General features: G+C 66.7%; 32 protein-coding genes and 1 pseudogene. 23 read left to right on the top strand and 10 right to left on the bottom strand.

Annotated features, from left to right (window positions below):
* The 6 genes from ACILR9_RS34335 to ACILR9_RS34310 all read left to right on the top strand — a co-directional run.
* Positions 1 to 264: GPW/gp25 family protein (locus tag ACILR9_RS34335; RefSeq protein ID WP_395714493.1), on the top strand; the 264-nt coding region annotated here is incomplete at its 5' end.
* Positions 261 to 2,810, top strand: a complete 2,550-nt coding sequence (locus tag ACILR9_RS34330) for a putative baseplate assembly protein (protein WP_395714492.1) — start codon at positions 261 to 263, stop codon at positions 2,808 to 2,810. The genes ACILR9_RS34335 and ACILR9_RS34330, both read left to right, overlap by 4 nt.
* Positions 2,807 to 5,473, top strand: coding sequence for a putative baseplate assembly protein (locus ACILR9_RS34325; protein WP_395714491.1), 2,667 nt, complete (start codon positions 2,807 to 2,809; stop codon positions 5,471 to 5,473). The genes ACILR9_RS34330 and ACILR9_RS34325 overlap by 4 nt, the downstream gene beginning before the upstream one ends.
* The gene (locus ACILR9_RS34320; RefSeq protein WP_395714490.1) at positions 5,470 to 7,590 is read left to right on the top strand and encodes a hypothetical protein; all 2,121 of its coding nucleotides are present in this window, start codon (positions 5,470 to 5,472) and stop codon (positions 7,588 to 7,590) included. Before ACILR9_RS34325 ends, ACILR9_RS34320 begins: the two co-directional genes overlap by 4 nt.
* A gap of 24 nt (positions 7,591 to 7,614) precedes the next feature.
* Complete coding sequence (locus ACILR9_RS34315) at positions 7,615 to 10,833, top strand: DUF6519 domain-containing protein (RefSeq protein WP_395714489.1); 3,219 nt, start codon at positions 7,615 to 7,617, stop codon at positions 10,831 to 10,833.
* 22 nt (positions 10,834 to 10,855) lie between these two features.
* Positions 10,856 to 11,371 carry a hypothetical protein gene (locus tag ACILR9_RS34310; RefSeq protein WP_395714488.1) on the top strand — a complete coding sequence of 172 codons (516 nt, stop codon included), beginning with the start codon at positions 10,856 to 10,858 and terminating at the stop codon, positions 11,369 to 11,371.
* Positions 11,372 to 11,565: 194 nt separating this feature from the next.
* Here ACILR9_RS34310 and ACILR9_RS34305 read toward each other — a convergent pair whose 3' ends face one another.
* Complete coding sequence (locus ACILR9_RS34305; RefSeq protein WP_395714487.1) at positions 11,566 to 12,318, bottom strand: phytanoyl-CoA dioxygenase family protein; 753 nt, start codon at positions 12,316 to 12,318, stop codon at positions 11,566 to 11,568.
* A 294-nt stretch (positions 12,319 to 12,612) separates the two neighbouring features.
* On the bottom strand, positions 12,613 to 13,929 hold the full coding sequence (locus ACILR9_RS34300; protein WP_395714486.1) for an LLM class flavin-dependent oxidoreductase: 1,317 nt from the start codon (positions 13,927 to 13,929) through the stop codon (positions 12,613 to 12,615).
* Between the two features lie 742 nt (positions 13,930 to 14,671).
* On the opposite strand from ACILR9_RS34300, the gene ACILR9_RS34295 reads away from it, so the two are divergent.
* From ACILR9_RS34295 to ACILR9_RS34270, 6 genes are all read left to right on the top strand, one after another.
* Positions 14,672 to 15,442 carry a hypothetical protein gene (locus ACILR9_RS34295; RefSeq protein WP_395714485.1) on the top strand — a complete coding sequence of 257 codons (771 nt, stop codon included), beginning with the start codon at positions 14,672 to 14,674 and terminating at the stop codon, positions 15,440 to 15,442.
* Complete coding sequence (locus ACILR9_RS34290; RefSeq protein ID WP_395714484.1) at positions 15,415 to 15,888, top strand: alginate O-acetyltransferase AlgX-related protein; 474 nt, start codon at positions 15,415 to 15,417, stop codon at positions 15,886 to 15,888. Before ACILR9_RS34295 ends, ACILR9_RS34290 begins: the two co-directional genes overlap by 28 nt.
* Before the next feature lie 229 nt (positions 15,889 to 16,117).
* Positions 16,118 to 23,446, top strand: a complete 7,329-nt coding sequence (locus tag ACILR9_RS34285; RefSeq protein WP_395714483.1) for a Calx-beta domain-containing protein — start codon at positions 16,118 to 16,120, stop codon at positions 23,444 to 23,446.
* A 181-nt stretch (positions 23,447 to 23,627) separates the two neighbouring features.
* Positions 23,628 to 23,837: a hypothetical protein gene (locus ACILR9_RS34280; RefSeq protein WP_395714482.1), complete on the top strand. Its 210-nt coding sequence runs from the start codon at positions 23,628 to 23,630 to the stop codon at positions 23,835 to 23,837.
* Positions 23,831 to 24,385, top strand: a complete 555-nt coding sequence (locus ACILR9_RS34275; protein ID WP_395714481.1) for a phospholipase D-like domain-containing protein — start codon at positions 23,831 to 23,833, stop codon at positions 24,383 to 24,385. Before ACILR9_RS34280 ends, ACILR9_RS34275 begins: the two co-directional genes overlap by 7 nt.
* 185 nt (positions 24,386 to 24,570) lie before the next feature.
* On the top strand, positions 24,571 to 25,101 hold the full coding sequence (locus ACILR9_RS34270) for an endonuclease/exonuclease/phosphatase family protein (RefSeq protein WP_395714480.1): 531 nt from the start codon (positions 24,571 to 24,573) through the stop codon (positions 25,099 to 25,101).
* Positions 25,102 to 25,184: 83 nt separating this feature from the next.
* Here ACILR9_RS34270 and ACILR9_RS34265 read toward each other — a convergent pair whose 3' ends face one another.
* From ACILR9_RS34265 to ACILR9_RS34240, 6 genes are all read right to left on the bottom strand, one after another.
* Entirely contained in the window at positions 25,185 to 25,859 is a 675-nt protein-coding gene (locus ACILR9_RS34265) for an OmpA family protein (protein WP_395714479.1), read from the bottom strand.
* Positions 25,860 to 26,091: 232 nt separating this feature from the next.
* Complete coding sequence (locus ACILR9_RS34260) at positions 26,092 to 26,640, bottom strand: hypothetical protein (protein ID WP_395714478.1); 549 nt, start codon at positions 26,638 to 26,640, stop codon at positions 26,092 to 26,094.
* Between the two features lie 230 nt (positions 26,641 to 26,870).
* A complete protein-coding gene (locus ACILR9_RS34255; RefSeq protein ID WP_395714477.1) occupies positions 26,871 to 27,935 on the bottom strand; it encodes an Ldh family oxidoreductase in 1,065 nt (354 codons plus the stop codon).
* Between the two features lie 38 nt (positions 27,936 to 27,973).
* Positions 27,974 to 28,759: a citryl-CoA lyase gene (locus ACILR9_RS34250; protein WP_395714476.1), complete on the bottom strand. Its 786-nt coding sequence runs from the start codon at positions 28,757 to 28,759 to the stop codon at positions 27,974 to 27,976.
* A 31-nt stretch (positions 28,760 to 28,790) separates the two neighbouring features.
* Positions 28,791 to 29,594 (bottom strand): TIGR03084 family metal-binding protein, encoded by an 804-nt coding sequence (locus tag ACILR9_RS34245; protein WP_395714475.1) that lies wholly within the window; start codon positions 29,592 to 29,594, stop codon positions 28,791 to 28,793.
* Between the two features lie 140 nt (positions 29,595 to 29,734).
* Positions 29,735 to 30,007: a hypothetical protein gene (locus ACILR9_RS34240; protein ID WP_395714474.1), complete on the bottom strand. Its 273-nt coding sequence runs from the start codon at positions 30,005 to 30,007 to the stop codon at positions 29,735 to 29,737.
* Between the two features lie 418 nt (positions 30,008 to 30,425).
* On the opposite strand from ACILR9_RS34240, the gene ACILR9_RS34235 reads away from it, so the two are divergent.
* The 11 genes from ACILR9_RS34235 to ACILR9_RS34185 all read left to right on the top strand — a co-directional run bounded on the left by ACILR9_RS34235 (position 30,426) and on the right by ACILR9_RS34185 (position 40,230).
* Positions 30,426 to 31,016, top strand: a complete 591-nt coding sequence (locus ACILR9_RS34235; protein ID WP_395714473.1) for a hypothetical protein — start codon at positions 30,426 to 30,428, stop codon at positions 31,014 to 31,016.
* A gap of 133 nt (positions 31,017 to 31,149) precedes the next feature.
* Positions 31,150 to 31,842: a hypothetical protein gene (locus ACILR9_RS34230; protein WP_395714472.1), complete on the top strand. Its 693-nt coding sequence runs from the start codon at positions 31,150 to 31,152 to the stop codon at positions 31,840 to 31,842.
* Positions 31,843 to 32,137: 295 nt separating this feature from the next.
* Positions 32,138 to 32,686, top strand: a complete 549-nt coding sequence (locus ACILR9_RS34225; RefSeq protein ID WP_395714471.1) for a hypothetical protein — start codon at positions 32,138 to 32,140, stop codon at positions 32,684 to 32,686.
* On the top strand, positions 32,634 to 34,376 hold the full coding sequence (locus ACILR9_RS34220) for a caspase domain-containing protein (RefSeq protein WP_395714470.1): 1,743 nt from the start codon (positions 32,634 to 32,636) through the stop codon (positions 34,374 to 34,376). Before ACILR9_RS34225 ends, ACILR9_RS34220 begins: the two co-directional genes overlap by 53 nt.
* Positions 34,377 to 34,781: 405 nt before the next feature.
* Complete coding sequence (locus ACILR9_RS34215; protein WP_395714469.1) at positions 34,782 to 36,314, top strand: caspase domain-containing protein; 1,533 nt, start codon at positions 34,782 to 34,784, stop codon at positions 36,312 to 36,314.
* Between the two features lie 43 nt (positions 36,315 to 36,357).
* On the top strand, positions 36,358 to 37,287 hold the full coding sequence (locus tag ACILR9_RS34210; protein ID WP_395714468.1) for a hypothetical protein: 930 nt from the start codon (positions 36,358 to 36,360) through the stop codon (positions 37,285 to 37,287).
* A gap of 122 nt (positions 37,288 to 37,409) precedes the next feature.
* Entirely contained in the window at positions 37,410 to 37,877 is a 468-nt protein-coding gene (locus ACILR9_RS34205) for a hypothetical protein (RefSeq protein WP_395714467.1), read from the top strand.
* A 10-nt stretch (positions 37,878 to 37,887) separates the two neighbouring features.
* The gene (locus ACILR9_RS34200) at positions 37,888 to 38,307 is read left to right on the top strand and encodes a hypothetical protein (RefSeq protein ID WP_395714466.1); all 420 of its coding nucleotides are present in this window, start codon (positions 37,888 to 37,890) and stop codon (positions 38,305 to 38,307) included.
* Positions 38,308 to 38,352: 45 nt separating this feature from the next.
* Positions 38,353 to 39,048 (top strand): hypothetical protein, encoded by a 696-nt coding sequence (locus tag ACILR9_RS34195; protein WP_395714465.1) that lies wholly within the window; start codon positions 38,353 to 38,355, stop codon positions 39,046 to 39,048.
* Positions 39,045 to 39,521 carry a hypothetical protein gene (locus ACILR9_RS34190; RefSeq protein WP_395714464.1) on the top strand — a complete coding sequence of 159 codons (477 nt, stop codon included), beginning with the start codon at positions 39,045 to 39,047 and terminating at the stop codon, positions 39,519 to 39,521. Before ACILR9_RS34195 ends, ACILR9_RS34190 begins: the two co-directional genes overlap by 4 nt.
* Before the next feature lie 103 nt (positions 39,522 to 39,624).
* A complete protein-coding gene (locus tag ACILR9_RS34185) occupies positions 39,625 to 40,230 on the top strand; it encodes a glutathione S-transferase family protein (protein ID WP_395714463.1) in 606 nt (201 codons plus the stop codon).
* A 94-nt stretch (positions 40,231 to 40,324) separates the two neighbouring features.
* On the opposite strand, the pseudogene ACILR9_RS34180 reads toward ACILR9_RS34185, so the two are convergent.
* Together ACILR9_RS34180 and ACILR9_RS34175 are read right to left on the bottom strand one after the other, a co-directional pair.
* Positions 40,325 to 41,089 (bottom strand): annotated as a pseudogene (locus ACILR9_RS34180) (VOC family protein).
* A gap of 576 nt (positions 41,090 to 41,665) precedes the next feature.
* Positions 41,666 to 42,010, bottom strand: a complete 345-nt coding sequence (locus ACILR9_RS34175; RefSeq protein ID WP_395714494.1) for a Rap1a/Tai family immunity protein — start codon at positions 42,008 to 42,010, stop codon at positions 41,666 to 41,668.
* Between the last annotated feature and the right edge of the window lie 966 nt (positions 42,011 to 42,976).

The following is a 42,976-nucleotide window of genomic DNA, read 5'->3' as shown; positions in this document are numbered from 1 at the left end:
GCGCCGGGCGAGCGGGTGATGCGGCCCGATTTTGGCGCCGGGCTGCTGTCTCTGGTGTTCGAGCCCAACAGCACGACGCTCGCCGCCGCCACGCAGATGCTGGTGCAGAGCGCGCTGCAACTCAATCTCTCGCATCTGATTGCGGTGCACTCGGTCGATGTGAGGAGCAATGACGCGGCGCTGCGCGTCGATGTCACCTACTCGGTGCTGCTCGATCGCACGACGCACAGCGCGAGCTTCACCGCTCCGGGAGGCGCGCCGTGAAGTTCCATTGCTGCGACCTTCGCCGGCTCGACGTGCTGCGCCTCAGCGGCACGGCCAATGCGATCGATTTCCTGGAAGTGCTCGACAACGCCGGGCCGCCTGGAGCACCTCGCCAGCAGACTTTGTTCATCCGCCTGTTGCGCCCGGGCTTCGCTCTGACGCCGGACAACATCCGCATCACCGGCGGCGAGCGCATCACCCGGATCGGCATCGTCTGGTGCGCGCCGGCCAATGCCCTGCCGCCGCAGGCCGAGCCCGGCCTGGTCGCCACGGTCGACGATCCGGCGCGCACGCTGGTGGTGCGCACGGACAGTTCCGGCGACTTCTCCATTTACACACTGAGCATCGTCGCCAGCTCCGGCAGCGACAATCCACCGGCAGGCTTCGATCCACGCCTGTCGTCGATCGACTTCTCGTTCAAGGTCGAATGCCCGGCTGATTTCGACTGCGCCCAGCCCGTCATCTGTCCGCCGATCGTCGGCCCGAAGCCCGATATCGACTATCTCGCCAAGGACTACCAGGGCTTCCGCCGCCTGATGCTGGATCGGCTGAGCCTGCTGGTGCCGGGCTGGACCGAGCGGTCGCCGGCCGATCTCGGCGTCATGCTGGTCGAGCTGCTGGCCTACGCCGCCGACAATCTTTCCTATCGCCAGGATTCGATCGCCAACGAGGCCTATCTGGCGACGGCGCGCCAGCGCGTGTCGGTGCGCCGCCACGCCCGGCTGGTCGACTATTTCATGCACGAAGGTTGCAACGCCCGCGCCTTCGTTCACTTCGACGTCGTCGGTCAGGCGCTCGCGTTGGCCAAGGGCACGCAGCTCCTGACGCGCGTGCCCAGGCTGCCGCCGGTGATCGCGCCCGGCAGCTTGGAGCTGCGCGATGCGCTGCGCGCCGGCGCCACCGTGTTCGAGACGGCGCATGTCGCGACGCTCGACCAGCGCCTCAATCGGCTGTCGTTCTACAGCTGGGGCGACAATGCCTGCTGTCTGCCGCGCGGCACGACGCGGGCAACCCTGCGCGGCAACCTGTCGGCCATCCTGCATGTCGGCGACATCCTCGTCTTCGAGGAGGTGGTGAGCCCGACCATCTTCGTCGCCGGAGATGCCGATCGCAGCCATCGTTGGGCGGTGCGGCTGGTTACGGTGACGGCGTCGCAGGATCCGTCGGGGCAACTCTTCGATGAGCCGCCGGTGAACGGACCCGTGGATGTCACCGAGATCGCCTGGGACGCCGCCGACGCGCTGCCATTCCCGCTCTGCCTGTCGGTCGTGGAGCGACCCGGCCTGGAGGTCAGCGTGGCGATGGGCAACATCGTGCTGGTCGACCAGGGCTTCACGGTGGCCGACGAGTCGCTGGGCGCCGTGCCGCCGGAGACGCTGCACATTGCCCCGGTCGCTCCGGCCGGCTGCTGCGACAAGCCTGAACCTGTCGTCGTGCCGCCCCGTTTCCGGCCGGATCTCGACAAGCTGCCGCTGTCGCACGGCTTTGATCTTGCCACGCTCCTGGCCGTGCCGATCAGCGCCGACGAGGCGTGGTGGCCGGCGAGCTCGCTGCTGGCCATCGATCCGCGCAGCGCGACGCCGCTGATCGCCCGGCTGGCCGGCACGCTGGGCCCGGTCACCGAGCTTTGGACAGCGCGCCGCGATCTTCTGTCCAGCGCCGACGATGCCAACGACTTCGTTGTCGAGGTCGAGAACAACGGCCGGTCGCGGCTGCGCTTCGGTGACGACGACCATGGCAAGCGCCCCGATCCGGGCACGACTTTCGTGGCGACCTACCGGTGCGGCAACGGCATCGCCGGCAACGTCGGCCAGGAAGCGATCGCCCACATCGTCAGCGTCGCCAACGGGGTGTTCGCGGTCGTGCGCAATCCGATGGCGGCGGCAGGCGGCGTCGAGCCGGAGGACGTGGAGGTCGTACGCCGCGACGCGCCGCAAGCCTTCCGCACCCAGGAGCGCGCGGTGACGCCGGCCGACTATGCCGCGGCAGCCGAACGGCGGCCCGATGTGCAGCGGGCGGCGGCCACGTTCCGCTGGACCGGCAGCTGGTACACGGCTTTCGTCACGCCCGACCGCTTTGGCGGCATCAAGGTCGACGACCCGTTCAAGGCGCGCCTGCGGCGCCATCTCGAGCGCTTCCGCATGGCCGGCTACGACCTCGAGATCAACACGCCGCGCTACGTGCCGCTCGAGGTCGCCCTGCATGTCTGCGTCAAGGACGACTATTTCCGGGCCGACGTCGTGCATGCCGTCGAGAAGGTGCTGTCGAGCGGTATTCTGCCCGACGGCTCGCTGGGGCTGTTCCATCCCGACAATTTCACCTTCGGCCAGCCGGTCTATCTCAGCCGCGTGATCAGCGCCGCCCAGGCGGTCGACGGTGTCGAGTCCGTCCGCGCCGACAGCTTCCGCCGCTTGGGTGACAAGACGTTCCTCGCACTGCAGGACGGCGTGATCGAGATCGGCACTCTCGAGATTGCTCAGCTCGCCAACAGTCCCAACTTCCCCGAACGCGGCAAGCTCGCGCTCGTGGCCGGAGGCGGCAAATGACGGCGCCGGTACCCGACCTCAAGCCCCACGTCCCGCCGCTCGCGCCCGACAGCGAATGCTGCGCCTGCTGCGACGGGGTTGCGGCCGAGACGCCGCAGGGCATCTTCAACCGGACCGGCCTGTCGGCGATCGGCTACCGGATCGGCGATTACGCCCAGTTCCGCGCCAGCCTGCATGCCGCGCTGTCGTCCTCGGCGTTGACGCCGCTCCCGTTGCTGCGCACCCGTGACGAGGATGATTTCACCATTGGCCTGATCGACGCCTTCTCGTGCTCGGCCGACGTGCTGACCTTCTACCAGGAGCGCATTGCCAACGAATCGTGGCTGCGCACCGCCGTCGAGCGCGTCTCGCTGCAGGAGATGGGCAAGCTGGTCGGCTACCGCCTGCGGCCCGGCGTGGCAGCCGAGACGTGGCTCGCCTTCGCGCTCGATACGCCGCCGGCAGCGCCGGCCACGCTGGCGCCGGAACCGGGCAACTTCGTCACCGGTGTTCCGGCCAGCCTGACGCTCGACAAGGGCACCAAGGTGCAGAGCGTTCCGGGCCCGGACGAGAAGCCGCAGAGCTTCGAGCTGGTCGAGACGCTCGCCGAGGCACGCGCGGCCTGGAACGCGATGACGCCCTGGCTCGGGGAATCATACGTTTTGGCGGCGGGCGATCGCGAAGCCTGGCTGGCCGGCATCGCCACCAATCTCAAGCCCGGTGACGCGCTGCTGTTCGTCGGCGCCGAATACTTCGCCGACGACAAGAACGACAATTGGGACTTCCACATTCTCACCGCCGTCGAGCCGGAGCCGGCGCGGAATCGCACGCGTGTCGTCTGGGCGCGCGGCCTGGGAGCGGCGGATCTCTCGTCGAGCCCGCCGGCGCAGCCGTACGTCTTCGCCATGCGCAAACGCTCGGCCGTGTTCGGCAACAACGCACCGATCTGGCGCAGCATGGATCCGGAGTTCCGCGCCGGCTACGTCGCGAGGTTCGGGGGTAATGCCAACCGCAGCGACTGGCCGCACTTCAAGATCAGCCGGACCACGCCGAACGCCAATGGCGGGGCAGTCGACCTCGACCAGGTGCAGTCCGAGGTCGCGGCCGATGTCTCTTCCGACATTGCCCGTCGCAGCTTCGCCGTCCTGGCGCGAGGCGGCTTCAATCGTCCCAGCGGGCCGTATCCGAGCGGCACCCGCATCGAGCTCTATCGGGTGACCAGCACGACCGAGATTTCCCGCGCCGAGTTCGCGCTGTCCGCAAAGGTCACGCGGCTCGGTCTGTCGGGTGAGAGCCTCGAGTCTCACTTCCACAGGCGCGTGCGCCAGACGACGGTCTACGCCAAGTCCGACTATCTGCCTCTGGGGCAGCGGCCGGTCACGACGGCAGTGAGCGGCGATCGCATACCCGTAGAGGCCGCCACGACCGGCCTGTCGCCGGATCGCCACCTGATCGTGCGCGGCCTGCGCGTCAGCGACCGCGCTCCGGTCGTCGTCCAGGCAACGCTCGTCGCCGTTCATCCGGTCGATGGCCAGCGCGCCGAGCTCGAAATCGCGCCGCCGCTCGCCGACGACCTGGTACGCGACAGCGTCGTCGTCCATGCCAACGTGGCGTTGGCCTCGCATGGCGAATCGGTCACCCAGGTGCTGGGCGCCGGCAATGCCAGCAAGAGCTTCCAGCAATTCGAGCTGAAGCAGCTTCCGCTCACCTACAGGGCGGCCGCCAACGAGATCGGCGCCGCGGCCGAGCTCACCGTCCGCATCGGCGGCGTTGCGTGGAAGGAATTGCCCACGCTCTACGGCGCCAAGCCGCGCGATCGGGTATTCGCGCTGACCACGGACGAGCAGGGCCGTTTGTTCGTCGGCTTCGGCGACGGGCGGAGCGGCGCGCGCTTGCCGAGCGGCGTCAACAACGTCCAGGCGGTCTATCGCAAGGGCATCGGCGAGGACGGAAATGTCGCCGCCGACAGCTTGACCCAGCTCATGACCCGGCCGCTTGGGCTCAAGAGCGTCAGCAATCCTCTGGCTGCCGAGGGTGGCACCGATCCGGAGCCGGCCAGCGCTGCGCGGCGCACGATCCCGCTGACCACGCGCACCTTGGGGCGGGCCGTGTCGGTGCTCGACTACGAGGATTTTGCCCGCGCCTTCAGCGGCATCGCCAAGGCCCAGGCGCAGGTGCTGCATGTCCGCGCCGGCGTGACCGTGGCGATCACCCTGGCGGCGCCCGAAGGCGAGATCATCACCTCGGCGAGCCCGGTATGGCAGAACCTGCTGGGTGCGCTGAAAGCGAGCGGCGATCCGCACGTCGACGTGACCTTGCTGCCGCTGCAGGCGAGCACGTTCCGCCTCGGCATCCGGGTCAAGGTCGATCCTGATTATGAGACGCCCAAGGTCCTGGCCGAGGTCGAGGCCGCCCTGCGGGCGCACTTCTCCTTCGACGCCCGCGAGCTCGGCGCGCCGGTCTACCAGTCCGATGTCATCGCCACCGCCCAGGCCGTGGCCGGTGTCGTCGCCGTCGACCTGACCCGGCTCTATGGCGGCACGCAGCCTTGGCCGCAGACCTGGCCGTCGCTTCGGGTGCGCCTGCTTGCATCGCGCATGCGTGTTCAGTCGGGCGTCGCCTTGCCGGCCGAGCTGCTGACGCTGGATCCGGCGCCGTTCGACGACCTGGAGGTGATGCCATGAGCTCTCTCACGGCCGAGCGCCTCTATGGGTTGCTGCCCGCCGTCTATCGTCTGCGCGACGCCGAGCAGGGTGAGCCGCTGCGCGCCCTGATGGCGGCCTTCGCCCAACAGTTCGCCGCCCTCGAGGAGAACATCGACCAGCTCTACGACGACCAGTTCATCGAGACCTGCGCGGCCTGGGTGGCGCCTTATATCGGTGACCTGATCGGCTATCGCCCCCTGCATGGCGTGACGCCGAAAGTTGCGTCGCCGCGCGCCGAGGTCGCCAACACCATCGCCTATCGCCGCCGCAAGGGCACGGCGCTGATGCTCGAGCAGCTGGCCAGCGACGTCACCGACTGGCCCGCGCACGCGGTGGAGTTCTTCGAGCTGCTGACCGTGTCGCAGTACATGAAGCACATCAGGCTGCATGCGCCGGCGACGGCCAACCTGCATAACCTCAGAGCGACGCTGCTGGAAGGGGGTGCCTTCGGCAAGTTCGCCCACACGCCCGAGATGCGCCGGCCCGAAAGCGGGGCAGGGCGCTACAATATCCCCAACATCGGCATCTTCCTGTGGCGCCTGCTGTCGCTGCGGCTGACGGCGTTGCCGCTGGTCGCCGATCCGGGCGATGCGACCAACCGCAAGTTTCGCGTCAACCCGCTCGGCGCCGACCTCCGGCTGTTCCGCCGGCCGCGGACCGAGGACGACATCTCGCATCTCGCCGAGCCGATCAACGTGCCCGAGCCGTTGTCGGTGCGACTGATGGCGCTGGCCGTCAAGGCGGCGCAGGCGAGCACGGTGCCGGCGCCGAATGCCGTGATCGACGACGATTACGGTCCCGGCGAAAGCCTCGTCCTCCTGAGGCCCGGCAATCCGCCGGTGCCGGTTCCGGTCGAGCAGATCCGCATCTGCGACCTGCGCGATATTCTCGATGCCGGCGGCAACGTCATCGCCTGGAACCACCAGGCGGCCGTGCCGGCAGGCACGATCGGCGTCGATCCGGAGCGCGGCCGCGTGCTGCTCGGCGCGCCGGCCGACGGCCCGTTGCTCGCCACCTTCCACTACGGCTCGCCTCGCGCGATCGGCGGCGGCGAGTACGAACGCTCGCCGGAAGAGGCCGGTGTGCCCCTGCAGCGCACCGTCGCCAACAGCGCCGCCTTGCAGCCCGAGCTCGATGCTGTGGCCGTTGGTGGCCGGGTGCTGATCGAGGACAGCCGAACCTATGCCCAGACACCGGTCTTCAAGGTGAATGGCGTTACGACGGCGGGCGCGCCTGGCCTGAAGGTGGTCGTCGCCGCGCGCAATCCGGCGCGGCCGTTGATTGCCGCCACCGGCAATCTCACGCTTGCCATCGGCGAGCGCGGTCAACTCGTCCTCGACGGGCTGGTGATCTCGGGCGGCGCGCTGGAACTGCCGGCCGCGGCAGACGACGAACCGCGCGAGCTGCTGCTGCGCGACTGCACGCTGGTGCCCGGCCGCCAGCTCAATCCGGACGGCAGCGCCGTATCGCCCGGGCTGCCCAGCCTGGTGATCGGCCATCCGTTCGCCAAGGTCACGCTCGAGCGCTGCATCACCGGTCCGATCCAGCTCGACCGGGAAGCGGAGATCACGCTGGTCGACTGCATCGTCGACGCCGGCACGCCACAGAACGTCGCCTACGCCGGAAACGCGACCGGCGGCCCGGGTGGAACGCTGACGGCCCGGGAATGCACCGTGATCGGCAAGGTGCACGCCAAGGTGATCGAGCTCGTCTCGAACAGCATCCTGTTCGCGGCGCTCGGGGTGGCGCCGGGAGAGACCTGGGCCGCCCCGGTCATCGCCGAGCGACGCCAGGAAGGCTGCATGCGGTTTTCCTTCGTGCCCAACGGCTCGTTCACGCCGCGCCGCTACCGCTGCATACCCGATGCCGCTCACCCGCAGGCGCTGCCGCACTTCACGTCGCGACGCTACGGCGATCCGGCCTACGGGCAGCTGCGGCAGGTCACCGACCTGTCGATCCGCAGCGGCGCCGACGACGGCGGCGAGATGGGCGTGCTGCACGCGCTCTTCCAGCCGCAGCGCGAGACCAATCTGCGCCTGCGTCTCGATGAGTATCTGCGCTTCGGCCTGCATGCCGGCTTCTTTTACGCGAGCTGACCGGAACTTCGCTGGGGAACCACCATGGCCACCGATTTCTCGAGAGTCCGACTCAATCCTCTCCTCGACTTCGCCGGAGTGGAGCTGAAGCAGGGCGGCGTTCTTCTCGATGCCGACGCCAACGAGCTCGTCGCCATCGTCGACCGGCGCCTGCGCACGCTGGCGAGCGACGTGCTGGGACGGGCGACGGTCTCGTCGACCACGGTCGACGCCTTCAAGATCTCGGTATCGGGGACCGCGCTGCTGATCGGCAGGGGCCGGCTCTATGTCGACGGTCTGCTGGCGGAAAACCATGGCGCCGTGTCCAACGATCCGGCCAAGAAGTTGTTCGACAGCCTGATGGCCGAGCCGCAGTTCGCCGATCCGATTCCCTACACGGCCCAACCCTATCTTCCCAATCCGCCCGCGCTGCCGACAGCGGGACGGCATCTCGTCTATCTCGATGTCTGGAACCGCGAGGTGACGGCGCTCGAGCGGCCTGACCTGGTGGAGAGTGCGGTCGGTGTCGACGCGACGTCGCGCATCCAAACCGTCTGGCAGGTCCGCGCGCACGCACCGGACGTCGGCACGGGCACGACCTGCGCGACGCTGGACGCCGACATCCCCGGCTGGGCCAACATCATCGCGCCGTCAACCGGCGTGCTGACGACCGGCACATTCGAGGTCGCCCCGGTCGACGATCCGTGCGAACTGCCGCCGACCGGCGGCTACCGTGGGCTGGAGAACCAGCTCTATCGCGTCGAGATTCACGATGCCGGCCAGCCGGGCGCCGGCGCGACCTTCAAATGGTCGCGCGAGAACGCCAGCGTCGGCAGCCGCGTCGCCAGCATGGTGTCGGGCAGCGAGCTCGAGCTGGTGACGCTCGGTCGGGACGATGTGCTCTCGTTCAAGACCGGTGACTGGGTCGAGATCCTCGATGACGTGCGCGAGCTCTCCCAGGCGGCGGGCGAGATGCGCAAGATCACGGTTATCGAAGCGACGCGGCGCATCCAGTTCACGCCCGCGCTGCCGGCCGCGATGCTGCCGGGAACCTTCCCCAACAGCGCCTTTCCCAACGCCCGCAACCTCCGGGTACGGCGCTGGGACCAGCGCGGTCGGGTGTCGCGCACTGGCCCCAACGGCACGACCGTCCAGGTCCAGGACCTCGACGCTGCAGGCTCGACCGGGGTGATCAACTTGCCGGTGGCGACAACGACCCTGCTGCTCGAGAACGGCGTCACCGTCACCTTCGCCTCGACCGGCGCCAAGGGCTTCAAGGCGGGCGACTATTGGGTGTTCGCCGCGCGCACGGCGGATGCCTCGGTCGAGCTGCTCGACCGCGCGCCGCCGCGCGGCATCCATCATCACTTCGCCCGCCTCGCCATCTGGGATGTCGGAACGGGGCAGGTCACCGATTGCCGCCATCCGTGGCCGCCGACCGCCGAGGGCCACGATTGCAGCTGCACTGCCTGCGTCACGGCGGCCTCGCATGCCAGCGGACAGTTCACCATCCAGGACGCCGTCAACCAGGTGAGCCAGACCGGCGGCACGGTCTGCCTCGGGCCGGGGCAGTACGCGCTCACCCAGGCCGTGCAGCTCAATGGCACGCGCGCCGTCAAGATTCGCGGCCAGGGCGCCGCGACCGTGATCGTCGCAGCGGGCGGCGCCTTTGCGCTCAGGAACTGCATGGCCGTCGGCATCGCGGATCTGGCGATCCTGTCGCTGGCGCGGCAGCCCGCCATCAGCGTGCAGACGGCGCTGGGCGTCGAGCTGCGACACCTCCTGATCGCGGTGCTCGACACCGGCGACAACCGCGCCTCGGCCATCGCCTTGCAGGGCGTGGTCGCCGGCGCGCAGATCAGCGAGAACGCGATCCTGGCCTCGACGGCGATCCTCGCCAACGATCCCACCGTGCCGCGCGGCGAGGGCGACGATCAGACGGCATTCCTGGTCGCCGCGGCGCTGGCGATCGAGGACAATCTCCTGTGGTGTCGCCAGCGGGCGGTGGCGCTCGACGGCAACGTCCTGCACCTGCTGGACACGCGCATCGTCGGCAACGACGCCATCACCTGCGCCCAGATGGCGGTGAGCGCGCTCGGCATGGGCCTGACTGGAACGTCGATCACGATTACGCGCAACAACTGCTTCGTCGCGGGCAGTGGCGTGCGCTGCGCCGTCGACGGCGCCTGGATCGGCGAGAACAAGCTGGTCAACACCGCGGCGGCGCGCGTCGACACCACGGTTGGCATCACCTTGGCGACAGGCCTCGACAAGGCAGGCTCGGAGCAGTGCCAGGTGCTGGCCAACCAGATCGAGGGGTTCGGCCTGGCGGGCATCGTCATCGGCGCGCCGGTGCGCGACCTGATCGTGAAGCTCAACATCATCGAGCAGTGCGGCAGCGGCATCGTCTCGACCGACAACGCCAATGGCGGCTCGCTGTCGATCGAGAACAACCATATTCGCGGCATCGATGCCCGGCCGGGAGCCACCGGCCTGGTGGTCGGGATCGCCGTGACGCGGGCCGGACATGCCACCATCGCCGGCAACATCATCCGCTCGGTCGGCGTGACGGCGGTGCAGTCGGCCTTGCGGGTCGGCATTCTCGGCTTCGGCGTCGAACGCGCGCGCGTGTCGGGCAACGAGATCACCGAGCTCGCGCCGGCCGGCGACTTTGTCGGACGTGCCATGGGCGTCCTGCTGGCCGCCCCGCTGGTCGATTTCGAGATCGGGCACAATCGCATAGAGCGAGACGTTGCGCCTACGGCGCAGCGCAGCAACGGCGACTGGAGCGCGCTGTTCGTCATCGGTGCGGATGTTCAGATACCTCTGCAGAGGACGGGCAGCCTGACGACGGTACGCTCCGAGCCGACCAAGACCGTTGTGCTGGGAGCAGGACGACCCTATGTCGCCAACCTCGCCGCGGTGTCGACCGACAATCCGGTGGTGGGCGCCAACGGCTCGGTCCTCGGCAACGTGCTGGTCGCCCGCGGCGATGCGCCGGTCGTTGACGTGCTGGCCGGGCAGTGCCTGTTCAACGACAATCGGGTCGAGGCGCGGCTGAACGGCCGGATCGCCGTCCGGCTCGGAGCGCCCATCGTGCTGGTCAATGCTAATCGAGTCTCCGGTGGCAACGACGGTTCGATTCAGATCAATGGCGCCACACCCAAGTCGGCGACGGTTCTGGGCAATATCACGACCCGGGCGATTGTGCTGGCCGGCGCGGCATTGCCGCCGCCCTGGGACGCCCTAAATCTTAGGGCGTAGGGACGCCTTCGAGGAGGAAACCATGCCGAGGACTGTCACCATCAAGACCGACACGACGCTTCGCGCGCTCGGCCCGACGCTGCTCGACGCCCGATTTCGCGGTGAGCAGGTCGATGCGGCGCTGGATCGCCTGAAGGCACTCAATCCGCATGCTGATCCCGAGCGCATTCCGGCGGGAACGGTCCTGTTCGTGCCGGATACGCCGGCCTTCAAGGCATCGGCCGCGGCGTCGCCGCAGGCCGCCCCGATCGAGGAGTTCCGCGTCATGCTGACCGGCGCCTTGAGCGACGCGGCGAATCGGCTGAAGAACGCCAACGCCGCGCGCGCCGCCGAGCGTGCCGACCTGTCGACGGTGCTGAAGAGCGCCGCCTTCAAGCGCGCCGCCGGCGATGACCGCGACGTCCTGCAGCAGGTCAGCGACGCCCAGAAGGTCCTGGCCACCGAGGAAACGGAAGACAAGCAGGCCGAGGAAACCCTCGCCGCCATGAGCAAGGCGGCCTTGGCCGCCCTGGCGCAGCTTACGAAGGTGGCGGGATAGAGCGGCGCGCGATGATCTTTGTCCTCCCCAGCTTCGCTGGGGAGGTGCCACGTCTTACGGGGCGGAGGGGTCAGAGGCCTCAGTCCCGTTGCTCATGACCCCTCCGTCCGCGTCGGCATTTTGGCCGCGGAGCGGCCAAAAGCCCGTAGACGCGGACACCTCCCCACGCAAAGCGTGGGGAGGAGAGTGAGAATTCAAGGCCGCCGCCTGAACATCGTCCACGGGTCGCGCATGAAGCGCTCGCGGGCAGTGACCTGGGTCGCCGGGTCCCACATCGGGGCGGCGGCGCGGCGCTGGAAGATCATGTCGCGGCGGACGTCGGAGGTGTTGGCCGAGGTGCCGTGCGCCAGGAACGAATGCGCGACGACGATGTCGCCGGCGGCAAGCCGCGGCACCACCATGCGCGCTTCGGGCAGCAGGCGACGCTGGGTTTCGATCTTGATCTCGCCGAAGGGGATCGGCGCGTCAGCGGGCAATTCCTCGAAGGCCTTGGCAAACTCCTTGTGCGAGCCCGGCAGGACATGGAAGCCGCCCACCGTGTCGGAGGCGACATCGGTCAGCGCGCAGCCGAAGATGATGTTGAAGACGCCCAGCACCTTCTCGGTGCCGCCGTCGATGTGGAAGTTGCGGCCGATCCCGCCCTTGGTCGCAAAGCCCGGCATCGTTGACGCGAACTGCACGAAATCGACCGGCGGCGCGCTTTCCAGGATCTCGAGTGCCAGCGGATCGAGTGCGTTCGAGGCGATCGCCATGAGGTCGGGATGCCGGCAGTACCGCACCTCGCGCCACGATTCGTTGCGTGTCCGCTCCCAGCCACCGTCAGGATGGATCTCGTTCAGATGGCGGGCGGCCGCCTGCGCCGCCTCAAGCTGCGGTTGGCCGATCACGCCGGAGATCACCGTGAAGCCCCGGCCGGCGAGTTCATCCCAATGGGAATTCTCGAACATGATCTGCGCGTCCTCTGGACCATCCGCTGCCGGCTGCGCCGACCGGGAATGGCCAGTCATAGTGTAGCGCAAGAGTCGTGACTCGCCGGTCCCGTTGCAAGGTCGCTCTTCCTTCTCCTCCCCAGCTTCGCTGGGGAGATGCCCCGTCAAACGGGGCGGAGGGGTCATGGGCAGCGGGACTGGAGCCTCTGACCCCTCCGTCAGCGTGAGACGCTGACACCTCCCCAGCTTCGCTGGGGAGGAGAAAGAAGAGCGCTTCCTCAAGCGACTACCCATGAAGGGCGCGCCTAGGCCTCACACCCGCGCAGGGCGGGGCAGGCCGAAATGGTCGCGCAGGGTGATGCCTTCGTAGGCGGTGCGGAACAGGCCGCGTTTCTGCAAGAGGGGCACGACCTCGGCGATGAAGACGTCGAGCACGCCGGGGAAGATCGCCGGCATCAGGTTGAAGCCGTCGGCGGCGCCGTCGGTGACCCAATCCTCGATCAGGTCGGCGATCTGCTCCGGGGTGCCGGCGGTGGTGAAATGGCCGCGCGCACCGGCCATGTAGGCGAGCAGCTGCCGCAGTGTGAAGTTCTCGCGCTTGACCAGGCCCACGATCACCTCGGTGCGACTGCGGGCGGCCTCGACGGTGCCGGGATCGGGCAGGTCCTCGGGCGCGAGCGGCTTGTCGAGCGACAGGTGAGAGAAATCATGTCCGCCGAACCGGCTCGACAGCCGCTTCAGGCCGACATTGGTGTCGGTGAGCTCGGTGAGCTCGCGCGCCAGGCGCCTGGCTTCCGTCTCGGTGGCCGCGATCACCGGGCTCAGGCCGGGCAGGATGACGACATGCTCGGGACAGCGCCCCTCGGCGGCGGCGAGCGCCTTGAGGTCGGCATAGAAAGCCTGCGCCGTCTTCTTCTCCATCTGGGCGGTGAACACCGCTTCGGCGTGGCGTGCGGCGAAGCGGCGGCCGGTGTCGGAGGAGCCCGCCTGTACGAACACGGGCCGGCCCTGCGGCCCGCGCGGCATGTTGAGCGGGCCGGCGACGCGATAGAACTTGCCGCTGTGGTCGATCGGCCTGATATGGCCCGGCCGGGCGTACTGGCCGGACGCGCGGTCGTCGATCACGGCTTGGTCGCTCCAGCTGTCCCACAGCGCCTTGACGACCGACATGAACTCCTCGCCGCGCTCGTAGCGCTCGCCGTGGCTCACTAGCCCGCCGCCGCCGTAGTTGCGTGCCGAGGCGGCCAGCCAGGAGGTCACGATGTTCCAGCCGATCCTGCCGCCGCTGATATGGTCGAGCGAGCCGAACTGGCGGGCGAGGTTGAAGGGCTCGGTGTAGGTGGTCGAAGCCGTGGCGATCAGGCCGATGCGGCTGGTCGATCCGGTCAGCGCGCCGAGCGTGGTGATCGGCTCGAGCCAGGTCGCCGCCGAGTTCGTCACCGTGTCCATCAGCGCCAGCGAATCGGCAAGGAAGATAGAGTCGAAGAGGCCCGCCTCGGCGCGTCGCGCCAGGTCGCGGAAGTACTCGATGTCGGTCAGGGCCAGCAACGAGGCGGCGGGATGGCGCCACGACGCCTCGTGGTGACCACGGCTCTGGATGAAGAGATTGAGATGGATCTGGCGCTTCATGGGTCTGGTCATGGCTAGCAGGCAGGCGAGGCGGCAACAACCCGTTTGCCGCGACGGCGAGCGCTGGGTATCAGCTCGCCCTTCGAGTAGGCCGTTACGCTGTGGCCACTCATTATGATCACGAGGTCCCGGCTCACCCGGCTTGACGCCGCAAGAATCTCGCCTAGCTTGACGGGAGCTGGCGGCGACTCGTTGCCGGCAACTGCGCAGCATCAGGGAGGATGGATCGTGCGCGAACCTGCGGCTGTGGCCGATTGGGAACCGTCCGGCCGGGAGGCACCCTGTAAGAAAGCGAGCACTCGTGTCGCCGCGCCGCGCGAGCCTATCGAGGACGCTGTGGATGCCGACATGTCGGCGAGCGAGGCTGACGCAAAACGCCTGGCTGACGCAAAACCGCGTTCGACATCTGCTCTTGCGTCAGCCGCAAGTGCTTGATTCCAATGGACACTGACGCAACTGACGCAACTGACGCAAAATCTGACCGTGAAAAGTCTCCTATGAAGATCGGGCTGGGTGCCGCCCCAATTTTTTCAGCATCGTTTTGCCTGCGTGCATACTTGGAAGAAGCTCATGGCTGGGGGGTGCGCCACCCCAGTGGCGCGTCTTCTGTGCGATCGACGATGGCCGCGCCACTGGAGTGGCGCGTGCCCAGCACATTTCATAGGAGTTCTGTTTTGAAGATCGCGAAAGTCAGCGCCTGTGGCATGATGGCCGAGGGGTATCGAGGGGCGACCGGAGCTTCATGATTTCGCGGCGTTGGTTCTGGCTCGTCTACGGGGCGATCCTGGTGGTGGCGACTGTCGCCGGCACGGAGTTCGTCGCGTCCTTTTTGGCGCCGCCCTGGCCGGCGCGCGACCTGAGGCCGGTCTCGGCGGAGGCGCTGAAAGAGAGGATCTCCAGCGCCTTCATCGACATGCCGCAACTGGTGCCGGTCTACAACGACTGGGGCATGCGCGATCGGCCGCGTACCTTTACCCGCCCGCCTGATGTGAAGTTCCGCTCGGTGATGGTGGGCGACAGCTTCCTGGAAGGCTTGATGCTGACCTCGCCCATGCCGGCGCGGGTCGAGAAGCTCTTGCACGAGGGCGGTCATGCCGAGATTGAAGCGATCAATCTCGGCGTCACGGCGACCGGCCCCCGGCAATATTACTATCGCATCCGCAATGTCGTGACCCCGCTGAAGCCCGATGTGATCGTCGTGGTCGTCTATGCCGGCAACGACTTCGTTCCCACCCCCCTTGAACCCTATTCATTGCCGCCTTGGCTCGCCGAGCTGCCGATGCCGTCGGTGCTGGGCATGATGGCGCCGCGCACGGCCTGGCTGCTGGTCGCAAGCCGCCGGCCGAGCGCCTCGACTATTTCGTCCGCCACATGCGCACACACTACTATCCCAACGTCGACGAGGCGACGATACGGGAGATCCTGTCGCGCGGCGGCGATCGATTGTGGACGGCTTTTCGGCCACGTCCGGCCGATCGCGAGTTCGTGCAGGGCTGGCTGCTCGGCAGCATGATCGATTGGGAGACCGGAAAATGGGAGGTGCCGCGCAATGCCGAGGAGGCCGACCAGCGCAGCGCGCCGACTGTCGAGGAGACGCTGACCTGGCTGCTGGGGGCCAATGAGCTTGCGCGCGACATGGGCGCCGAGCTCGTGGTGGTGCTCGCACCCTCCGGTGTCGTCGATCCGGATTATGTCGAATTCTGGCGACCGTGGTCGCGTTATTTCAGCTACAACCTCAGTGCCGACGCCCGCCACAGGCGGCTCGCCGGGGAGCTGAACAAGCGGGGCCTGTCTGTCGTCGATCTGCGCGACAGCCTCAAGGGGGTCGGCGGCACGTATCGGCTGACGGATGGACATTGGACGGAGAAGGGGACCGACATCGTGGCGCAGCGACTGGCAGGCGCTCTGCTGGAACTCCGGCAACGGTCCGGTGCACCCGGCCAGCGCAAGGGCTTGTGAATCGCCGAAGAACGAAATCTACTCGGTGAACCGGTGGCTGGTGAACGTGTTTCGAGGGGATGAAGCGGTCTTCATGCAAAATGCCGCCACAATCACGAACAAGGATAAGAACGTAGCCGGGCCAAACGAGCCGCCCGGCTTCCTGCCGACAGGATATTCATCAGGCCGTCTGCCCCTCCAGGGTTGACGGCATTTTTGCGTCCGCAACTCAGCGCGGGGAGACGGGGTCATGGCAATCAAGAATTGGGCTGGTTCTTCCGGTGCCTGGGAGACGGACGCCAACTGGGTCCCGCTCGGCGTCCCGGCGTTCGGTGACGACGCATTCCTGGCGACCGGCTTCGCCACCCTCAGCACCACGATCACCGTCAACTCGATCGGCATCAGCGGTGCGACGCTCGACATCAAGAACCCGGGCGGGACGGCGACGCTGACGGGCGGGCTCACCATCACCGAGCTTGGGCGACTTTCCCTCGACGCCAACTATCTCGGCGGCCAGGGCGGGAACAGCCTGATCATCGGCGGGGTGCTGACGAACTCGGGCACCGACATCAACGGCCTGAATATCGGCAACATCGGAATCACCTCGGCCGACACGGTGACGGCCAGCGGGCTGATCAACACCGGCCGGATCAACATCGTGGGCAGCGCTACCGCCCAATCCACGCTGAACATCACCGGTGTCGCCGGATTCGGCACGGCGGGACTAGAGACGGGCGTTGTCTATCTCCAAAGGAACGCGCTGCTGCAGTTTGCCAGCGGTCAGATCGTCACGATCGATGGGCAGGTGTACCTGGATGGCGCAAACGCGCGCATGGCGATTGCCAGCGACACGTCGGCCAATTCGGCGTTGGTAGGCTTGCAGACGGTCGTCGGCGACTTCCATCTGCTGAACGGGGCCTCGGTGGGTCCGACCAGCGGTGGCTTGAGCATCATCGGGGGAGGCCGGCTCGGACTCGACGCGCACTACATCGGCGGCGCCGGCGGCAGCTCGCTGACCGTCGGCGGGGTGCTCACCAACACTAGCACGAACATCAACGCCCTGAATATCGGCAACAGCGGCATCACCTCGGCCAACACGGTGACGGCGACCGGGCTGGTCAACACCGGCCAGATCAACATCATTGGCAGTGCCGCCGCCCAGTCGACGTTGAAGATCAATGGAAATGCCGGGTTCGGAACGAATTTGGTGCAAACCGGGGTCGTCTATCTCGAGAGCAATGCGCTGTTGCAATTCGCGGGCGGGCAGATCCAGACGGTCAACGGAACCCTCTGGCTCAATGGCAAAGATGCCCGCGTTGCCAACAACAGCGATCCGGCGACGAACTCGGCTCTGACTGAACTGAAGACGGTTGCCGGCACCTTCAATCTGCAAAACGGGGCGTCGGTCACGAATCCCACCTTCGCGGGCTTCAACATCACCGGCACGGGGCGTGTCGCCCTCGACGCGTCCTATATCGGCGGCAACGGCGGCAGCACCCTCACTCTTACGGGCACGCTCACCAACTCGAGCACAGACATCAACGCGCTCTCGATCGGCAATTCCACGATCACATCGGACGTCACGATGTCCGCTGTCGACTTGATCAATAGCGGGCAGATCAACATCGTCGGCAGTACAACCGCGCAGGCCACGCTGCGCCTCGCTTCCCTGGGCGCATTTCAGACGGCGACCGGCTTCGTCCATCTGCAGAACAATGCCCTCCTGGAGTTCACCGCGGGTGGGGCGATCCACACGGTCAAAGGCACGCTGTGGCTGGAAGGCAAGAATGCCCATGTCGCCTTTACGGGCGCCACGTCCTCCAACTCGGCCCTGACCGGCTTGAGCGAAGTTTCCGGCACCTTCGCGCTGGAAGACGGCGCCTCGGTGGGCAAGACCACCGGTGATCTCAGCATCACCGGCACCGGGCGGGTCGCTCTCGACGCGCCGTATCTCGGCGGTTCCGGTGGCAGCACGCTCTCCGTCGGCGGGCGACTGACCAACACCAGCACCGACGTCAACGCGCTCGACATCGGCAACAGCTCGATCAAGTCGGCCGATACGGTCACGGCCGTGTTTCTGACCAATACCGGGCGCATCAACATTATCGGCAGTGCTGTCGCCCAATCGACGCTCGACATCACCAAGGGTGTCGCCTCCATGGGCACGGCCGGTGTGGCGACCGGGTTCGTCTACCTCGAGAACAACGCGCTGCTTCAGTTCGCGAGCGGGCAGTTCAATACGGTCGCCGGCACGCTCTGGCTCAACGGCCAGAATGCACGGGTCGCCAACGCCGCTGCGTCGTCGACCAACTCGGCGCTGGTCGACCTGGCGACGGTATCGGGCAGCTTCAATCTGCAGAACGGGGCGTCGGTCGGCACGACCAGCGGCGGTCTCAGCATCACCGGCACCGGCAGGGTGGCGCTCGATGCGAATTACCTAGGCGGCAACGGCGGCAGCACGCTCAAGATCGGCGGCACGCTCACCAATACCAGCACGGACATCAACGCACTCAATATCGGCAACAGCTCGATCAAGGCGGACGTTACCGTTTCCGCGACGCGCCTGAACAATAGCGGGCACATCAGCATTGTCGGCAGCTCGACGGCACAGGCGGCGTTGATCGTCGACGGCACCGCGGGCTTCGGCACCGACGGATCCCAGACTGGCTTCGTCTATCTGCAAAACAACGCCCTGCTCCAGTTCGACGGCAGCCAGATCGATACGGTCAACGGTACGCTGTGGCTCGACGGCAAGAACGCCCGCGTCGCCAACGAGTTCGCCTCCGCGAGCAACTCGGCCCTGAACGAGCTTTTTCACGTGTCGGGCAGCCTCAACCTCCAGAACGGTGCGACGCTCGGCCAGACCAGCACCGGCCTGACCATCAGCGGGACGGGTCGGGTCGCGCTCGATGCGAACTACATCGGCGGCGCCGGTGGCAGCCTGCTCGCCATCGGCGGATCGCTGACCAACAACAGCACCGACGTCAACGGCCTCAATATCGGAAACGTGTCCATCACCCTGGACGTCACGGTGACGGCCAGCGCGCTGGAAAATGCCGGCACGATCCAGTTGACCGGGTCGGGTACGCACAACGCCTTCCTGAAGATCGCGAACTTCACTGATAATACCGGCGTCATCTTCGTCAATGGCGGCGGCGTTCTCGAAAACCCGGGCGCGGGCGCGCTGTACAGCACCGGAGCCCTGAAGCTCGCGGGGGGAACGATCGACTCGCCGAGGGTGACCCTGGACAGAAGCGGCACCCTGACCGGCAAGGGAACCATCGACGGCCTGGTCTTCAACGATGGCTACCTCGAGGCGACCGACGGTGTGCTCGTCGTAACGGGTGGCATCCTCGGTGCGGGCCTCAACAAGATCGGGTCCAACGCGACGCTGCAGCTGGGGACGGGATCTCCCGACGCCGTGTTCTTCAATGGCGTCTCGGCGACCCTACGTCTCGACACCCCGGCAGCTTTCAAGGGAACGATCGTGGGCTTCGACGCCCTCGACAAGATCGACCTGCGGGGCATTGGCGGCGGCACCAGCGCCACGGTCGACTCCAAGAGTGTCCTGCATGTCCTCAACTCGAGCAGCGTCGAGATCGCGTCGCTCCAGCTGACGGCCTCGAACATCGGCCAGTCCTTCACGGTCGGCTCGGACGGTGCGGGCGGCACGATGATCACCGGCGGCGGCATCACGCCGGGTGCGACGGTGCACAACGGCGTGTTCCAGATGTTCGGACCGTCGAACTACGATTACACCAGCATGTTCCCGGTGCTGGCGCTGGCCACGTCGGCGACATTGTCGAACATCGACGTCGGCGGGCTCCGCCAGAAGTATATCGTGAACTACTCGAACGGCATCCAGGTCGAGTTCGATGGCAGCGGGCTCAAGCTCGGGGCGGGCGGCCAGTTCGCTCCGTCGGCCGGTAATGTCGACACCATCATCGTGTCCGCTGCCACTGGCGGCGGCCAGCCGATCAAGATCGCGTCGTTCACCAGCGATGCAGTGAACGGGCACGCCATGCTGGAGCCGTTCACCTCGACGATCCTGACCGGCGGGACAAGCTACTACCACCGGCTCCTCGACGGCGACAACCAGATCATCGGGAGCAACAACGACGACTTCATCGTCGACAATAAGGGTATCAACACGATCGACGGCGGGTCTGGCTCGGACACGCTCTATTTCGGGCCGGCCGTCACCTACCTGCAGGTAACGTCCGGCGATCAGCCGGGAGATCCTCTCGGCATCGGCTCGGCGATCTACGTCGACGATCTGGGCGCCGATATCTGGAAGGCGATCGAGAAGCTGAACGCGGCGACGCAGCTCAGCAACGCGGCCGGCTACAACGATCACAACAACCAGGGCACCACGACCAACACGACGAACAAGGGCGGCGCCTCGGGCGAACCGCACTTCACGACCTTCGACGGCACCTACTACGACTTCCAGGGCGTCGGCGAATTCGTGCTGGCGAAGTCGACCGTCGTGGGCGACACGTTCGAGGTCCAGATCCGCACGTCGCCGTACTTCGGCAGCTCGGCGGTCACGGCGATCAACGAGGTTGCCGTCAAGATCGGCAGCCAGCGCGTGACGTTCGACCAGGGCCGGGCCGATCTCGTCTGGGTCGATGGTTCGGCGGTTACCCTGGTGAACAATACGTTTGTGCTGGCCGAGGGTCACATCGATCTGGTGTCGCCGGGCCGCTACAACGTCGTCGACGATACCGGCCGGACGGTCCACGTGCTCGCCTGGTCCGGCGCCTATTTCGACGTCAGTGTCTCGCTCGGTGACGATGCGGCGCCGGCGACGGTGCAGGGTCTTCTCGGCAACAACGACAAGCTTGGCAGCAACGACTTCGCCCTGAAGGACGGCACGGTGCTGCCGATGCCGCTTTCGACGGCGCAGCTCTACGGCGCCTTCGCCGACGCCTGGCGAGTTGCGCAGGCGACGTCGCTCCTCGACTACGGGGCGGGGCAGACCACCAGCACTTTCACCAACAAGGCGTTCCCGGAGCAGGCCCTCACCTTGGCCAATCTTCCGCAGGACGCGGTAGCGCGGGCTACAGTGCTCGCTTTGCAGGCCGGCATCACCGACCCGGGCCTGCAGCAGCAGGCCGCTTTCGACTTCCTGGCGACAGGCAATCTCGACCTGATCACGCTCACCGCCAACCAGCAGCAACATGGTGCTCGGACGGTCACCCTAGCCCAGTTCTCGGACGGGACAGCGGGCTTCCCGCTGGTGGGCATCTCGGCCATTGCGCCCGAAGTGGTGGAGGCGCAGGGCAGCACGACCGGCGTGGCGTTCGAGATCTATCGCACCGGGGACACGTCCAGCGGCTCGACGATTTCCTACGCTGTCGTTGCGCCGGGGGCAGGCTACTTCAACGCGGCCGACTTCGGCGGCACCTTGCCGACCGGCCAGGTCACCCTGTTGGCGGGGCAGAGCTCGGCGACGATCACGATCAGCATTCCCAATGCAGCCATCACGGCCGCGTCGGAAACGCTGCGGGTCCAGATTACCAATGGCGGCGGCATCCTGGTGTTCGGCGGCACGGCCGACGTCGACGTGGCCAACAACACGCCCGTCGCCGGAACGCATGCCAGCCCGGCCTTCGAGAAGCTCTTCGGCGCGGGCGTCCTGAGCCACGTCGGCAACAGCTGGACGCTCAATCTCGGCGCCTTCGTGCAAGGCCAGCAGGTCGAGAACCTGTTGCTTGCCGTCGCCAACCTGGTCGCCTCTCCGGGCAACGACCTGTCCGGGACGTTTGGCCAGGCGGGCAGCGGCTTCACCCTGACCGGCGCCAACGCCTTCGCCGGCCTGGCGGCGGGAGCGGAGAAGGGGTTCTCTGTGGGCGTCGATACATCGACCCTGGGAGCCCGCAGCCTGACGCTCACGCTGCACGCCAGCGAGAGCAACGACACCGGCTTCTCGGCGGCGCTCGCCGATCAGACTCTGACCATCTCCAGCACGATCGTCGCCGCCGGCACGGCGGTAGTGTCGATTGCCGCGGCGTCTGCCGACAAGCCGGAAGGCAACAGCGGCACGACGGCGTTCACCGCGCAGACCGTCGCCTGGTCGATCGTCGGTTCCGGATCCGATGGCGCCGATCCGCCCGACTTCGGTTCCGGTCCGCTCGACGGCGGCACGGTGACGTTCGCTGCCGGTGAGACGGTGAAGACGGTCTCGATCCCGGTCGTCGGTGACACCGAGATCGAGGCCGACGAGCAGTTCACCATCTCGCTCAAGGACCCCTCGGCGGGGCTTGCGATCCAGACAGGGTCGGCCATCGGCACCATCCGCAACGACGACGGCGCGCCGCCGGCCGTGTCGATATCAGCGGCCGCTTCGGTCAAGGCGGAAGGCAACAGCGGCGCGACGGCCTTCACCTTCACGGTGACCCGCACCGGCAGCGCCGCCGCGGGCGCGTCGGTGAGCTATGCGGTCACCGGCTCGGTCACCAATCCCGCCAATGCCGCCGACTTCGTGGGCAATGTCCTGCCGTCGGGGGTCGTCAGCTTCGCGGCCGGCGAGACCACCAAGACTCTCTCCATCAACGTCCTCGGCGATGTGACGGTCGAGCCGGACAACGGCTTCATCGTCACGCTCGCCAATCCTTCGGCCGGCCTGACGCTCGGCGCGGCGAGCGCCAACGGCACGATCCTGAACGACGACCTGAGGCCGCATGACGATGCCTACGTCATCCTGCAGGGCAAGTCGCTGACCGCCGCCGCCGCGGTCGGGGTGCTGAGCAACGACGAGACCACGCCGCCGGTGACGGCGACGTTGCAGGCCAACGCGACGCACGGGCAGCTGCAGCTCGGGGCGGATGGCGGTGTCACCTACACGCCGACCGGCACTTTCGCCGGCATCGACAGCTTCAGCTATCACGCCTCAGGCGCCAACGGGGCTGGGGGCGATGGCCAGGCGACGGTCTACATCGTGCCGGTCCAGCAGGCCGGAGGATCGACGACTCTGAACCTGCTGGCGCTGACCGCCGAGCAGCAGATCGCCTCGACCTATGCGGCCTTCTTCGGTCGGGCCGCCGATGCCGGCGGGCACGGATTCTGGGTCGGCCAGTTCGTGCAGAACCTGCCGACGCAGGGGGCGGCGGCGCTGTTCTCCAACATCGCCAGCTCGTTCGGCATCAGCGAGGAGGCCAAGGCGCTCTATCCTTTCCTGGCCAATCCGTTCAACGCGACCGACGGCCAGATCAGCGCCTTCCTCGACAGCGTCTACAACAACCTGTTCAACCGCTCGTCGGATGCCGGTGGGCTGGCCTACTGGACGGGCGAGATCAAGGCGACGCTGCAGGCCGGCCAGTTCGTGGGCTCGGTGCTGATCAACATCATGAGCGGGGCGCAGGACACGGCGGCGGGCAAGGACATCACGACGCTGATGGGCAAGGTGGCGGTGAGCCTGGAGTACGTGCACGAGCAGCAGGCGCACAACACGGTCTGGGCCGGGGCGAGCGACGTCGCGGCGGCCACCGCGCTGCTGGACGCGGTGACGGACGCGCCGCAGGCCATCCTGACGGGGATCAGGAATGCCGAGACGCTGATCGCCAACCACGTCTGAGCGGTCGCGAACCAACGGGCGGCGCCGCGGTGACGAGCTGCGACGCCGCACTGGGGCGACGTTGCGGGCAGGCAACCTGTTCAACCGATCGTCGGATGCGGGTGGATTGCTTACTGAACCGGGCAGATCCAGCAGGCTCTGGTGAGGCGGTCAGTTCGTCGGCTCGCTGTTGGCGAGCATCATGAACGGCGCGCAAGACACGGTGGCCCGCAAGGACATCACGACCCTCATGGATGAGATTGCCGTGAGCATCGCCTATGCGCACGAACGGGTGAGGCTTCATGATCTCAAGGTGGGGATCGCGCGTACCCAGCCGCCTTATGGCGACGAGCCGGGGATCCAGGAGGGCCGGCACGCCAGCTCCGTCGGCGGCCAGAGCTCGAGGTGGTGATCGTGGCGCACGACTCGTTCCTGGAACGGCACACCATGCGCAATGGCAGGATCCGCTTCTGGCGCGCCCTGCGCGCAGCCGGCGGTGGGCGCGTGCGCCTGCTCTATCCTCATGTCGAAAGGGAAGGGCGGGCAACGGACACCATAGTGCACTCCAAGGTGATGGTGATCGACGACCGTTTCCTGCGTTTTGGGTCGGCGAACCTCGACAACCGGTCGATGGGCACCGACACCGAATGCGACCTGGCTGTCGAGGCGGCCGATGGCGAGGACGGATGCGCCCAGCGCGCCGCGATCGCCGGCCTGCGCAATCGACTGCTCGGCGAGCATTGCGGCGTTTCAGCCGAGCGCGTTGCAGCCGTGCTTGCCGCCAGCGGCTCTCTCGTGCATGCAGCCGATACCTTGTCTGACAGCGGCCACAGCTTGCGCCCAATCGACGACGGCAAGCCTGATCGCAGCGTCGTCGCTTGCATGATCGGGCGGCTGGCTGATCCGCCGCACCCCTTGCAGCTCGGCAAGTGGACGGGGCAGCTGTGGGCGCTCGGCTGAGCGCAAGGGCATGCGTGGCCCGGGCATGGCGTTGGCGATTGGCGGGCTGGCTGCCCTGGACCCGACAGTGACTTGGCAAGTGACCGACCTTTCCCAGTTCACCGAGCCGGCGCGGCTGCGCGACATTCTGTCGGAAATCGCCGCCGAGCGGGGCCCGGGCAGCCCACATCGGCGATCCGTTCGACGTGCTGCAGCGGGCGCTCGGCAGCCACGGCGTCGGCGCCCGGGCGATCAGCACCGCGGATGGCGACTATGGGCAGGCTCTGATCAGCCGCTGGCCGCTGGTCAACACGGAGATCCACGACCTGTCATTCCGCCGCCGCGAGCCGCGTCGCGCCATCAGCACCGACATGGTAGGTCCGTTCGGCTCGATGCGGATAGTCGCCACTCACCTCGGACTGTCGCTTCGCGAGCGGCGAAGCCAGATCAACAAGCTCCTGGCGATGCTCGGCGGTCGCGACGATCCGACCCTGGCGATGGGCGACTTCAATGACTGGTTCTGGGCGGGCTCGGTGCGTCGCAACCTGGCGCGCGTCCTGCCCGATTGCAGTCGACACCGCACCTTTCCGGCGGTGCTTCCGCTGTTCGCGCTCGACGGCATTTATCTCTGGCCGTCGGGATTGCTCGTCGCCTCCTGGACCGATCCCGAGGCACGCACCTTGTCCGATCATCTCCCGGTCATCGCCGATATCGATCTTGGTCGAGCGAACGCGTGAGGGGACGCCGCGAGTTGATATGCGGCCGCCATGACGCCGCCGCCCTGGGGGCGGCGTCGCATCGATGTCGAGGGAAGAGACGGTCAGCTCGGACCGATCGGCCGGCCGGGCCACCGATAGCCGGGCGCCGGCAGCGGGATCTTGTTGGCGATCAGCGAATTCTCGAGGGTCGGTATGCCCTCCTGGTAGTTGCCGGCCTCGCACTTCGAGATGGCCGCCGCTTCGGGTGTGTCGAGCTGCGAGGTGCGGAACTCGCGCCACTTGTCGCTGAGCGCCTTGCAATAGGAACGCGGGTCCGCGAACACGGTGCTGACCACCGTGCCGCCGCCGCCAACCACGATTTCGACGCGCCGGTTCTGCGGCTCGCGCACGCCGTCGCCGGTCGGCACCAGGGGACGGGATTCACCGACGCCAATGGCGTCGATCGACGTTGCCGGCACGCCCTCGCGCATCAGCGCGTCCTTCACCGCATTGGCGCGCCGAAGCGACAGCGCCATGTTGTAGCTCTCCGGTCCGGAGGTGTCGGTATGGCCGGTCGCGGTGATGCGCACTGCTCTGCGCGCCTTCCAGGTGCCGGCGGCCTGCTGGATGGTGGTGAGCGCCTGGGGCGACAGGTTTGACCTATCCCAGTCGAAGAACACCATGTAGCTGGTCGCCGCGGGAGGCGGTGGGGGAGGCGGCGGCGGGGGTGGCTCCGGGGTGCTGCAGGCGCCCAACAACGCTGCCGCGACGAGGACGGCCGTGATCTTCATGTACATGACAAGTCTCCGTGGTGGGAAAGCAGGTCCCCGCTTGAGCCGGACTCTTTCCCGCCGACCGTAGCGGGCGTCTGCGCGCCACCCCGGTCTTTCTCATCGTGTGACGAGCAAGCGCAAGCGAGTCGGAAATGTCTTCGCCGCCTGGTGCCCAATGACACACCCTGTCCAGATCGCAGGGTTCAACGCCATCTTATGTCAACGGTTCCACATTCGTGGCACGAGACAGCCACATTCACTCGGTGAAGACGTTGCCAGCCTGATCGACGCTCACGACGATGCGCGTCTTGCCGCGCAACGCACTCGCCTTCCAGACGCCGTTACTGCCTTGGCTAAGCATCTGCACACCCTTGTAGCCATCGGCTTCGATGGCTGCTCGGGCCGTTTGTTGCGACTTCTCGTCGGGCGCTGCCTCCGGCTTGTCCGTACCGGCACTGCCATCGGTTGTGGCAATGCCGTTCGCATTGGCCTTGCTGTCCGATACGCCAGGCTTCTCGGGCAGCGGCTGCCTGTGGGTGATCCGGAGCGGCACAGGGGGGCGAGCGGTATCTACCAAGTCGGGCTTGGCTGCAGGAGCAGGAGGTGCGGGGGCGACTTGGGCGGGAACGGCGGCAACGGCTGGAGCGGCTACCGGAGGCACGCTCACTTGTTGCACCGGCATTTGAGGTGCCGGCCGCACAGTGACCGTTCCGACGCTGCGCGTTGGCGTCGAGATCAACATGCCGGCACCAGCGGCTCCAGCCAGCGACGTGAGCACAACGGACGCAACCAGAGCAGTTTTCATTATCGTGGGCCTGCCTGTTCGTTGTCGTACCGTTTCAGGACGGTACGAATCGACAACGACATGGCAGGTTGGAAGTTGCCGGTGGGCCGTGAAGAGCAAGGATTTCCCCCTGCGCTCGTGAATGCCACGATTCAATAGCGCGCAGTGGTGTCCTTATCGTGGCATCCGCGTGTCCCAAGGCTGCGTGGCGGTTTGAAACGGCTGCCTTTTCCAGCCGGCAGGGACGTGCTCTAGCCCTCCATGATCCACACCGCGCCTGACGCGAGCGCGACCTCGCGCACCTTGGCCAGCAAGTTGGGTCCGACCGGTATACCGGTCTTCATCCGCTGCGCTGCGGTGCGCCGCTCGGGATCGCCCGCGACCAACACCGGCCGGCCCGCTTCGGCTGGCTTCGTGGCACGCAGCGCGTCGCAGAATGCGGCGACCTCGGCGCGAAACTCGGCAGGATCGCGGAACAGGCCAGGATCGATCGCCAGCAGGAAATGGCCGATGTCCATCGTGCCAGGTTTCTTGGTGTGAGCCGGGTCGGTCACCATGGTGGCGCCGGACAAGGCCGACGACAGGATGTTGACCATTGCCGAGAGACCGTAGCCCTTGTGGCTGCTGCCCTCCGGCGTCCCGCCAAGGGGAGTCATGAAACCGCCCTTGCTGACCTCGCGCGGATCGGTGCTGGGCTTACCTTCGGCGGTGACTAGCCAACCGAGCGGCGTCGGCAGGTTCTCGTTGGCCTTGTTGCGGATCTTGCCGGCCGCCACGGTCGTCGTCGCCATGTCGAGCAGGAAGGGCTCGCCTGGCTTGCCTGGCGCGCCGAAGGCGATCGGGTCGGTGCCGAAGCGTGCCTGGGCGCCATGGGTCGGCGCCACCTGGATGCCGCTCGCCGAGGTGGTCACCATGCCGATCAGGCCGGCCTCGACCGCCATCATGGCGTAGAAGCCGCAGGCGCCGAAATGCGCCGAGTTGCGCACCGCAACCATGCCGATGCCGCTCGCCTTCGCCTTCTCGGTGGCGAGCTCCATGGCGCGACGGGCATTGGCATGGCCGAGGCCCCCACCCCCGTCGATCACCGCCGACACGGCTGTCTCGCGCGTCGTCTTGGGCGAGGCCCGCATGTCGATTTTGCCGAGACGCCGCCGCTCGTCATAGGGCGGCACCATCGAGATACCGTGCGTGTCAATGCCGTGCAGATCGGCCCAGCTCATGATCTCGGCGGTGCTGGCTGCCGTTCCTTCGGGCATGCCCCAGGCCTGCAGGATCAGCTCAAGCTGGCGTCGATGGGTTGCATAAGGCGCAGGCATGTTTCTCTTCTCTCCTGTGAAATTGCGGTCCGGATCGGTCAATCGGGCTGGCGGATATGCCGGCTCGCTTCTTCCTCGGTGCGTAGCCAGACTTCGTTGGCGATCGGACGCTCAGCTTCCTCCATGATATGGCCGACCAGCCCGACCGCGCGCGCCATCACGCCGAAGCCACGCACCACCTTCCAGGGGAAGCCGAGTTCACAGCACAGCGCGCCGATCGCGCCGGTGGCATTGACCGGCAGCGATTTGCCCGAGAGTCTCTCAGCCTCGCCCGCGATCAGGCGCATCAAGCTGCAGTAGCCGCCGTCGAGACCGCATTCTTCGGCCACCAGGAACAGCCGCGGCGCGCGCGGGTCGACCGGCTTGTGGATAGGATGGCCGACGCCGGGAAGGATTCGGCGGGCGTCGGCATAGGTCTTGGCCACCTCGCGCGCCCTGGCCTCGAGGTCGACCCCGGCCGGCCCGTCGGGCAGCGTCTCGTAGAGCAGGCGCGCCGCGGTCTCCATGCTGCCGACGAACACCGTGCCGAGCCCGCACAAGCCCGCAGCAACGGCCGCCTGCATCGATTCGGGAGCCCCGGCATAGGTCAAGCGCGCGGCGATGGCGCTCGGCGTCAGGCCGTGCTCGACCAGGGTGACCAGGATGGCGTTGAATACCCGCGATTGCTCGCGCGTCGGCATGCGGCCGGTGAGCTGCAGGTAGGAGAAATCACCGAGATTGAGCTCGCCGATCACCTCTTCGGGCAGGCTCTTGCCGCGCACGACGATTTGCGTGCGGTTGCTCCAGGCGATGTCGGAACGGATCGGTTGCGGCGTACGGGCCATGTCTTTCTCCGGCGGACGGACTGTGCGGAAGTCAGGCGCGCCGACCCGTCTCAGGGGCGGCGCGATGGCGCGAGCCGGGCGCCGGCGGTGTTTCGGGCGGGCCGGCGAAACACTGGGCGATGCTCATCCAGTGCCGGGCCGTTGGTCCGGCGATGTGCAGATCGGTGTCGGCAGCATTGCGGGTCTGCGTCACCACCTGGCAGAAGGCGAAAGCGTCTCCGGTCACAGCTTCGTTCGCCGAGGGCGTGTTCCACGTCCAGCTCTCGCCAAATGGTGTCGCGAGGTTGATGAAAGGGCGGATGGGAGGCACGGGCAGGCCGCGATTCCGGTAGGCCCAGCCGAAGGTGCGCACGCCGATCTCGGCGATGTTGCGCAGGCGCGGCGAGGGCGCCGGCCGCTCGACGCCGAGCAGGTCGTAGATCGCCTGGCTGTGCGCCCAGATCTCCATCTGGCGCGCCGCGGCGAACATGCCCAGGCCCATGTCGGGACCGGCCCAGACGAGGCGGGCCTCGGGCGCCTTTTCGGCCAAGGCCGCACACAGGGCGTCGAGCGTCGCCCGCCATCGGTCGAGCAGGTCGGGGCCGGCCAGGCCGTTCAGCCGCTGCTTGGTCTCCTCGAGGCGGCTCGGACTTTCGGCCCGCCGGGCGCGGACGTCGTCCATGAGGGCGCGGAATGCCTCGGGGGACGTCGCCGAGGCCAGTCCCATCCGATCGCCCATGTGCAGGTGGCGCACGATGTCATCGACCGTCCAGGCCTTGAACAGGGTGGCGCGTTGCCAGTCGGCGCGACCCAGCGATTTCAGCAGCCGGTGCAACTCGTTGGCTTCGTCGCGCAAGTCGGTAATTTCTTTGAGCAAGCTCAGCGGACCCGGATCGGATTAAGGGCCGAACATATTCGCAATCCCGGCCCAGCCACCATCACGGATCGTCCGCGCTTCTGCACCACGGTTCGACGCCGGTGGCCTTCGGGGGGCGGTTACCCGAGCGTCTGCCGATAAGCGCGCGCACTTGGCTCGTCGCGCATGACGTAGATCGTCGCGTAGCGTCTGTGCCGGGCACGTAACGCGTGCATGCCGTCCAGAATCTGGTTCGCCAAGGCGTAGATCGTCTCGACCCGACGCCCCGCCGCAAAATCTGTTGGATTGTCCCGCAATCGCCCTTCAGCCTCGTCAGCGTCGTCCGCCATTCCCTCGAGAACCCGCTGAAGAAAGTCCATGCGTCGTGAGTCGATTCGCAAATCGTCCTTCACTGTTGCCCCCAAACACCCCGCAGTCCCCAACGTCCAGCCTGATCTTCGTGGATCGCAAGGATTCCCGCAAGGATTGCGCCACGTGGGACGGGGGAAAGCAGGGCCTCAGAAGTGATTGTTTCGCTGGTCGGCTGGTTCGAGGGGAGGCTTCGGTTGGTCTGCCTGCTGTCCGGGCTTCGAGACGGGCTTCGGCACGCCGGCGGAAGCGGGCATCATGCGCTGGGACCATGCCATTCCAGTGGCGCTCAAGAGAGATCCAGCAGGGAGAGCGCTACTGGAGTGGCGCGGTCCCAGCGACCTGCAGTCAGCTGAGATCGGCAATCCCCCTCCAATCGCCAGCAATCGTTTTGCGGTGGGGCTGGTGGTCTTTTGCGCCACCGGCGCCAGGACGGCGCCGACCCAAACCAAGGAGAGACGAATGTTCACCACCAAGCACATTGCCAGCCTGATTGCTGCCTTGGCGCTGCCGGTGTTGGCGGCGACCGGCGGTCCGGTTGCCGCTCAGCCGGCTGGAGATGCCTTCGACCGTCTGCGGGACAGCGAGATATCAGGCCGTCAGATCGGCTGGGGCAAGGCGGGCACGCTCGAAGCCTTCAAGAAGGCCGTCGAGACCGTCAAGCCGATGGTTGTCGTATTCGGCAGCCGTGAGTCGAGCTATTCGCAGATGCTTGCCCAGAAAGTGCTGCCGTGCCCGCACCTCAACCAGCTCGCGGGCATCGCGGTCTTCGTCTATGGCCCGCCACAGGAGGACGAGTTCGCCCGCCGGATGGCGCTGCATCTCAAGCTGACCGATTTCCCGACGATCAGCGTGATCGCGCCGCGCACCGACGTGCTGACCGAGATCTACCGCATGGAGGGTTTCTTCGACGCCGAGACGATCGCCCGCGACCTGCGCATGGCGTTCGAGCGCGGCGGTTACTGGCCGAAGGGATTCTCCCCGGCGGCGCTGCCGCAGCACAAGCTCGCCTACCCGAACATGATCTGCACGCGTGACGCCGCGCGGCGCTGACTGCCCGGCAATTTCCGGCAACGAGGAGCAATCCGCGGCAATCGGAACCGCGATTCGATTTGGTCAAGGTGATGTGAGCAGCGCTGGCCGGTCCTGGCCCGGCGCCTGCCGCCAACCAAGGAGGACAGGAGACATGATCAGGAACTACGTTATTTCGCTGCTGGCCGCTGGCCTGCTGATGCAGGCGACGGCGGGACAGGCCAAGGACGCCGCTGACGAGGCCCTGTGGGACGCCATTCAGGAGGACTTGCAGCCGCAATCCGTGCCGCCAGGCTACGTTTTCGATTTCGTGCAGCCGCTCGCCCGCGGCGATGAGGACAGGCGCCACTACGTTGAAAGGCGCATCGAGATGCGCTTCAACCGCAAGCCCGGCGCGCCGGGCAAGCCGCCGCTCGAGGTTGGCTGGGAAGGCTACCAGTACTACGTGTTCAGCACGGCCTCGGCGGCTGCCAAGTTCGCCCTGACCGAGCCCGAGGCCGTCGAGAACCTCAAGAACCTCTACGGCAAGGACGAGGACATGGAGCGGTTCGACCCGCGCGCCTGGCGCACCACGTTCACGGTCGAGGTCAAGACGGCGAACGGCACCCTGCTCAAGCTGCGTTGCATCCCAGCGGACACGCTGATCGGCTGCTTGGCCTGGACTGACAAGGCGCCGGCCGTCATCCATCTGATGCTGCAGGAGTCGAGCCTGCGCATCGCCCACAGCGACGCCGAGCGTCGGACGATCGTCGAGACCCGGGTGCGCGCCGAGGCGACCGGCCTGCTTGCCGCCGCGCAGGCCCATCTCGCCTGGGCGCTCGCCAAAGCCAAGTGGGTCATCCGCTAGAGCCGAAGCAAGGTCCGATCGGCCGGGAATGGACCCATCCCGCGTTCCTCCCCCGTTCATACGAGGTTCAAACGGGGGAGGTGCGACACATCCCATGAGCACCACTGGAGTGGCGCGATCCCGGCGAAGATGTCTTACCCGCCTGTCAAATTCCCGGCCCCCGCCCGTCTGGCAGGTAGGTAGGCGGGGCCGCGTGGTGCGGCGGCTGCCATCGTCCTCGTAACCGCCGCAAAACGCGGCGACGCCACGCGGCCGTTCCGCCTCCCGGATTTCCGCCATCCAACAGGAGCCTTTCATGCGCAAGACAATTACCACCGCCCTTTCGCTCGCCTCGCTGTCGGTCGGGGTTGCCGCCTCGGCGGCACCGAGCTCTGTCGACATCGCTGCCGCAAACGAGGCGATGCGGGCCTTCATGGCCCAGCGCCAGAACTGCGGGGACAAGATCGTCACGGCAATCGATGTTGACCCTCCGCAAGGCGGCTTTGCCGCCCCGCTGGATGCCAGGCAGGCCAAACCCCACACGCTCTACGTCGTGTCCAGCGGGTTGGAACCGCACTGGAGCGGGCAAGGCGACAAGATGACCGAGGCCGATCGGCTGAATGGCCTGCAGTGGAAGGGACGCGTGCAGATAGTCGCCAAGGCGGCCCGCCACATCGCGGTGACGCGCGGCGGCGGCGGGCCCGATGGCGTGTGGTCGAAGTGGCAGTCGAATTTTCCTCTGGGGACCGTCGAGGTCGAGCAGCGCAATGGTGTCTGGTCGACCAAGGAACACTGGCAGGTGCTGGACGCCCTTGGCCGGTTCGGCAAGCAGCGGCGGCCGTCCTGCTCGGAAGTCCCGGCGTAGCCACCAACCGGCGATTGATGCTGAAAGCAGACTCGCTACCATCGCCGTTCGCACCAGGGTGAACTATACTGGCGGCCAACGGCGACAGACCATGGTGTCACGGTATTTCGGTTCTGGCGAGACGGAGCAGCCCCGGGAGTCGGACGGCGGCACGGAAGCATCCGCGCCGTCCGCCGGCGAGCCGCGCATGGCGTTGCTCGTCGGCAATGCCCGGTATGCCCGGGGCGCACTCAGTAACCCGGTCAACGACGTCCGTCTGGTTGGCAGCACCCTCAGCCGGCTCGGTTTCACCGTCACCATTCTCGAAAATGCCGACAAGCCCACCTTTCACGGCGCGGTGATCGATTTCTGCACCCGCCTCGAGCAGGCGGGATCGGGTTCGGTGGCTTTCTTCTACTATGCCGGCCACGGCATCCAGCACGACGGCACGAACTATCTGCTGCCGGTCAAGGCCGAGATACCGTCGAGCCGGCATCTGCCAGCGGGTGCTCTCCGGGTCGACGAGATCGTGGCCGAGCTGGCGCGCATGCCTCGCAAGGCCAACGTCATCGTGCTCGACGCCTGCCGCAACAATCCGCTGCCCAACATGGCCGCGTCCTCGCGCGACGTGACGCAAGGCCTGGCGGCGCTGAGGCTGCCGGCCGAGGGCATGCTGGTGGTCTACTCGACGGCTGCCGGCGAGGTGGCCGAGGATGGCGACAAGGACCGTAGTCCCTATGCCACGGCGCTGGTCGAGGCCCTGCCGGGCCTGCTCGAGCGCGGCCGGCGCATCCACGACGTTTTTGTCGAGGCAGCCGACCGTGTGCGTCGGACCACGGGCGGCAAGCAGAAGCCTGCTCTGTACATGCATGGCTCGCTGCCGGCCCTGGAGGAGCCGGAGGCGCGGCGCCCGGAGATCCCCGAACCAGGCGCGGCGCCCGCGCCGACGGCGCCGCGACGGCAACGCTGGAGGAAGCCGCTGGCCTGGATGGTCGGCGTAGTGGCCACGCTCATGGCACTTGGGTGGGCAACGCTGGCACTTGAATTCGGGCCGTTCCCCGCCACGAGACAGCTGATCCGAGACATGACGGAGACCCGGTGGGAGAGATTCAGGTCAATGCTCGGCGAGGAGTTCCCGGCGTCGCTTACACCTTCCGGTTATCGCTTCGCCTTTCCCACGGGCTTCTGTTGCATGACCGCGAGCGACGAGAGTTACGGCATTGAAGCTCGCTCGAGAGACTTCTTCATTCGCGACGATCTTCCGAAACCCGCATCGAAGGAACCATTCAACTCGTGGGAGGGCTACAATTACATCTTCTTCACCGATGCCAGCCAGGCTGCGAGGTTCAAGCTTTCGGACATCAATTCCGTTGACCTCCTGAAGGTGATGCTCGGCACCGACGAAGAGGCCTCCCAGCGTTTCAGCGAGCGGGCGTGGCGGGGCACGATATCGGTAACCGTCTCGTCGCCACCGGAACCCGCCAGGGAGTTGCCGTGCTACGTCGCCGATACCTTGATCGGCTGCCTGGCGCGCTCGCCCAACCCTCGGGTGCTCTATTACCTGATGCTGCAGGAGCCTGCCCTGCGCATGGCGCGGACCGAGGAGGCTCGCCAGAAGCTCGTCCAGGCGCGGGTGCAGAAGGAGGCTGGCCTCCTGATGCATGCGGCCGAAGAGCATGTGAAGTGGGCGGAACGAATGGCCGGCCTCTGAAGCGTCGGACGAAGGCCAGAGCAGGGCCTGCAGGGCATTCTCATTTCCAAAATACTCCGTCAGCCCGAGCGGAGCCGTCTGAAGGCCGGCGCAGTCAAGGGACCTTGTCTCGCAAATGCTGCAACAAGAAAGGTCCCTCCACTGCGCCTCGCTGTGCTCGGCTTCGGTTGGGATGACGGCATTTTTTGCCATGCGCCTTGGGAGCCTTGGAGGGGCCAGTGTCACGGTGATTGAATCCCGCAGGTTCCTGTCGCCGGCATCGCCGTCCGCACCGGTGTGACTTATAATGGCGGCCAACGGCGGCGGACCATGGCGTCACGGTATTTCGGGTCTGGTGGGACGGAACAGCGGCAGGTACGGAACGGCAGCGCGGAAGCGCCCATGCCGCCCGGCGGCGAGCCGCGCATGGCGCTGCTCGTCGGCAATGCCCGGTATGCCCAGGGCGCGCTCGGCAACCCGGTGAACGATGTCCGCCTGATCGGCGGCACACTCAGTGGGCTCGGCTTCACCGTCACCATTCTCGAGGATGCCGACAAGCCTACCTTTCACGGCGCGGTCGTCGATTTCTGCACCCGCCTGGAGCAGGCCGGATCGACCTCAGTCGCCCTGTTCTACTATGCTGGACACGGTATCCAACACGACGGCACGAACTACCTGCTGCCAGTGAATGCCAACATTCCGTCGAGTCGGCACCTCGCCGTGGGCGCACTCCGGGTTGACGAGATCGTGGCCGAGCTGGCGCGCATGCCGCGCAAGGCCAACGTCATCGTGCTCGATGCCTGCCGCAACAATCCGCTGCCCGACATGGCCGTGTCCTCACGCGACGTGACCCACGGGTTGGCCGCGCTGAAGCTGCCGGCCGAGGGCATGCTGGTCGTCTATTCGACGGCGGCCGGCGAGGTGGCCGAGGATGGCGAGAGCGACCGCAGCCCTTACGCCACGGCCTTGGTCGATGCCTTGCCGGGTCTGCTCGAACGGGGGAGGCGCATCCACGATGTTTTCGTCGAGGCGGCGGACCGGGTGCGCGAGGCGACTGCCGGAAAGCAGAAGCCGGCCCTGTACATGCATGGTTCGCTGCCGGCTCTGGCGCAAACGGAGCGCGACGCCGCCGTCAGCAAATCGAAGGACAAGCCGGCGGAGGACAGCAGCGCGCCGATCTTGCCCTTACCTCAACCGTCAGAAGCGCAGCCCCGCCGCCGGCATTGGCGACGGCCGCTGGTCGGACTGTCCGCGATCGCGGTGTTGGCGGTCATTGTCTCGATGACGTGGCTTGGCGGGTGGCGACTATTCGACGGCACGGCCGCCAACAACCCGGCAGGGGAGAAGCGAGATCTTGCTTATGTGCTGGCCACCGAGTTCCCCGCCTCGCAGATACCCTTCGGCTATCGCTTCCACTTCATCGAGCCGTTTTGCTGCAGTGGCGACGAAAAGGAAAAGCGCCTCGGCATCGAGAGTTATTCGCGCGTGTACTTCGTGCGAGACGATCTTCCCCAACCCAAGCCCAAGGCCGGCATACCGTCATGGGAGGGGTTCAGCTACATCGTCTTCACCGACGCCAGCAAGGCAGCACGGTTCACGCTTGCCGATCTCGATTCTCTTGGGCTCGTGAAGCTGTTGCTAGGCGACGACGATGTGATCGCCAAGCATTTCAACGAACGTGCATGGCGCGGCACAATCACGGTCCAGGTCGCTTCGCCTGCAGCACCGTCCCGGGAGTTCCCCTGCTATGTCGCTGACACGCTGATCGGATGCCTGGTGCGATCGCCCAATCCGAGGGTGCTTTACCAGCTCCTGCTCCAGGAGCCGAATTTGCGTACGGCGCGGAGCGACGAGGTCCGTCAAAATCTCGTCAAGGCGCGGGTGCAGAAGGAAGTTGGCCTGCTGATGCTTGCTGCCGAGGAGCATGTAAAGTGGGCGGAGCGGCAGGCCGGCCGCTGAGAGCGCCCGGACAGCGTCGCCGTCACAACCGGATCATCGCCCCATGACCGCCATCCCCAATCTCTATCTCAAGTGGCGCGCCTTCCGCGAGCTGGCGGACGTCAACGATCCCGACAACTGGATCGGCAATCACGTCTTCAAGACCGAGGACGGCGCCCAGCGCTTCTCCAAGCTGCTGCGCGGCGATCTCGGCTGCTCGCCGGTGATCGCCCAGGACCTCACGCGCTTCATGAACGACTGGATTGGTGTGGCACGCTCGCGGGCGGAGAAGGCGGCACCCGCTGACGGACCGGCAGCGCCGGCCCTCGAAGCGGCCGATCTCGAGCTGCCGGTCCTGACCTTCGTGACTCGGCTGCTGGGCTCACTGGGGGGTGCGGCGACCCGCAATCTCGATCGCGCCCACCAGGCGCTGCTGCGCGATATGACACTGGAGCCGCCGCGCGGCCACGACAATCCACGCCTGGTCGTCGAGCGGTTCTCGGCCACCCGCTCGTTCGGCGGCGACGTGCAGCCGTCCGGCGGGACCGGGCCGGTGGTGTTCGAGGTCGGCAAGCACAAGGGTCAGCTGGCGGTGATCGTCGCCGAGGAGGCGCCGGTCGCCGCCTACACTTTCTTCACCCGCGACCCGGCGCCGATCGGCAAGCACCTGTGGGATCTGAGCTGGGGCGAGACCTTGCTCTGGCTGCCGGCGCCGATCGTTCCGACCCTGAGCGACGGCCGGCTGCTGCTGCTGCGCCAGGCCGAGCCGGTCAACCCGATGCCTGGCCGCTTCATCGTGACCTGTGCGCTGGTATGGCAGAAGGAGGCGATCGCCCGTCTCGATCCGCGCGGCGCCGCCCCGTCGGCCGGCATCATGGACGAGGGCGAGACCAGCCGATTCCTCACGAATCTCAGGCGCTTGACCGAGGACAAGCTGCGCAAATGGACCGGCGCGGTCACGGTCGCCCAGGCAGAATATGTCGTGAAGGCCTGAAGATGACGGCCGGCGCGTCCGGCAGCAATCGCCGGCAATGGCCGGCAATCGCGGCCGGAAGGGTGCCTCCGTATGGTCCGCCCCGCGGCTGGCAGGAGCCAGCCGGATGGAGGCAGAACACCATGAGAAACATCGTTCTTGCGCCCGTGATCGTCATCGGATGCGCCGTGCTGGGCGTCATCGTCGGCGCGCTCTACTTCGGCGCCGTGCTCGGCGTGCCCGACTGGATGGCCAACGCGGCCATTGCGGCCGACGACCTAGGACGCCGCGCCAGCTTCCCCGCCTTTGCCTTCGGCGTGCCGGCGGGGGCGGTGATCGGCGTTCGCCTCGTCCATGCCTTGTGCGGCGACGAGGAAACCTTCACGGACATCGTCGCCATGATCGCGGCGGGCCTGGTTGCCCTGCCGTGTATCGCACTGCCACTTTACGCGTCTGCCGAGCCGGCGTTCAAGGTGCTGGTGCTGATGGGCGCCAACAAGACGGCGACGACCCTGGGTTACCTGTCGATCCTCGGCGTCGGCGCCCTGGCGTTCGGATCGAACAAGCTGATCGACGCCTGCGCGGTCCGTCGGGTTTCCACGTCCAACTAGAGGTCCAGCCATGAAAAATCTCGCGATTGCTGTTTTCATGCTCGTGGTTTGCGTCGCCGGCACCGTGATCGCCGCGGCGATCTACTTCACCGCCGCCTTCGGCGCACTCGGCTGGCTCATCGATGCGACCGCGTACCGGATCGGCGACGCGGTCGGCTCGACCACCACGGCGCTGGGCTTCCCGGCGGGTGTCGCGGTGTTCGGCCTGCTGTTCTGGGACCGGCTTGTCCGCGACGACGGCAAGCCGGACTGGGTAGCGCGCGTCGTGGTTTTCGCCTTCGGCGTGCCGCTGGTCGTGGGTCCGCTGTTCCTCGCCGGCATGATGGCGCTCGACGCGGTGGCCCGCTTCAAGGCGCTCGGCTTTCTGGCTGTCGTTGGCTTCCTGGCCCTCGTCGGTCTGCTCGAGCGGTGGTCGCAGAAGCGGGCGTGAGGATGCCGTTCATCCCATTCGTCGCAATTGAAGGAGGTCGTCGTGATGATTTCACGCAGGTTCGTGGTAGCCGGTTTGCCGGCCGCCGTCTTGGCGCAGGCGCCTCTGGCCCACAGCGCCACCCGGTGCACCGCCGCCGATGCACGGGGCTATCAGCAGTGCGTTTCCGGGCTCGAGATCGGCAAGATGCAGACGGTACGGCAGCGCTGCCGCGATTGGTGCTGGGCGGCCTGCATCCAGGCCGTGTTCTCCCTGCAGGGTCGCGAAACGGCGCAGGAATGGGCCGTCGAGAAGATCTTCGGCAGCAGCAAGTGCCAGGTCGACGGTGACGGCGCGAACGCGCCGCAGATCATCCGGGCGATCAACGGCGAGTGGATCGACCAGTACGGCTTCAAGTTCCAGGCCGGCGCCGAGGTGCTGCCCGATGCGGCGCTGGTGGTGTCGACCAGCGTTCCGGGACCGGGCGGCAGCCCGGCCACCGACATGGCGACGCAACTGTTCTTCAACGACGGGGCCAAGCAGCTCGTGTCAGAGCTCGACCGTGGCCGACCGCTGATCATCGGCGCGGCCGGTCATGCCACCGTCCTCACCGCGGCGAGCTACGTCAAGGACCGCTCCGGCCACATCCGGCTCACCGAGCTCACCGTGCGCGATCCCTGGCCCGACAGTCCCAATCGAAGGACTCTCACTGCCGACGAGGTGCGAGGAGCCTTCTTCGTCGCCCGGGTCTGGGTGCGATGAGCACACCGGCCGACACGACGCCGCTGAACATCTGGTCCCGATCGGACGAGGAGATTGGGCGCCTGATGTCGCATTTCGCGCACACGCCGTTCGTCCTGGACGGCGTGACCTTCGGGTCGGTCGAGGCGTTCTACACCTGGCTGATCGCCAGCCCGGTCAGGCGACCCCGGGCGGCGCCGCTTTGGGGGCCGCGCGCGAAGCATGTGGCGCCGCGCCGGCTGCCGACGCACTTCGATTACCATGGCCGCACCATAGCCTTCGAATCGCACGAGCATCACCTGCTGATCCTCGAGGCCAACCGGGCCAAGATGGCGGCGCATCCGGAAATCGCCGAGGCGTTCGCGGCGACGGCGCCGCGCCCGATCCTCCACGAATTGCCTGACAAGGACGACCGCCATGATGTGTTCTGCTGGATCATGAACACGCTGCGCGACGAGTTGGTGGCGCAGCGAGAGTCGGCTCGGCGCGGATAGTCGGCCGGCACGAAATCCGCTGGGAGCGCACCTTCTCGGCAAGTCGCTGGCTGACAAGTTGCACTGGTTCCGGCGGCGGATGCAGGCTTACAGTCTTGCCAGCATGTTGCTCATCGGAGTCAATCGCTCGCCCTACACGCGCCGCGTCGCGATCACGCTCGATGCGTACGGAATCGCCTACCGGCAGGAGGCCGTGTCCGGATTCGGCAATCGAACGGAAGTGCGCGCGGCCAATCCGCTGGGACGCATCCCGGCGCTGGTCCTGGACGATGGCGAGGTGCTGGTCGACAGTGCCGCCATCATCGACCATCTCGACGAGGTGCACGGCCGCGAGCGGGCGTTGACGCCGGCGGCGGGCGCCGACCGCCGTGCCGTGCTGCGGGTGGCGGCGCTCATGATGGGGGCGTGCGACAAGCTTCTCGCGGCCGCCTACGAGCGCAACCATCATCCGCCGGAGAAGGTGCATCAGCCGTGGATGGATGACTGCATCGCTCAGGCGACCCATGCCCTGGGCGCCGTCGATGCCATGATCGAGACGCCGCGCCGCTACCTGCTGCTGGACCGCCTCACGCAGGCCGACGTCACGGCCTTCATCGCCGAGCGGCTGGCGCGCGGCCTCGGCGTCGACATGTCCGCTCGCCTGCCGCGCCTGCATGCTCACGCTATGACGTTGCTCGAGGAAGAGCCGTTCCGGGCGACCGAGCCTTAGTCATTGCTGGGAGCGCGCTACTCCGATGGCGCTCATAGGGTCTGTGATTCACAAGATGAGCGTCATCGGAGTGGCGCGCTCCCAGCGAGTCAGGTCACGCCTTCGCGCTGACCAGGGAGAACATCGCGCCTTGCGGGTCGAGACCCTGGACGATCCACTCGCCGCCCGGCACTTCCATCGGCCCGTTGATCACGGTGCCGCCGGACTGCTTGAGCCGTTCCATTGCGGCGCCGATCGCATCGACCCGGAAATAGTACGTTCAGAACGGCATCGGCACCTCGGCCGGCTTGGTCATCATGCCGCCGATCGTGTCGCTGCCCGAGTTGAACAGCTGGTAGCGGCCCATGGCGCCCATATCGAGCGCGTCGGCCTTGGTCCAGCCGAACATGTCCGCATAGAAGGCGAAGGCCTTCTCGCCGTCGCCGGCCATCAGCTCGTGCCAGCCGATCGCGCCGGTCGCCGTCGGACCGCCGGCCGGGCGTGGCATCTCGGACTGACCCTTGAACAGGGAGAAGGCAGCGCCTTGCGGATCGGCCACCATGGCGAAGCGCCCGATGTTGGGAATGTCGGTCGGCGGCACGTGGATGGCGCCTCCCGCCTTGGCGACGCGCGCGGCCGTGGCATCGACGTCGTCGACGCCGACATAGCCGACCCAGCCCGGACGCGCGCCGGCACTGCAGGCTTCGGGCGGCAGGGTCATCAGACCGGCCACCGGCATCTCGCCGGTGAGGAACATGGTGTAGGCCATGTCGGGCTGGCTGGCATCCTGCGGCTTCCAGCCCACCACCTTGCTGTAGAAACCCTCGGCTGCCTTGGCATCGGTGGTCATCAATTCATACCAGACGAATGTATAATCCATCGTAACCTCCTGTATTAATTACATAATTAGAGTTACATACTCACAAAGTACCCGGTTTCTAACCCGGTTATGTGATGCGTCGCGCTCTTGCCTAGAGGACGTTCACGAACCGTCTGTTTCGACATCCTGCGACGGGCTGCCGCACGAGCGCTCTCCCATGACGGACCTAGAGCGGGGCAGAGGGCAGGGCGCCTACCCAATCTCACGGCGCGACAGCACGAAGTCTGGCCCCCGGGCCGTCGCATGACGGGACGTGTCAGCGTCGATGCGCAGACACAGACGCGGCGGCTCGCAGACACGGGGCCGTGGACGGCGAGAGCGCTCGGCGGCGCCCAGGCCGAAGGCCCCCCGGCGGGGGGACCACCCTGCGGGGAGCCCTGCCAATAGCCCTCCGCTCCCCGTTTCCTACAAATCCGCAGCCGTTCGGCCCCTTCGCCCTCAGAGGCCCCGGCGGCACTTCGGCCTATTAGGCGACTTCCCGGTCGTGCCCTCCAAAAAAATTGAAATCAAAATTTCGGAACCCTCTGCCTTGCCAGCCTGCGCTTACGCCAGCGGCGGCTGTGATGGGCCGTGCCACTAGTCCTTACACGGCCATGTGTTTCTCAAGACGAGAACGACAACGGCTCGAAAGTCCCGATGAAGCGCCTGCGGGTTCAGGTCGAGAAATTGGACCACCAACTTTGCCGCCTGCTGAACGTTAACCTCCGATGGTACACACGACCGCATCTGCGGATTGAACCCGCCGGCCATTCCGAGAAGGCCGTCAACGATGCCTGCGCAAAAGCCTGCCTCGAAAAGCTGTGATCTGATCACCTTCGGATCGTTGGGGTCCCAGTCTGCCACGACGCGGCATCCCGGCAAGATCGAGTTGGCTGAATGATTACTCACCGGCTGAGAGTAACCGGGCGTGCAAGGCAGCATCAGCCCGGTCAAAAGCGCCCCAACTACGCAGCTTGTAAGAGCCTTCACCAAAGGCTCACTCCACCACGTTGCCGCCGCGCCGCCCTACGATGGTGCACACTCGGCGAACAATCTCGCGAGGGGTGCCGGTGCCCGTATAAAACGCGCTTGGTGGCGGCGCATAAACCGCTGTGCGCAACCCCCATTGATATCGACCACTAGACACTTCCGTTTCCACTTCAAGCACCCATCGGCCGCGCGCATCTTGGCCATCGTTTTCTAGCGTGAGCCCGGCGCACTCGGGAGACGCCGCGAACTCCGCGCGAACCGCAACGCGTGACGGGCTGTTCTTGCCGCACTCACTCGTGGGCGGGGCACCCTGACACCACGGGAGAATGACCATATTTGGATCAACCGGAGCATCGGCGACAGCCGTTGGCGCAGCAAGCAAAGCAGCCAGCGTAGCTACTACACGCCCAGCCATCACGCCCCCCTCACAGACAGCATCAGCCACCAACGTCTCTAACTCCCGAGCAACCGTGAAGGTTGCCTGCTACGCGCGAGCGCCGTCGAGCCCGGCCAACGCCGCGTTCATGGCGCGGACATCGTCGGGAACCCGCTCGATCCTCCAGCCGGGAGCAATGCAGCGGAGAACTGCGTTGATCACGCTCGCGCGGGCGGCAGCGGAAAGGCCGCCTGTCGCGGTGCCTTCTATTGCGATGTCTAGGACGCCGCGCAGTACGCTAGAGGAGGGCTGTCGAGCGTCATCCGCCCGGCGCACGGTGGCCGTGTACTCCCCCGGCGGGAACTTGATGGCCAAGCTCAAGAGGCACAGCAGTAGGTCCTCCGTAAGCGGTGTTCTGACCGCATCTTCATAGACGGCTTGTGATTGTTCATCGTCGGCTCCGAGGCAACGAGCGGAGTGGAAAAATGTCGGACACAGAGCTTGCGTCGAAGTCGGAGCCGGAGGCCCGGTTGGAGTTGGTC

Origin of the sequence: Reyranella sp. (assembly GCF_044224635.1) — a bacterium.
Classification (GTDB): domain Bacteria; phylum Pseudomonadota; class Alphaproteobacteria; order Reyranellales; family Reyranellaceae; genus Reyranella.
Note: the sequence above shows the minus strand (reverse complement) of the source record. Positions and strands in the feature narration are given on the sequence as shown.

Bases quoted from the DNA above. Each gene is read 5' to 3' on its own strand.
- ACILR9_RS34325 (WP_395714491.1), top strand. From the start codon at position 2,807: ATGACGGCGCCGGTACCCGACCTCAAGCCCCACGTCCCGCCGCTCGCG.
- ACILR9_RS34320 (WP_395714490.1), top strand. From the start codon at position 5,470: ATGAGCTCTCTCACGGCCGAGCGCCTCTATGGGTTGCTGCCCGCCGTC.
- ACILR9_RS34315 (WP_395714489.1), top strand. From the start codon at position 7,615: ATGGCCACCGATTTCTCGAGAGTCCGACTCAATCCTCTCCTCGACTTC.
- ACILR9_RS34310 (WP_395714488.1), top strand. From the start codon at position 10,856: ATGCCGAGGACTGTCACCATCAAGACCGACACGACGCTTCGCGCGCTC.
- ACILR9_RS34305 (WP_395714487.1), bottom strand. From the start codon at position 12,318: ATGTTCGAGAATTCCCATTGGGATGAACTCGCCGGCCGGGGCTTCACG.
- ACILR9_RS34300 (WP_395714486.1), bottom strand. From the start codon at position 13,929: ATGAAGCGCCAGATCCATCTCAATCTCTTCATCCAGAGCCGTGGTCAC.
- ACILR9_RS34295 (WP_395714485.1), top strand. From the start codon at position 14,672: ATGATTTCGCGGCGTTGGTTCTGGCTCGTCTACGGGGCGATCCTGGTG.
- ACILR9_RS34285 (WP_395714483.1), top strand. From the start codon at position 16,118: ATGGCAATCAAGAATTGGGCTGGTTCTTCCGGTGCCTGGGAGACGGAC.
- ACILR9_RS34280 (WP_395714482.1), top strand. From the start codon at position 23,628: ATGAACGGCGCGCAAGACACGGTGGCCCGCAAGGACATCACGACCCTC.
- ACILR9_RS34265 (WP_395714479.1), bottom strand. From the start codon at position 25,859: ATGTACATGAAGATCACGGCCGTCCTCGTCGCGGCAGCGTTGTTGGGC.
- ACILR9_RS34260 (WP_395714478.1), bottom strand. From the start codon at position 26,640: ATGAAAACTGCTCTGGTTGCGTCCGTTGTGCTCACGTCGCTGGCTGGA.
- ACILR9_RS34255 (WP_395714477.1), bottom strand. From the start codon at position 27,935: ATGCCTGCGCCTTATGCAACCCATCGACGCCAGCTTGAGCTGATCCTG.
- ACILR9_RS34250 (WP_395714476.1), bottom strand. From the start codon at position 28,759: ATGGCCCGTACGCCGCAACCGATCCGTTCCGACATCGCCTGGAGCAAC.
- ACILR9_RS34235 (WP_395714473.1), top strand. From the start codon at position 30,426: ATGTTCACCACCAAGCACATTGCCAGCCTGATTGCTGCCTTGGCGCTG.
- ACILR9_RS34230 (WP_395714472.1), top strand. From the start codon at position 31,150: ATGATCAGGAACTACGTTATTTCGCTGCTGGCCGCTGGCCTGCTGATG.
- ACILR9_RS34225 (WP_395714471.1), top strand. From the start codon at position 32,138: ATGCGCAAGACAATTACCACCGCCCTTTCGCTCGCCTCGCTGTCGGTC.
- ACILR9_RS34215 (WP_395714469.1), top strand. From the start codon at position 34,782: ATGGCGCTGCTCGTCGGCAATGCCCGGTATGCCCAGGGCGCGCTCGGC.
- ACILR9_RS34210 (WP_395714468.1), top strand. From the start codon at position 36,358: ATGACCGCCATCCCCAATCTCTATCTCAAGTGGCGCGCCTTCCGCGAG.
- ACILR9_RS34205 (WP_395714467.1), top strand. From the start codon at position 37,410: ATGAGAAACATCGTTCTTGCGCCCGTGATCGTCATCGGATGCGCCGTG.
- ACILR9_RS34200 (WP_395714466.1), top strand. From the start codon at position 37,888: ATGAAAAATCTCGCGATTGCTGTTTTCATGCTCGTGGTTTGCGTCGCC.
- ACILR9_RS34195 (WP_395714465.1), top strand. From the start codon at position 38,353: ATGATTTCACGCAGGTTCGTGGTAGCCGGTTTGCCGGCCGCCGTCTTG.
- ACILR9_RS34190 (WP_395714464.1), top strand. From the start codon at position 39,045: ATGAGCACACCGGCCGACACGACGCCGCTGAACATCTGGTCCCGATCG.
- ACILR9_RS34185 (WP_395714463.1), top strand. From the start codon at position 39,625: ATGTTGCTCATCGGAGTCAATCGCTCGCCCTACACGCGCCGCGTCGCG.
- ACILR9_RS34175 (WP_395714494.1), bottom strand. From the start codon at position 42,010: ATGCTGCCTTGCACGCCCGGTTACTCTCAGCCGGTGAGTAATCATTCA.